Origin of the sequence: Phormidium sp. FACHB-592, from assembly GCF_014695795.1 — a bacterium.
Taxonomy (GTDB): domain Bacteria; phylum Cyanobacteriota; class Cyanobacteriia; order Leptolyngbyales; family Leptolyngbyaceae; genus Stenomitos.
The window spans coordinates 1-41,436 of the sequence record NZ_JACJOZ010000073.1 but is presented as its reverse complement, the minus strand read 5'-3'; the positions used below and the strand labels follow the sequence as shown (position 1 = coordinate 41,436).

Sequence of the window (41,436 nt, the reverse complement as noted above, 5' to 3'; positions counted from 1 at the left end):
GCAGTGGGCAAAAAACCCAGAGGTGGAGGAGTGGTCAAAAACGGCGATCCCACCGATCCTCGAGACGCTCATGGCGGAACAACGTGCACGCTGGCACCCCTAAGGACTGCTGCCACTGGCTGGCTGCGGTTGGCTCGGTCAGACAGTTCCTTACAACGGCACCCTTGCCTTTGATGGTGGCAGCACCGAACCGTTCGTGGTGGAGCTGACGGTCGATCAAACTTTGATTAGTGCTGGTGATACCTTTCGCCGCGTGATTCTAACCCAAAGGGTCTGGCAACGCTGCGTGTCCAAAAGGACCCTTGACCCTGCAGCGGTAGCAAGCTTGAGTCGGCTGACTACTGCATCAAGCAATAGAGGTTTTGTGCATCACCCTGAAAACGGTTGGTTAGCTGCGGGTGGAGCAACTAACCATGAAAGAGTGAGCTTTCGTACCAAGGCTCGAAAGGACTACCTTTTGAGGCCATGGTCCGTCTTGAGCTAAGCGATCGTGAACGGTCTGACGCTCCACTCACTTGGTACATTAGGGAGGAGATACGACTGCAGGAAACTGAAGCTACTCAGTTGCCAGATGGCAGCTTGCCCCGTCGCCGCGTTGCGCCAGAGGAGGTCCGGCGTACGGTCACCACCCAGGTCAGTCACGCCTGCAATTTGCCAATTCGAGTCAGCGACGGTGGTGATGAAGCTACCGCTTTGTAAACCGGTGCTGTTCATCTGCCAGAGGGCATTCTCGCCCGTGGCGCGGTTACGCCACACAAGGTCGGCGATGCCGTCACTATTCAAGTCAGCTGTGCCTGCTACCTGCCAGTTCGTATCCGCTACCGTAGTAATGAAAAAGGCGCTCTTAGTGGCAAACCCGTTCATCTGCCAAATCGCATTCTCGCCCGTCACCTGATTACGCCAGAGGAGGTCCGTCTTCCCATCGTTGTTCAGGTCAGCGGTACTGACGATCTGCCAGTTCACATCAGCAACAGTGGTAATAAGTGCAGCCGTTTGAATGCTAAAGCCGTTTATCTGCCAGATGGCATTCTCCCCGGTGACGCGGTGGCGCCACACAAGGTCAGCAGTCCCGTCACCATTGAAGTCGCCCGTATCAATGATGCGCCAGTTCACATCAGCGACTGCAGTGATGAAGTAGCCCGTTTGATAGCCTGTGCTGTTCATCTGCCAGATGGCATTCTCACCTGTGGCACGGTTGCGCCAGAGGATGTCGGCATAGCCATCGCGATTGAAATCAGCCGTGCTGCTAATGATCTGCCAGTTGAGATCAGCAACAGTCGGCAGGTAGTAGCTGCTCTGTAAGGTCGAGCCGTTCAATTGCCAAACCACGTTCTGTCCGCTCACACTGTCGCGCCACAGCAGTTGGGCATAGTCATCGTTAACGATCGTGCCTGTCCCTGTATCGGTCTCGGGAGCAATCGTCGCATTTGTCGCATTGAGCAGCTTCACCAGAAAGGTTTCATCTTGCTCGATATTGGTGTCGCCCTTTACATTCACAGTAATAGTCTTGCTCGTCTCACCCGGATTGAAGGTGAGCACACCTGATATTGCAGTGTAATCGCTATCGGCAACAGTCCCTGTACCATCCTCTGTCATGTAATTGACGGAGACAGTTTGTGCACTAGTGTTTGAAAGGTTCACTGTGAAAGTGTAGGCAGTGGTGTCACTATTGCGTTCCTTGAAGGAAGCAGCTTCAACGCTAACTACTGGCGCAGGTACCTGGGACAACTGCAAGAGGAAGATGTTTGTCGCTCCGTGCCTCGTCAGGTTATCAGTATCTGTGTCTGAGTCGAAATCAATAGCGCCGTAAGACAAGCCCGCAACGTAGATCCTGCCGCTGCTATCAACGTTAATGCTGCTGGCAAGGTTCTCGCCACCGCCGCCCAGGCTTTTTGCCCAGACGAAATTGCCGTTGCTATCTAGCTTGCTCACAAAAATGTTGATGAAACCCGTACTGGTGAGGTTGAAGGTACCCGTGCCAGGGTCGAAGTCTACCGTGTCTTGGAAGCCTCCCGTAGTGTAGCCATTGAAGCCTCCCGTAGTGTAGACATTGCCACTACCATCGACACTGATGCTGCTGGCATAGTCGCTGCTACTACCCCCCATGCGTCTAGCCCAGACGAAATTGCCGTTGCTATCTAGCTTGCTCACAAAAATGTCGTTGTCACCGGCACTGGTGAGGTCAAAGGTGCCCATGCTAGGGTCGAAGTCTAGCGAGCCTTGAAAGCCCCCCGTGGTGTAGACATTGCCACTACCATCGACACTAATGCTGCTAGTAGGGTCCTCGCCACCGCCGCCCAGGCTTTTTGCCCAGACGAAATTGCCGTTGCTATCTAGCTTGCTCACAAAAATGTCGTTGTCACCGACACTGGCGAGGCGGAAGGAGCTCGTGCCAGGGTCAAAGTCTACCGTGCCTTGGAAGCCCCCCGTGGTGTAGACATTGCCACTACCATCGACACTAATGCTGCTGGCATAGTCGCTGCTACTACCCCCCATGCGCCTAGCCCAGACGAAATTGCCGTTGCTATCTAGCTTGCTCACAAAAATGTCGTTGTCACCGACACTGGCGAGGCGGAAGGAGCTCGTGCCAGGATCGAAATCGGCAGTATCGTGAAAATAACCCGTCGTATAGACATTACCGTTGTCATCGATGCTGAGACCCTTAGCAAGGTCACGAAAATTGCCACCCATGTGTCTGACCCAGACAAGATTGTTACTCGCATCCAGCTTGCTCACAAAAATGTCGGTGCTACCTGTCGTACTAGTGAGAAAAGTAGTGCCTATGCTCGGATCGAAGTCAACAGTGCCACTAAAAGAGCCAACTGTATAAACGTTGCCAAACCCATCCACAACCGTTTTAATAGTTGAGTTTGGCAAACTGAAAAAAGTACTGTTAGTAAATTGCTGAATTGAAATAAAGTTTCCTGCTGCACTGAGCTTAGCGAAGAACAAATTGCTTGCTTCGCCTGCTGCTACATTAACGGTGCCCATAGCCGGATCGAGGTTGGCGATGCCAGTGAAGTAGCCCGTAACATAAACATTGCCGTTGCTGGTGATACTGATACTATTAGCGCTGTCGTTATTAACGCCGCCCAGTTGTTTTGCCCAGACAAAGTTGCCAGCAGTATCCAGCTTGCTGACAAAAATGTCGCTACTAGGTGCGCTGATGAGGTTAAAGGTGCCCGTACCAGGGGCGAAGTCTACTGTGTTTACAAAGCTGCCAGTAGTATAGACATTACCTGCACTGTCGACACTGATGCTGCTGGCAGAAGCGTAAGTGCCAATGCTTTTTGCCCAAACATAGTTACCGTTGGTGTCTAGCTTGCTGACAAACATGTCGTTGCTATTAAAGAATGAACTATTCAGTTCTCTAGTTCCTGGGTTTGGATCAAAGTCAACAATGCCGGTGAAAAACCCCGTAGTGTAGACGTTGCCACTGCTATCGACGCTGATGCCGCTAGCACTATCACCAGCACGACTGCCTATGCGCTTTGCCCAGGCAAAGTTGCCACCAGCATCTAGCTTGCTGATAAAGATGTCGATGACGGAACCCTCGCTGGTGAGGTTGAAGGTGCCTGCACCTGGGTTAAAATCACTTGTACCAGCGAAGTGGCCAGTGGTGTAAACGTTGCCGCTACTGTCGACGCTGATGCCGTTAACTTGGTCAATATTACTGCCGCCGCCCAGTTGTTTTGCCCAGACAAAGTTGCCAGCAGTATCCAGCTTGCTGACAAAAATGGCACCGTAAGCCGTACTAGTGAGGTCGAAGGTGCCTGTGCCTGGGTCAAAATCGACTGTGCCAGTGAAGGAGCCGGTGGTATAGACATTGCCACTACTATCGACGCTGATGCCGTTCTGACTACTAGTGACGCTGCTGCGATTACCACTACTAGTGACGCCGAAGCCCTTCGCCCAGACAAAGTTACCGTTAGCATCCAACTTGCTTACAAAAACCTCTGCAGCCCCCGTACTGGTAAGGGTAAAGGAGCCAGCTCCGGGGTCAAAATCGACTGTGCCAGTGAAGCGGCCAGTGGTGTAGATATTGCCACTACTATCGACGCTGATGCCGCTCGCACCATCATAGGAACTAGTACCGCCCAAGCCCTTCGCCCAGACAAAGTTACCGTTAGCATCCAACTTGCTCACGAAGATCTCAAGACTATCGACACTGGTGAGAGTAAAGGAGCCGGCTCCAGGGTCAAAATCGACTGTGCCAGAGAAGGAGCCAGTGATGTAGGTATTGCCACTACTGTCAGCAAAAGCTGCAGATTGGGAGTTGAGTGTCCCCCCTGTATAGTGCTGGGCATTAGCAAAGACCGCATCATCCAACACCCCGCCGTAACTCTGCATCGTTATGGGCAAGAACGCCAGCGGCGCATCGATGTTGCCTATATTCACCTCTAATGTCCAGTTGCCACCCAAGGCAGCGTTGCCTGTCCGGTCATCTGATGCAGCGATGTCAGCTCCGGTGAGTTGGGCAAACTGTTGGACGAAGGACTGACCAATCGTGCCCTGAGCAACATCACAGCCATACAGCAAGATATCGGCATCGTCGGTGAGTGCGTGACCCCATGACTGCAATTCACTGCTGTAGTTGTGGAGGTTATCCAGGTTCAGCCAGTCTGTACCCAACGCCAAGCCGCCAGCTTTGCCGTGAGAGACAATGTGCAGGCTCGAAATGCCAGTGCGTCCCAACAGTGTTTGGGTAATCTGGTCGATCGCAGCGTGCGCAGTGTCAAGCCAATGCACTTCGGTTCCAAGCTGTACACCTGCAAGCAAACTTTGATAGTCGCTGATACTAGAGTCGATGAAGACAAGGTTAGGGGCAGCACTAGAGCGTTGGGACAGCGGTAAGAACGAGTCTGAGCGCGCTATGAGGTTGGTAGGCTCAGTTGGATTGAGTGCTGCAGTCGTAAGCGTGGTGGACAGTAGCTGGCGATTGGCGGTAGACGAAAAGGCTGCTTCCATGACGAGGGTTGAGGGGTAGATGATGTTGATGATTGCGGTAATGGAAGGGCAACCAAGGCACGCAGTGCTAACGGCGTGGCTCACGCAGCCAAGCAGCAGCGCCGAAACTTCAAGCGCCGGTTCAGCCAAGGGTTCCCCAGTGGCCTCGCCAAGTGCCGCCTTCAAGCAAGCTTCTCAACATATTCATGCCTGATTCATAAACAAGACTGTGTGACAGCAACTGCTTCACAGCGTGTTGCTCTTGCCCCGCAACCTCAAAGCCCCTTTTTGGGGTTAGACTAAGCCGCCTCGGTAACGAGGTGGCTTGTCTCCAGAACCGTGCTTGAGACTTTAGCCTCACACGCTCCTCAGTAATCCAGTGCTTGTTATGCATACCTACTGAAGTAGGCTAGGGTTGAGCAGTCGCTCTCTCCAGCCCGGTCTTAGTCACATGGCAGTGCCAATGAAGGGGTCTGGGGAGTAACGGAACAGTGCACCGACTTAAGGACGTTTAGTGATCGATAGATAACGAGATCTGTGGACAAAGCGTACTTAAACCTGTTGCCATTCAAGCAGCTTTCACAACAGGTTTAAGCAACATGAAAACAGTCGCTATGCGTTGCTTACACGTTCATTGCAGAAACAACCGTTTGTGCAAGCTTGGTTGGAAAAAAGAGCACTGTTTCAGCAGCTTCGGCATGGCAAAGTGATGGGAGCGATGGAGCGTAGCATCAGCGTCAAAGGCAGTCGTACAGCCTTAAGTCGGTCACTGTTCCGTTACTCCCCAGACTTCAAAAACGTGCCTGTGTACAGTGCCCGTCTTAAGTTAAGCGAGCGTGAACGGTTTCACGCTCCACTCACTGGCGACATCAGGGAGTAGATACCCTTGCAGAAAGCTGAAGCCACTCAGTTGCCAGATGGCAGCTTGCCCCGTCGCCGCGTTGCGCCAGAGGAGGTCAGGCGTACGGTCACCACCCAGGTCAGCCACGCCTGTAATCTGCCAATTCGCGTCAGCGACGGCTGTGATGAGGCTACCGCTTTGTAACCCCGTGCTGTTCATCTGCCACAGTGCATTCTCACCTGTGACCCGATTTCGCCACACGAGGTCGGCAATCCCGTCACTGTTCAAGTCAGCGGTACCCGCTACCTGCCAGTTGGTATCCGCTACCGTGGTAATGAGAAAGGCGCTCTTGGTCGTGACGCCGTTCATCTGCCAGATGGCGTTCTCACCTGTCACACGGTGGCGCCAGAGGAGGTCCGTCTTCCCATCGTTGTCCAAGTCAGCGGTACTGACGATCTGCCAGTTCACATCAGCAACGGTGGTAATCAGTGCTGCCGTTTGGATGCTAAAGCCGTTCAGCTGCCAAATGGCATTCTCCCCAGTGACCTGGTGTCGCCACACAAGGTCAGCGGTGCCATCACCATTAAAGTCGCCGGTGTCAAGGAGACGCCAGTGCAAATCCGCCACTGGTGTCAGGAAGTAGCCCGTTTGGTAGCCCGTGCTATTCAGCTGCCAGATGGCATTCTCGCCCGTAGACTGGTTGCGCCAAAGAATGTCAGCGTTACCATCACGATCAAAGTCGGCGGTGCTGATGATCTGCCAATTCGCATCGGCAACGGTGGGCAGGTAGTAGCTACTCTGTAAGGTCGAGCCGTTTAACTGCCACACCGCATTCTCTCCACTCGCACTATTGCGCCACAGCAGTTGGGCATAGTCATCGTTAGTGATCGTGCCTGTACCAGTGCTGGCATTCGGGGCGAGTTTCCCATTCGTTGGATTGAGCAGCTTCACCAGAAAGGTTTCATCTTGCTCGATATTGGTGTCGCTCTTTACGTTTACGGTGATGGTTTTGCTCGTCTCACCGGGATTGAAGGTGAGCACACCTGATATTGCTGTGTAATCGTTGTCTGCAACAGTTGCCGTACCATCCTCTGTGGTGTAGTTGACGGAGACAGCTTGTGCGCTGGTGTTCGAGAGGCTGACTGTAAAGATATAGGCAGTAGTGCCGCTAGTGCCTTCGTTGAGGGTGGCAATGCTGGTGCCGAGGCTAACTGTTGGCGCAGGCACCTGAGACAGCTTGGAGAGGAAAATATTAGTCGTACCGCCCGCTACCAGATTGAAGATGCCCATACTGGGGTCGAAGTCAGCTGTACCATTGAGATAGCCTGTGGTGTAGACGTTGCCACTGCCATCCACGCTGATACTGTTGGCTCGTTCGGGAAGATTGCCGCCCATGCTCTTCGCCCAAACAAAGTTGCCGTTGGTATCCAACTTGTTCACAAAGATGTCAGTGCCACCTGCGCTGGTGAGGTTCGTAATACCCGTACTGGGGTCGAAGTCAGCCGTGGTAGAGAAGGAGCCTGTGGTGTAGACATTGCCACTACTATCCATGCTGATACTGGTGGCTTGGTCGTCACCAGTGCCGCCCATGCTCTTCGCCCAAACAAAGCTGCCGCTCGCATCCAACTTACTCACAAAAATGTCAGAGCCACCTGCACTGATAAGGTTTGTGGTGCTTGTACCCAGGGCAAAATTCACGGTGCCGTTAAAGTAGCCCGTAATGAAGACATTGCCACTACTATCCACGCTGATGCCGCTGGCAAAATCGGCACTGCTGCCGCCGATGCTCTTGGCCCAGACGAAGCTGCCGTTGGTATCCAGTTTGCTCACAAAAATATCTCGACTATTGCTCACACTGGTGAGGCTCATGATACCTGTGCCCGGGTCGAAGTCGGCAGTACCGCCAAAGGTGCCTGTGGTATGAACATTGCCGCTACCATCCACGCTGATGACTAGGGCTCGGTCATAATCACTACCGCCCATACTCTTCGCCCAGACAAAGTTGCCGCTCGCATCCAACTTACTCACAAAAATGTCATTGCTACCTGCACTAGTAAGGTTCGCGGTACCTGCACCTGGGTCAAAGTCTACTGTGCCAATGAAGGTGCCAGTGGTATAAACATTGCCACCACCATCAACACTGATACCGTTACCACTACCATCCATGCTCTTGGCCCAGACAAAATTGCCGTTCCCATCCAGCTTGCTGACGAAGACGGCATAGGAGTAGGAACCCGAAGTGGTAAGGTTCGTGGTACCTGTGCCTGGGTCAAAGTCGGCTATGCCAGCGAAGGAGCCGATGACGTAGACATTGCCACTACCATCAACACTGATACCGTTAGCAGCCTCACTAGCAGTGCCGCCCATACTCTTGGCCCAGATAAGGTTGCCACGTGCATCCGATTTGCTCACGAAAATGTCAGTCCTACCTCCACTAACGTCAATGCTACCGGCACTAGTAAGAGTAAACACCCCAACTCCTGGGTCAAAGTCAACGGTGCCATTGAAAGCACCGACGGTGTAGACGTTTCCTGCACCGTCGGTAGCAGTCTTGGAACTTGAGCTGAGTGTCCCGTCGGTGAACTGCTGCGCCCGGACAAAATTGCCTGCGGCATCAAGCTTAGAGAGAAAAATGTTAGGTGCATCTGTGCCGCCTGTTACCAGCTTGAAGATACCCGTACCCGGGTCGAAATCTGCCGCGTCGAAAAAGAAGCCTGTGGTGTGGACATTGCCGCTGCCGTCTACGCTGATGCCAGTGGCTCGTTCAGGATCCTTGCCGCCCATGCTCTTCGCCCAGACGTAATTGCCGTTGATGTCCAGCTTGCTCACAAAAATATCATCGAAATCATCACTTTCGAGGTACGTGGTGCCCGTGCCCGGATCAAAGTCAACGGTGCCGCTGAAGAAGCCTGCGGTGTAGACATTGCCGCTGCTATCCACGCTGATGCCAGTGGCTCGGTCGATACCGCCGTTACCTGTACGCTTTGCCCACGCAAAGTTACCGTTGGTGTCCAGCTTGCTGATAAAAATGTCACTACCAGGGCCCACAACGGCGAGGTTAGTGGTGCCTGTGCCCGGATTAAAGTCGACGGTGCCGCTGAAGAAGCCTGTGGTATGGACATTGCCGCTGCCGTCTACGCTGATGCCAGTGGCTTGGTCGTCACCAGTGCCACCGATGCGTTTCGCCCAAACCAAGCTACCGTCTGCATTCAGCTTGCTGATAAAGATATCATCGCCGCCTGCCCCAATGAGGTTTGTCGTACCTGTGCCCGGATCGAAGTCTACCGTGCCTCTGAAAACACCTGTGGTATAGACATTGCCACTGCTATCCACGCTGATGCCAGTGGTTTGGTCGTCACCAGTGCCACCGATGCGTTTCGCCCAAGCCAAGTTGCCACCTGTATCTAACTTGCTGATAAAAATATCACGCCCCCCCGTACTGGTGAGGCTTGTAGTGCCTGTGCCTGGGTCGAAGTCAGTAGTGCTCAGGAAGGAACCCGTGATGTAGACGTTGCCACTACTATCGATACTGATGCCGTTGCTAGTACCACCGATCCCCTTCGCCCAAACAAAACTGCCGCTCGCATCCAGCTTGCTTACAAAAGTACTATCACCGACTGTGCCAATGAGATTCGTAGTGCCTGTGCCCGGGTCAAAGTCAGCGGTGCCAATGAACGAGCCTGTGATGTAGACATTGCCACTACTATCCACGCTGACACCGTTGGCTCGGTCGTCACCACTGCCGCCCATACTTTTTGCCCAGACAAAGTTGCCACTCACATCCAGCTTGCTGACGAAAATGTCATAGTGACCTGCACTGGTAAGCGTAAACACCCCAGCTCCTAGATCAAAGTCAACGGTGCCATTAAAAGCGCCAACGGTGTAAACGTTCCCCGCACCATCTGCAAAGGTTTTAGAGGTGGAGTTAAGTGAACCTCCGGTATACTGCTGGGCACTGGCAAAGATGGCATCATCCAACACGCTACTGTAGCCCTGCATGGTCGTAGCCAGAAATGCTTGTGACGCTTCGATGCTGCCTGTATTCACCTCTAATATCCAATCGCCACCTAGAGCTACATTGCCTGTTAAATCATTGGACGCAGCAATATCAGCACCGGTAAGTTGAGCCAATTGTTGAACGAAGGACTGACCGATCACACCCTGCCCCACCTCACAGCCATACAGCAAAATATCGGCATCAGCGGTGAGCGCGTTGCCCCACGACTGCAACTCACCGCTATAGCTACGGAGGTTATCCAGGTTCAGCCAGTCTGTACCTAACGCCAAGCCGCCCGCTTGGCCGTGAGAGACAATATGCAGACTCGAAAGGCCAGTGCGTCCCAACAGGATTTGGGTAATCTGGTCGATCGCATCTTGCGCTGAGTTGAGCAAATACACTTCTACTCCAGGTTGGACACCTGCTAGCAAGCTTTGGTATTCGCTGATGCCAGAGTCGATGAAGACAAGGTTGGCAGGAAGACTAGAGCGTTGAGAAGGCTGTAAGAACGAGTCCGATTGCGATGTTAGGCTGATGGCATCACTTGGCTTGAGGGCTAAAGATGACAGAGTAGTGGGCAGGAGATGGCGATTGGCAAGGGATGAAAAGGCTGCTTCCATGACAAGGATGAGGAGGTAGATGGTTGTAGTGTCCGGTATGATTGGATAGCAACCAGGGGGTGCGGTGCCAAAAGCGAAGTGTCCACAGCAAAGCAGTAGCGCCGAAACTGAAAGCACGGGCTTTAAGACAAGGGTTCCCCAGTCGCGATCGCCAAGTGTCTCCTTCAAGCAAGCTTCTCAACACATTCATGCCTGATTCACAAACAAGACTGTGTTCTGACAACTGTTCCACTTCGTGCTGCTCTTACCCAGTGGAACAAAGAGCTCTTTTGGATACGGCATTCCCGTAGCAAGCGGACCAAAAATAACGCTAAGGTCTTTGCGGACGGCATGACCACCATGAACGCCTCGCTAAGTGGGGTTGGCTAGTTGCACCCCGGAGCAACGGGGCAACGAGAGAGTAAGGGTTGTAGCCTCTAAAAACAGGCAAAAAGACTGCTGTACTACCGCTTTTTGCGTCAAAACAGTCCAGCTTTAGTCCAAAGCCACTAGTACACCCCGCAAAACCGCTTGCGGTGTGATCACTGATGGCACTGCTTTGACTCGGCGATCGCGGTCAACGCTCCGTCAGTCAGTATGACCTACGATCCAGCATGATGAGAGTGTAGGTTCTTGGCAGTAAAGCAGCAGCATGGCGAAACAGAAGACGAGCGAACCCCTGACAGGCGCAGCGTTATTACAGAAGGTCAAGACGCTAGCGACCCTGAGCAAGACCCAGAAAGCGAAAGCCTGCGGTTATTACACCGTCACGAAGGGTGGTGGGGAGCGCGTCAACCTGCTGCAGTTTCTGAAAGCCCTCCTGGAAGCGGAAGGCATTGCACTGGATGAACCAGCCGCTGAGCGTGGTCGAGATGGACGTCGTGCCCATTACCGAATTGCGGTGCAAGCGAATGGTCAATTGTTGATCGGCACCGCGTATACCGAGCAAATGGCGCTTCAGCCGGGTGATGCGTTTGAGTTAGTGCTGGGACGCAAACACATACAGCTTAAACAACTGGACCCGGTCGATTGAAGCACGACAGGGTCGCTGCACCGCGACGCAGCCGTCCCAGCAGCTCTGATCCACTGGCAATTTAGCACCGTAGTTGTGCAAAGCTAAGCAAGGGCAAACAAACTTCTCGTGTACGGCGCGGCGGTTCCTGGTACAACGATTCACAGCCTTATCGTTCTGCTTATAGCCTTAGGTACAATCTCGGCAGCACGATCAACCTCTTCGGTTTTCGGGCTATCGGCGTCATGCCGTAGCTTGCTTCCCGAAGGGTGGGCTTAATTGCTCTTTGCTCTTTTGCCCTCTATCTTTTATCTTTTCAGGCTTTGCTTAACCCGGATGGGTTCACCCCTCTTAGTTCACATCCTCAAAAGCGCTCGATGCAATACCAACTTTTGACCCAAAGTTGGTGCTATGGAGAGGCTCTTTGAGACTGCAAGGTCATTCGGGGTTTATGTCGGCTCAAACCCTCAATGACCTTGTAGCGCAGCAAAGCCTAAAACCTGCTGTTGTGACCCACGCACCTGTGATCAAGCATGATGGGATAGCAAGTCAGCGATATTGAAGTAGAGGCATGGCGAAAAAGAAGAAGATCGAACCGCTGACGGGGGAAGCGTTGCTGCAGAAGGTAAAGACGTTAGCAACCCTAAGCAAGACTCAGAAAGCGAAAGCCTGCGGTTATTACGCCGTCACGAAGGGTGGTGTGGAGCGCGTCAACCTGGTGCAGTTTTTGCAGGCTCTCATTGAAGCTGAAGGCATTGCACTGGACAAACCAGTCGCTGAGCGTGGTCGGGATAGACGCAGTGCGCGTTACCGCATTAGTGTGCAAGCTAATGGCAATTTGTTGCTCGGGGTCGCCTACACCAAGCAGATGGCGCTTCAGCCTGGTGATGAGTTTGAGTTAGTGCTGGGACGGAAACATATTCAACTCAAACAACTCGACCCTGTGGAGTGAGTTGGCAATTTTCTCAAGCATCTCGCTAAGGGGTGTCTAACGGGACTCGAACCCGCTAGTGACCAGCTTCACAGGCTGGCGTCTCGACCACTTCGACTTTAGACACCATAAGTGGATTCGGTGAGAGTTGAACCCACAGCCTCCTGTGTGCAAGACAGGCGCTCTGCCAGTTAGAGCTACGAACCCATCAGCAGGCGTGGTAGGAATTGAACCTACATGAGTCGATTTAGAAGATCGATGCCCGATCCATTAGGCGACACGCCCATGATTGGTAGCCCCGGCAGGATTTGAACCTGCGACTTCCTCTTTGTAAGAGCGGCACTCTCCCCACTGAGTTACAGGGCTAGAAGCGCGATCGTGATGCCGATCGCGCATTGAGGTAGCGGACAGCAGGCTGCTTGTCGCCGCTGCAGTTAGCCTTTGACACAGACAACCTGCTTGAGCGTGGCGACGACTTCGACTAGATCAGCCTGGTTTGCCATCACCTGTTCAATCGGCTTGTACGCTCCAGGAATTTCGTCAATCAACTCGGCATCCTTCCGACATTCCACGCCTTCAGTCTGGGTAAGGAAGTCGTCCAGGGTGTAAGTCTTTTTCGCTGCCGTGCGAGACAGTATCCGTCCTGCCCCGTGGGAACAGGAACAAAAAGACTCGGCATTGCCCTTCCCTTTGACGATGAATGACTTGGCACCCATTGACCCAGGAATGATGCCGTAATCGGTTTCACGGGCACGTACGGCACCTTTACGAGTGACATACACGGACTCATCGTAGTGAGTTTCTTTTTCGGCGTAGTTGTGGTGGCAATTGACTTCGAGCAACGGTCGGAACCGTGCCCCACCTGCCAGATGCCGTTCCACAATTGCCTTCACCCGTGCCATCATCACGTCCCTGTTGCGTTTGGCATAGTCCTGTGCCCATTGCAGATCGTGCCAGTACGCAGCAAATTCTGGGGTGCCTTGCACAAAGTGAGCTAAGTCAGGATCGGGTAGCTTGGTGCCTGCCAACCGTGCCAACCCCTTTGCCGTGTCAATGTGACGTTGAGCCAGTTTGTTGCCGATTTGACGGGAACCACTGTGCAACATGATCCACACAGCATCGTCAGTGTCTACACAGATTTCGATGAAGTGGTTGCCACCACCCAACGATCCAAGCTGCGTCCGTGCCACCCCTTCAAGATCCTGCACCTTGTCATGCAAGTCCTTGAACGTGCCCCAGCCCTGCCAATTGGTTGCCGCTTTGTCAGTGGTTTTGTTGCAGTCGAAACCAACGGGCACCGATGCTTCAATGTCCAGCCGCATTTGTTTCAACTTGCCTTCAAGCTGAGTGGCAGTGTAAGGCGTTTTAATGGCAGCCATCCCACAACCAATGTCTACACCCACAGCAGCGGGTAGGATCGCGTCTTTGGTTGCCACCACAGAACCAACTAGGGCACCTTTACCCAGGTGGACATCAGGCATCAAGGCAACGTGCTTAAACATGAAAGGCAGATTGCCCACGTTTTTCGCCATTGCGGTTTCGTCGTAGCGTAAGTCGTGCCCTGCCCAGGAAAGCACAGGCACACCCGTTTGTACGGGTAAAGTTTGATAAGGCATGGAATCGTGTCCTTATTTGAATTGTGTACAGAGCGATCGATGGGACTCGAACCCATGCGCTGAGACTGGCAGACTCAGATGCTAACCGTTACATCACGATCGCGTAGTTGGAGTGATCAACGAGTCTCGTCGATCACTGCCCGCAGGATACTCGTGTCTTCTGGGTGGAAGCCAGAGGTGCTTGCCGCTGCACCACGATCGCATTGTGGGGCTGGTGACAGGAGTTGAACCTGCAACCCATCGCTTACAAGGCGATTGCTCTGCCGTTGAGCCACACCAGCATGATTGGTAGCGGGGGTGAGAGTTGCACTCACCGTCTGCAGCTTATGAGACTGCCGAGCCGCTCTTGCTCTATCCCCGCTATACCCCTGGCGAGACTCGAACTCGCAAAGATTCCAGTTTTAAGCCGGACACGTCTGCCAATTGCGTCACAGGGGTAGGATTTGGTGGACTGGGTCGGCTTTGAACCGACGCGCTTCCGCTTAAGAGGTGGCTGCTCTGCCAACTGAGCTAACAGCCCAAAGCTTTGGTGGGTTGCCCAGGGGTTGAACCTGGATGAGTCCGCTTAAAAGGCGGCTGCATAACCGTTCTGCCAACAACCCAAATGGTCTGAGTGGTAGAGTTTGAACCTACGACCGCCAGTTCCCTGACCTGGCGTGCTCCCATTGCACCACACCTAGATATTTGGTACACCGAGCAGGAGTCGAACCTGCTAATCACACGCTTATCGGGCGTGCGCGTCCACCACTTTCGCCTCCGGTGCTTGGTACCCTCGGTGGGAGTTGAACCCACAAAACCTGGTTTCTAAGACCAGTACGTCTGCCGTTCCGTCACAAGGGCAAATGGTCGGGATGGTAGGCTTTGAACCCACGACTCCTTGGTCCCAAACCAAGGCTTCTAGACCGCTGAATTACATCCCGATAGTTGGTACTCCTGGCAGGATTTGAACCCGCAACGCATCGCTTCTAAGGCGATCGCCTCTTCCATTGGGCTACAGGAGCATGAAACAGGAGGCTAGAGATCGTGACCCAGTGACATCTCAGACCCCCCGACTGCCCTGCCAGGGTTTGAACCTGGAATCTACGCTTTCAAAGAGCGGGATGTTGCCAGTTACACCACAGGGCATTGGATGCAGGAGTTGGGGTTGAACCAACCTCTCTCTGATTCAGAGTCAGAGCGACTTGCCAATCGTCCATCCTGCAATCAATGGCTGCCCCGGCAGGGATTGAACCTGCGACCGTTCGCTTAACAGGCGACCGCTACTGCCACTGAGCTACGGGGCAATGAGTGGGAAGTGATGGGATTGAACCATCTTCTCGCCGTCTTCAGCGGCACGTGAGCACCAGCTTCACCAACTTCCCACGCAGGCGGAAGATAGAGGAATCGAACCCCTAGCCCAAGAACTACCCTAGTTTTCAAGACTAGTTGCCGACCATTTAGCGGTATCCTCCACAAGTGGCGAGAACGGAGAGACTTGAACTCTCACTCTTCGGTTTCGTAGACCGATGTGTTGATCCAGTGACACCACGTTCTCAAAGGCGGAGAGCAGTGGAGTCGAACCACAAGCGTGAAACTCCATCTGTTTAGCAAACAGCGCCGATCGCCTGATCGATTTACTCTCCATGCTTGGTCGGTCAGGCAGGAGTCGCACCTGCAACGCAAGAAGCGGCTGTTTTACAGACAGTTGCCCACGCTGATAGGCGAGCCGACCGCGATCGCATTTGGCAGTGCCGACGGGAGTTGAACCCGCAAACACAAGATTGAAAGTCCTGTGGCTTTACCAATTTGCCTACGGCACCAAGACTGGAAGTTTCTACGACCTGCCAGTGGAAGCAACGCCTGGAACAGGCAGATCGTAGAACGCACAGACAAAGATTTGCACCTTGAACAACGGTTTTGGAGACCGTGATGTTGCCGTTACACCATCTGTGCTTGGTCGCAGCGATGGGACTTGAACCCACAATGACCAAGTTATGAGCTTGGGGCTTTGCCATTAAGCTACGCTGCAATGGCTTGGACTCCAGGGAGAGAATCGAACTCTCGCTAGTTGGTTTTGCAGACCAACGCCTTTCCACTTGGCGACCTGGAGGTTTGGTCGAGACGAGGGGAATTGAACCCCAGTCCTGCAACCGTCCGCTTGTTGGTTTCGGAGCAGGCGATGCCAATCGCGTCCCCACGAGCGAGGATGACAGGATTTGAACCTGTGACTTCCTATTTCGAAGACAGGCGCTCTATCCCACTGAGCTACATCCTCATGGAAGCATCGACGGGAATTGCACCCGCTTCTCCGTGCTTGAGAGGCACAGCGACTTTTCTAGTCGTCCACGATGCTACAAGGCGGGGATGATGGGATTTGAACCCACGGTCTTTCGCTCGACAGGCGACTGCTTTGAGCCGGACTAAGCTACACCCCCAAGGTGGCGATTCAATTGTCAAGGTGCAGGGTGCTGCTGTCAGCGAGTCTTAGCGGCAGCAATGCCGTTCCAGAGCAGACGTATGTTTAAGGGTCGGTGTGCTTATGGATGGTTCGTTAAAGATGGCTTGCCCTGATGGGCTGTCCGTCCGGAAGAACTGATGGATCGCTCATCTCGAAGGGGACAGAGTGACCCGCAAAATGAGTTTCGCTAGACCCTGAAGGTTTTAAGAACGACTTTATGCTTGAAAGGGAGCGAGTAGTCATTGGTTGAGCTCCTGTATGTCTTATCTCATACTACATTTATACTACAAAATACTACAGAACGTCAAGAGCGTACTACAAGTTTTTTGGGAACGGGAGAGGGCAACAGGAAGCAAGACCTGGATTGCCCTCTTAGCTGGGAGCGGTGCTGGCTACTGAAGCATGAGTGGGTCTGCTGGCTCATGCTTCAGTACTGGTGACTCAGCACTACCTTGCTCTTTCCAGAACTGTTCAGCAAAGGCGATCGCTGGGTGGATCGGTGCTTTAGGCTTGGTTCTGAGTTGCATTGAGGTTTCATGCAAGAGGCGAGCACCCTTCAAGGCGTTGCAGCGTTCGCACGCCGTCACGACGTTGTCCCAGGTATGTGATCCACCCTTAGAACGCGGCAGGACGTGATCCAGCGTGAGTTTCTTGGTGCTGCCGCAGTATTGGCAGGTATGGCTGTCGCGACGGAAGACTTCTCGCCGACTGACAGGTGGTACCTTCCAATGACTGCCAGGCTTGCCACTCGTTAAGCGAATGTGCTCCGAAATCTGTAGTACGACACTGGGCGAACGCACTTCCCATTGCTGGGTGCTGCTGAAGTCCAGTGTTTCTGCCTGCCCCGTGACCAGCAGCACGATCGCCCGTTTCAGGTTGATGCGTGCCAGGGGTAAGTAGTTCTTGGAGAACACCACCTGGTTCTGGAGTATGGGAAGCTTCTGTCTCTGCTCGGTTTGCATCAGTTTTCTCCTCAAAAAACAACCCCCGCCTCTGATCACCAGAAGCGGGGGTTGGGAAGTTGTTATGGGTCTCCCTATGTTGGTGTCAGGCTTGCCCTGCACCTCCCGCTGCTAGTCGGTTGATCTGGATTGAGCCATCCAGCGATCACTGTAGAAAGACCTTCGCTGATGGCTTTACCGCCGCTCAACTGATACGTGCCCTCACACGTAAACAGCACCGCTGCTCTGCCCAAACCGTGAGGCGGTCGGCATGGCATAGCGCTGCGTAAAGTGGGGAGCAGGAAACGGATCATGGCAATTTGTAGTGTTTGTAATTCAAAGCTGGCTGACTACATACTACGCTTGTAGTATGAGATTGTCTACCACTTCATTGAAATGAGGATGTTGGTGATGGCTACACACGAAAGCAGTGTGACTACGGCAAGGCAAGTCACGACGAGTATTAGACTGGAACCTGCACGTGAAGGAACGTTAGCGGAAACTTTCCGATGAACACGGGTATCAAACCCTTACCCGAACTTGCTGGAGTTTAATCATGTCGCTAAAACTAAAGGGCAATTAAACCAGCGATCACCCTTGCTAAATGGCTCACCAAGGGTTGCCAACGATCGTAAATGCTGACCAGTAATAGGGATGCGGAAGATTGCTGTCAAGGATTTTTGGTGGCAACACTTCAGTGCCACCAGACCAGCGTAGTTGTCCATTCTGGAGGGTAACGTTTCCTTTGATCATTGCCACCTGTGCCCGCCGCAATGCTTCCGCTTTAATGGTGGCTGGCTGTTTTAACTGAAAATAAAACTCAGCCATTACGGCTAAGGCGCCCCCATCTTCCACCTGCCAAAGGCTAGCTAAAACGGACTTCACACCTGATTTAAAGGCAATGCCAGCAAACCCCAGTTCCGCATCCTCATCACCAACGGCAGTTTCACAGGCGCTTAAAGCCAGTAAATCCAACGGCGGTTTACCCCAACCCATTTGGGGTAAGTCGGTCAGCGCCAAGGTGCCATCTTGAAGCTGGAGAAAGGATTGGTTAAGTAGTTTGACACGAGAACCCGCATGGGTTGCTAGATGAACAATTTGGAAAGGCTGCTGTTGCGATGTCAACTTGAGATTGGGACGAGTTGCCTGCTCTTGAGTCAGAATTTTGCTCTGCCAGGTACGCTGAATAATATTCAGTTCAACGGGCACTGCGGGTAGAGAAGATGTATTGAACGCTTGTGGCGGCGGAGTGGCAATACCTGCGGCAAGAACTTGGGCGTTCCGAACGGGCGCATAATCTGTATTGGCTGCCGTAAAACTGGGCATCAGCCCCATGCTATAACGCTCAACAATAAATGCTTTGCCATCGTGAAGAGCGGCTAACGGTAAGGTCCGCAACGGTTCATCCAGAATAAACACGAGATTTTGAATGCCTTGTTGCTTTAGATCAGCGTCTAAACGTGCAATGAGCCATTGATTGAACTGTTGAGCCAGAGGCAAATAGCTTTGACTCTGGCGCTTTTCGGACTGCATTTCTTGCCGAAATTGGATGGCGGCATTGGTTACAGTTTGTCGTCGTGCCTGGTCAACCCATTTAACGATCGGCTTGCCGTAACCTGTCACCAGCAGCAGCCCTAAAGGATCATCCTCTCCAAGAACTGGTTTGAACGGCGGCTTGCGTGGCTCACCGCACTCATTTTTTGCTGGCACATTGGAACCAATGATCTGATCTTGCACCGTCGCGGGTTGAAAGAAAGCATAAATTGCCGCTGGTTTGACTCTGGTTTTTAACTCAATGTCGCGTAGCGTTGCTTGAATCTCGGCAAGGCTCTTAATGTTGCAGGTGGCTGGAATTTGCCAATATTCTTCATACTGGCGCGTAAACAGTTCTTCCAGTCCGTAAATCAATAAACTGACATCATCCGTGGTGGCATCCTCCCCTATGAACGGAACGGGTGCATTCTCTGGTAGGCGGGTTTCGGACGTGATGATGCCAATGTTGCCAGAGGAGCCAAACTGCCAGTAAGTTCCAGGAAAAGAGCGGGTGGGCGCAATGACATTATTGAGGGTGGCGATCGCCCCTGCTGTGCCGTTAATGCTGGCATCACCCACGATGAAGGGAGTTGCTAACCCGCCACCACCATGCCGAATGATGATATCGCCCCCACCGATACCACCGATCGCTGAAATGCTATCTACCCCATTAAAGGTATCGGTGGCGCGAAAGAACTGCCCCGTTGTAATTAGCACATCGCCACCGCTGCCGTTGGTGCCGCCCTGAGCGTTAATGGAAGTCACTTGCACATCCCCCGTAGGGTCAAGGGTGACATTGCCACCATCGCCCAAGCTGGCACTGGAATCTAGTCGTCCGGTAGTAATTTGGGTTTGCGCCGTAATAGTAATATTGCCCCCGCGAGTGGTGCCAGTGGATGTGAGGTCGGCGCTGGTGACGGTGCCACGATCGCTGGTCAGCGTAATATTCCCCCCCGATCTGCTACTGGAAGAGGAGTTGAGCACGCCTGCAACCGTCAGATTACCAGGACTTCCGAGCGTAATATTGCCACCGTCGGTCAAAAGGGAAATAGACTGATCGATCGTGATAGCTGACGCAAAGGAGAAAGATAGATTACCACCACCCGTGTTGATCGTCGAACCTGTAGATAATCCAGATAGAGCCGTGAAATTGGTTGCCGCGACAATATCTGCTCCATTAGTAGAAATATTGGCTGGTAAGTTGACTATGCCGGGGGTGCTGATCGTCAGTGCCCCCCCTCCCTGTCCAGTTCTGGAGCCGAGAGTTAAGACATCACCAAAGGTAATAGCGCTGCTAGCAGTCAGATCAACGGCTCCGCCAATCAATTGTCCTTGAGTATTGATGCTTCCTGTGGTGATGCTACTAGAAGGCGCTTGAAGAACGACAGATCCCCCATTCCCAGTTGCAGAGGAAGAGTTTAACGCCCCTCTACTGGTATCTATAGAACCACCTTGACTGTTGATATTGATTGAGCCACCAGCAGTTTGACCGTTTGAAAGAACATTTCCTGTTTGGATACTTCCGTTAGCATTCAGATTGATGGAGCTTCCAGTTCCAGTTGTTGATGAAGCATCTAATACACCCCGGCTGGTATCAATACTCCCACCACTTGTGATGCTAATACTTCCACCACTGAGAAAACTACCTGAAACCACACGGCGACCCGTGATAATGTCACTACCAGAAGCCAAAATGATTGCTCCGCCGCTACCTGCTTCGACAGCAACAGAATTGAGTTCTACTGCGGCGACATCAATAATGCCTTGGGGCGCAGAGAGCTTAATTGTTCCTGGATTGCCAATACCTCTTACAAAACTAGCGATACCACCGTTAGAGGGACTTGAACCGTTTGCAATTACAAGAATTGAGCCTCTGTCACTTACGAGGCTTATATTGCCTCCTGCAACATTTCCTTTCCCATCTGTAAAACTGCTGATTTGACAATCGTTGACACAGTTCAGGCTGATATCCCCTTGTGCAGTGAGAGTAACATCACCACCTTTACCGCCAGCATTGTTAAGTGTAGAAAAAGTGGCGATACTATCTGTTACAGCTATTTTGCCGCCAGCAGTGAGAGTAACATCGCCACCAGAAGTGTTTGCGGACGAGGTTATGGCGCTGAGTGCTCCAGTCACGATATCACCACCAGCTATCAGCTTTACTGGAGCAGCATCGCGTCCAAAGTTGCTGGTATCAATAGCCCCTACCTGAAGGTTTCCTCCAGCTATAAGAGTTACAGGTCCCGATGGTGAACCCCCAGTTAAACTTTTATTGATGTCTCCAGTTGTGAGATCACCTGAAGCTTGCAGGATAACAGAACCGACATCACCCAATATTGTTACTCCTACTGGCACATCCACCCCAGAGATCGGTTTTAGATTGATTTTTCCGATCTGAATTGTCCCTGGTATCGCAAATAAAGGTGTTGTGGCAGTAGTAAAGTTGGTGCTACCAGCTCCCAATTGAGGGACATTTTGAGCATTTACTAACGTAGACAAGCCTGCTCTTAGAATGAGTGAGCGCCCATTCGTTAAAATCGGAATGTCAGGGTCTGAACCAACCAGTGTCGTATCGGGTCCTGTAATTGTAATGTTGCCGCCACTGATACTTCCCGTCGCTTCAACCTTCAGGGAAACCCCTGTATAATCTCCAAACACAACGTTGCCACTGGCGCTAATAATTGGGTCGTAGAGGCTAACAAAGTTTCCTGGTTGTCCTGCTAAGTTGAGGATAGAGAAACTGCCGCCACTTGAAAAGTGAGCATCTCCAGAAATATTGCCATTACTAACCAGATTGAGATTTCCACCACTAACAAAAGGAGTCTCTGGATGATTCAGTGCCAGAATATCGATCGATTGATTTCCCTGCACATATAGATTGCCACCAGCGTGGGCAATGAAAGGGGTAGCAAGACTGTCCCGCACCTTCACTGTACTGCCTGCTAGAAGACTTAAGTTTCCAGTGGTTTCTAGCTGACTTTCAACCAGAGTTAGATGTTGCAGGGCTGAGAGCGTAGCTGTCTGAGCCGTGATAGTTCTAGCAGCTACATCCCCTACTTGTACTTGTAATCCTGCTCCAACCAGCTCTACTTGACCATGACCATTGATTGCCAATCCGGTTGCATTGCTGCTAGCGCCGCCAGTTAATAACTGGGGTAGCGAGAGAATTGGCAAGGTCCAAGTCGTAGGGACAGATGAGGTAGGCGTAATAGGTTGAATTTCAATATTTAACAAGCTGCCTGGTTGACTTAAGCGCACTAAACTAGAGCCAGGAACGGCAGCAACGGTAATCTGACCACCAGGAGCCGCCAGTGAACCCGTTGTCACCACGGTGCCGCCCAATAGTGTGAGCGCTTGCCCTGTGCCAACCGCTAGATTGCCAGCATTTATAATGGCTCCCGGTTGGGGCATCGTAAAGGCGAAACCAGTGGGGTTGCCCACCAGAGCGGCATAGTCGTTAGCGCCGATCGCATTCAACCAATTGCCACCAAAACTAATGCCATTCGCCGTTGTTGCGGTAAAGGATGCAGGCACATTCAGGCTGGCGTTTGCGCCAAACACAATTCCCGCTGGATTCATCAAATACAGATTGGCATTACCACCCGTGACCTGAATCAAGCCATTGATGATCGAGGCATCACCACCCACCACCCGCCCCAAAATATTTCGGATGCCTGGATTAGTCAGAAAATTGGCAATTTGGCTTTGACTTAGACCAAACTGAGTAAAGCTATGAAAAAGATTGGCACCATCGCCAGAGGTGCGCCCACCAGACAGATCGATTTGGTTACCCTGGGGTGTGACGATCGTCCCTGTGCCATCCGCAGCAGGCACAATGGATGGGGCAAGCGTTTGAGCGATCGCCCCCTGGGGATACAACCCCAAAAGACAAAGAGCGGTTACAAAAGCGGCTGGGTTGCCTTTGGGAGCGATCAGTCGCTGCGGCTGTTTCATGGGATGCACTCTGAGGGAGCTATTCTGCCCCCAGATTTTAAGAGCGCCTTCCGCAATCAAACCGTCATCGTTACATTGCTTAATGTTGTAACCGCTTAACGACTGAGCGTACAGCAGGGTGCAAGCGGCTTGTTGCTTACATCCTGTAAACCGATGGTTTGCAAGAGTTTTTGCCAGTCTGCCAGCAATTTGGGATCGCGGGGGCGATCGCGCCGCAACTCTGCCAAGGTCGTTAGCGCCTCATACCAAATTCCATTTCGCGCATAAAGCAACATTTGCTCACGGGGCTGCTTGCGTTGCGCCTGTAGCTGACGTTGCAGTGCTGGCGTTAGCATCATCCGCTCGACGGTGCCCTGAACATACACTGGTTCAGCATTGGCTGACTGCTCACCACAATGAACCTTCAGCGTCCAGCGGTAGGTTTTACCCACTTGCAGCGGTGTGCTGGTGGCTGGTAGCCGAATGCCAATCACCCCAGGTTGTTTACCCTGTGGCAAAATCACATCTTCTGACTGTGGATACAGCGATTGCGCCATTGGATCAGCGGCATCTTGAAGCACGAACTTAACGTTGGCGATCGTGGCAGCAGAATACGGAATGTAAAACCAGAACGTTGGACGTTCAGCGATCGTGTAGATGAACTCATCATCAGGAATTAGTGCTGTTAGCAGCGATTGATCAGCTTTAATCGCTGCACAACCATTTCGCGAAGCTCCACCAAAGCGACGATTCTTCGGTCTACCTAAAGGACGGCGGGGCTTCGGTGGCACATATTGTGCATATTGCTGATCAAAGGCCATTTTTGTCAACGGCTTTGCTTGCAATCCTAAGGGTGAGATGAAATTGATTGTGCCCATCGGGGATAGCACAACTGCACAAGTGCATAGACTCCACAGCTTAGAGCGTCGGATCATAGTAGAGAGCCCTAGAAAGTTCTTGTTTGATGTTGATTGTTGTTAGCCGTGATACGAACCAGGACAACCCCACTACTCAGGATTAAAACAATCATAGGTGGTACCACTGGAACGATTATCCCGTTAGTCAGTAAGAGAATGCTGATGCTAATTAAACAGGCGATCGCTATAGCTTCAACCGTAATCAGTAAAAAACGCGATCTGAAACAGATTGCCAGTGCGCCACCCACAATTCCCCAACCTAAAATCCATCCTCCGTCTAGCCAGGGATTCCAAAACTCTAATAGATGTCTGCCTTCCAGCACGGCATTGATCAATTGGCTGACCATATTTGCTTGTACCCATACTCCCCATGTAGGTTCAGGTTGCCCAGCGATAAACCATACATCCTGAGTTTTATAAGCAGTAACTCCAATCAAAACAATTCGATCCTTAGCCGCTGCCAGATTAGAGTGTTCTTTCAGAGCATCCGAAAGTTTAATTCGTTCTGCAATCTCATTCAACCGATGGTTACGGTAGTTAAACAGAATTTGGTAGCCGCCTTCTAATTCATCACTCTCTCTGTGATAAAAGCCTATATGAGGGTGCAATCGTTTCATCACAGTTGAGCCAATTTTCCAATCTTCCTGAGAATCATCAAGTTTAAGCCCTTCTTTCTGATTCAAATAGCCTAAAGCTAACTGAAGACTAAAGGCATAATTGGTTTGACAAGATATTGGTTCTGGATCCATTGCCAAGAGATGACGACGGACATTGTTATCCGAGTCTCCCGTAAAGTCACTAAAGCCAAAATTTGTAATATCAGGTGGTTCTTTTATCCCTGGAGAACTTGACCCATCATCTTTAACTTTACAAACACCATAGAGATTTTTAAACTTCTGAAGCTGTTGCTGAAGTTGAGGATTATTCTTGATGGGATCGGGTAGATAAATATCTAAGCCAATCACTGTCGCCTGAGCCTGCTCTAATTTTCGTAAAAGCTCACCAAGCTGGCGATCTTTCAGTGATCCTTGTCCTGAGCTCTTTTTGTACGCCTCAATATCGTTGTCATCAACTTCAATAATAAGAATGCGAGGATCTTTGTTCTCTGGTGGGCGCAGGTGCATCATCTGGTCAAAGGTTTGGAGTTCCCAGGTCTGCAACAGTCCCGTGTAGCGGATGCCAACAGTGCTGATCGCGCAGACCAGACTAGTCAACAGCGCCACACCAATCTCACGCCGACTGGGGTGATGGAACCTGGAACGAGATCGCGTGGCTTCGGACCATGGTGGAATAAAGACCGGATGATGATTTGGCTGTTGTTGTGGCGGCTCATTCCAGGTCCACTTTCTAGTGTCAACATCTTCAAGCAAACGAGGAGTGAAATTATCTGTAAGATAATCGATTAAATCCTGTGTGCGAAGGGGACGGTGCGCGGGTTTGCGTTCCATCAACCGATTGAGTAACTTGGCAAACGATGAAGAACTCTGGGGTGCTTGATCCTGCCAAACTATATCGTTGTTCTTATTTCTTGAAAGCGTTCCTAAAGACTGTCCCGTTAAGAGAAAAACAAAGGTACGTCCTAGGGAGAAAAAATCTGATTGAGGAAGTGGCGTACCAGCTAAGACCTCTGGAGCGGTATATCCATCGGTAGCCCAACCTGGAATTAATCTCCCTACTGCAATTTTTGTCAAGTAAGTTTTTGTTACTTCTTTAGCAATACCAAAGTCAATTAATGCCAGTTTGCTATCCGGCTTCAACATGATATTTGCAGGCTTGATATCTAAATGAAAAAGATCATCTTGATGAATTTCGTGCAAGATTTTGACCAGTTGCATCAACCAGTCGATCGCCTGTTCTTCGGTAATTGGTTGATGATTGCGCCATTTCATCCATTCATGGAGATTGACACCCTCAACTTTTTCCATGACTAGACAATGGAGCGGTTCTGCCTGTCCAGGGAGTGCTTCTATAAAGTAACCATCCTCCGGGTCAATACCAGGAATACCAGGGTGATCCAGTCGGCTGAGAATCTCGGCTTCTTTCTGAAAATATTTGATGGTTTGCGAAGACGGTCGCGTCAGAACCTTCAACACCTTGCGTTGACCCGCATCCTCAACCTCAAAAGTTTGCCCTTGACCACCAGCACCAAGTTCGCAGATCACTTGATAACGGTTTCGGAGGACCGCTCCTGGCTGAATAGTGGTCATTGCTTTAGCAGTTAAGAGGACGAGGTTGAAACGATGGGTGAGCAGTAGATAGCAACGGATGAAGCGGATAACTGAATCTGTGAATAGTGAGTTAAGACATCTGTTTCATCCGTTTTCTATCCGTTGCCAGTGTTCTATCAGCAAAATAAGATAGCTTTTTATCTCAGGTTGAAAACTATAGCCATAGACTTTTTCATCCCTCTTCTCTCTTCCCTAACTACTGTTGTAAGCAGCAGGAACGAATAAATTTTTTGACGACAGGAATTAATTGATAGGCAACTTGATCCTGCACGATCACTGTTTCAATAAAGTCTTTGTGAAGGAGGCGTTGTAGATCACAGAGCAGGTCTGACTGAGAGCGCTGCTGTTCAAATGCCTGAAACAACCCTGCAAATAAGAGGGGGGATGTTTGGCTAGACAAATATTGCATAATCGCCTTCTCAATGTCTCTTAGACGGTCAAACTGTTGATCCAAAAAATCAGGGAAATCGCCCAGAACGACTGTATTGAGGCGCAGAAAATCAGAAACTTTACCATTAAACTGATCTTGAATCATCAATGAAATCTGCTTTAAGAAAAAGGGATTACCGCGATACTTTTCAATTAAATCTTGCCAGAGTGCTTCATCTAATAAATCATGTTCTCTAAAAATTTCCTTGCTATCGTCAAGCGTTAATCCTTCAAGCTTGAAGCAACAAGCCAGTCGATTTTTGCCTGCAATAGTTTGTAGTTCTTTCGACTTCTCTTGACTTGTGATTATCACACAACTTTGCAAAGAAGATTCGCCAAGCCGCTTTAACAGTTTGCCATACTGTTCTAGTAGTGCTGGCTGGCTCAAAATCACTTCAATGCCATCAAGGATCAAGAGATAGCGGTGCGTGCGTAAGCTCTCTAGCAGGCATTGCATGGGATCGGTAGTGGTAGCAAAATGGCTCTCATTGGAATTAGGTAATTGTTGATTTAAATCGCTCAAAAATTCGGTGAGTGGAAGGGCAGTTTCCAACGATCGCCAAATTGTCCAATCAAACTGGAGATGGAGTTGTTCGATAAGCTGCACAGACAGCGCCGTTTTACCAATGCCTGTCAAACCCCACAACACAATGAGACGAAAGCGATCGCGTACAAGCCACTGCTCAAGCTGTTTCAGTTCCTTAGTGCGTCCGTAAAAGACTGGCACCTCTGGCGCACCATTACGCCCGCGATCGTACCCCAGCGTTCTGAGCAAACCGGGAATTTTTGTGTAATCAACGGCTTCACGTTTGCCTGTTTTTTCATACGCTAACTCTTTGATCCATGCGTATAGTCCGCCGCTCAGTCGCCGACGCACTGTGCCATCTTGCAGATTCAGTTGCTCAGAAATCTGTGCTGGAGAGTGCCCCAGCAGCAATGCCCTCAAATCCTGTTGCTCACCACGAGACAGAGGTTCCGTTTTTAGTCGTGACAGAGCGGCGTAGAGGCTCGCCAAATGCCAATATTTGTCAGCAGCAGCAAAGTGTTCTGGAGACTGTCGATGGCTCTGTTTCATGGCTACCCTGCTATGCCTGCTCCAAAGCGTTGCTTAATCGACTGAACCCTCGATTCAAGGAATCAGGGTAACAGCGTCAGACAACGATTTTTACTTGAGTGTAGTATGCCCACTTCTTGTGAGAAAAGCCGCTTACACATTGCTTACCCGAAGCACCTTGGTGCCCCACACCTTAGTGCAGATTTTTTGTTTAGAGCTTAAAAATCTCAGAATCGCTGCTGGCAAGGGGTTTCGCGCTGCCAAGGTAGTCCATTCGCCACGCGATCGCTACGGCAGACACCACGCTCGTAGTTAACACCCCCTGTGGTCATGCCCTTAGTGTGGTTTTAAGCCCAAAAGTAAATGAAGCCAAACCAACCAACCGCCAAAATGCTGTCAGCATCAAGCTCTGAGGCATTGGCGGGCAGAGGTTCGGCATCGATTCAAATCAGCGAGTCAGTCGTTTTTTTAGTGCCCCCATGAAACCACTCAAACCGCCATGAGGAAACATACTATGAACGCCAAATCATCTCTTCCACCGTCTTTACATCGACTCGAACAGGAAGCCATTGTAACCGCAACAATTAGTCCGCAAAAAGCAGGCAGAGTGAAGTTTAAAGGCTCCTGGTGGTCTGCCCGCTGTGAGCAAAACATCATGCTTCAACCAGGCGAGATCGTTTACGTCACTGGCATTTATAACCTTACGCTTTTGGTTGCTTTACAGCCTGCTTGATCAGTCCCTAGCAACGCTTAACAGCAGCAGACACTAAGGAATCGGGTTTCTGAGCGAAAAATTAGCGCTTTCAAGTTGATTCAAGGGCAAGAAACCCAGTTCCTGTTACTCCGCATAACCCAAAAACAAGCACTTACCAGCCAAAAGGCTTTCGCCGTAAAGCGTTGAGGCATGAGTGAGTGAAAGTTTGATGCGGATTTAAACCCAGCGAGTCAACCGTTTTCCTGGTCGTTCTATGAAACCACACAAACTATATCGTCTTGCACTACTCACCGTAGGCAGTGTTCTCGTTGCCCACACCATCCTTGCCTCACCAGCCAGAGCGGGAGGGGGCGACGCGCCTGACGCGGTGGCAACGGCGGAGTATGCCAACTGCTCAACGGAGTCAGCAGATTCCAACGGTAATCAGCCTAACCCAGAGGCGAACCGCAAATGTAAACAAAAGCCTCGCATCCTGGATTGGCGGGACTGGAGCCAACCCCAGGTACAGGGCAATAACCTGTGCCGTGAGCATCTCAATGGCAACACCGTTTGCCTGACCGCCCAATCAGCCGCCAAGCTTCGCTGGTAAGGCTTGCGTTTTCCAACTTTCTAAGTTTTCGAGTTCATTAATTGAGGATTTTTGACCATGACTACACAATCGAACTTTTCCACATACACCGCTGCTTCAATTGGACTGCTGACAGTTTTCATGGCGATTGGCACCTCTGCCCAGCCCGTGAAGGCTGAAACCTTCTCCGTCGATTCCGTTGCTGGTAGCATGGCACTAAATACCAACAATCAATTCCGCAAGATTGATGGGCAACCCCGGGTAGCAGTTTGGCAACGCAATGACAACGACCCTGATCAACAGTTCGATCGCCTGCCTGGAAAAGCTGGCAGCACCCTCTTAAAACAACGCTCTACAGGCAAGTGCCTGAATGCTCACTATTTAAGAAATGGGGCAGAGTTGAATGTTTGGAACTGCAATGCCAGTGACCCTGATCAAAACTTCACGATCACCGACTGGGGCGGTAACTACAACCAGATTAAACGAACAGGAACAAACCTTTGTGTGGATTCCCCGACTCGCGCCAATGGCGGCAAAGTTCACCTGTGGGAATGCAATTCCAGTTATTCTAACCAGCGTTGGAAAAGCTCTAACCAGGTTATTGGTAACATCGACTTGCCATTTAAGGTAGGACAAACCTGGTATGTTTGCCAAGGTTATAGTGGTCCGATCAGTCACACAGGATATCCGGCTTTAGATCTAACGGTTGCTCAAGACTTTGGTCGCAACAATAGTTGCTGGGCGGCTAATGGCAATGTGAGTAAATCCGCTAGTCAGGTAGTTCTAGCACCCGCTGATGGCACCATTAGCTATGTCAATACCGATCTGGTTTGCTTATCTATTGATGACAAGCGAAGTCTCTTGATTGGTCATATGAATCGCTCTGTCGCCCGTGGACAGAGAGTGTCACGCGGTACAGTTCTAGGTACAGTGTCTCGTGCCAATGGTGCAAATGGCGGCTACTCACATATTCATCTGGAAGCACGTAAGTCGAAGAACTGTCAGCGTGGCACCGCAGTACCATTCACAGCAAAAGACGGCTTTCAGTTCAGAGGAGTTGGTGATTTGCCGCTTGGTCAAACTTACTGGAAGCGTGCGTTAACCCGCCGCTAATGGTTTCTCAAGGCTTATCGCACTCGCACACCCATCTCTGAGTACGATCGCCTTTCTCCAAAAGTTTAGATCTCCAACTTTTTGCAAAAAGTTGGAGATCTAAACCCAGCCTATTTAGCTTTCTTTCCAAACATTAGCCCTGATTAGCCAAAACTCTTCAATTCCCATGTCTACTTCTCTCCAACAGCAACTCAAGTGCCGGACAGTCACCCTCGAAGCGGCGCTTCAAACTCTAAACAATGAAACCAGTTTGTCGCTGGAATTAGTCGATGAAGCTCTTTGTGTGCGTTTCTTACGTCAAATGCGTAATCGTCTGCCCTCGCTTCCCCTGATTCCACTCTTGCTCTGGCAAAACTGTTATTACCTGGGTAGTCCATCACCTGTTTCGTCGGAGGCTGTAGTGCAGCTCCACCAACGCTTGAGTACAGACATCTCAATCATTCCGATTGCTGCCGAGCTTTACCGCGAGTGGTTCCGGCAGCAAAACCTGATTAACAATCCGCTTGATGCCTCAGCCATCATCAATCCGTTAACAGGCGAAACTGAGACAGAAAACGTTTCAGAAGCAACTGAATTCAGCTTGGCTCGCACGGACAATCAGATTGAACGCATCAAAACCATCATTACCTCTGCCCTACGGAATCGCGCTAGTGATATTCACCTAGAACCGACTGAAGCAGGGTTGCAAGTCCGCTATCGCATTGATGGCATTCTCCGGCAAATCACTACGCTTCCGCCTGACTATAGCCGTAAGGTGATTGTGGCGCTTAAAGTGATGTGCGAGATGGATATTGCAGAGAGCCGTCGCCCTCAAGATGGGCGAATTAGCGAGAAGTACACCAATACCCAACAGCAAGAACAGGGCTTGGATTTGCGAGTCAGCACACTGCCTTGTGTCAGTGGTGCAAAGGGAGACGTTGGAGAAAAAGCAGTCCTTCGACTCTTACGACAGCAAAACTCCTTCCAGACGATCGGTGATTTGGGCTTCTCTGACAGCACCCGCGCCATTTACAAAAGCTGGTTAGAGCAACCGCAAGGTATGGTCATTCTTACAGGTCCAACTGGATCAGGGAAGACGAGTACGCTGTACACGAGTTTGCGGGCGATCGCTCAAGAATCAGTGAATATCATTACCATTGAGGACCCAGTGGAATATATCCTTCCTGGAATTACTCAAAGCCAAGTAAATGAAGCGGCTGGCATGACTTTTGCAGCGGGTTTACGAGCAATTCTACGACAAGACCCAGACATCGTGATGATTGGTGAAATTCGCGATCATGAAACAGCAGAAACGGCTGTCCGCACCGCCTTAACTGGACATTTAGTGTTAACGACCTTACACACCAATGATGCTGTTGGAGCGATTCCCCGCCTGAAGGATATTGGTCCTGACCCTGGATTGATTAGTGATGCTCTGCTCGGTGTTGTAGCTCAGCGGCTAGTGCGTCGAGTTTGCCCTCACTGTGCAGAGTGCTACACCCCAACTGAAAAAGAGAGCGGTTTTTTAGCACTGACATTAGCGGAGACTAAACACCAAAACTGGCAAAAAGGGCGTGGCTGCCGTCACTGCTTTGGCTCGGGTTACCTGGGTCGGGAAGCAATTGTGGAGGTACTCAATGTAGACGAGACCATCAGACAAATTATTTATGAAGGCTCGGCGATCGAACTGCAACAATACTTGCATGAGAGCGATTTTGTTTCCTTCCGCGTCGCCGCGATCGAAAAAATCACTCAAGGTATTACAACTGTTGATGAGGTAAAACGGGTCTTGCCTCTCAGCGCACTTTGTCATAAAACCAGCCGCAGTTCACTGGGGAAAGAGCGTTTCAGACTAGCCTCTGTTTCTTGAACTGTAACACGCTGCCATTGCCATCAATCACGAATCCCCCAATTTTGCTGTGGCGACACAGTTATTTCGAGCCATAGATCAATGCCTGATTTTGTGCTTTAAAGCCGAGCTAGGGGGCTATTGTGATCGAAAACTCAGTGTTGCGATCGCCATTTCCTTATCCTTCTCCGTCACATCGATATACCGCTGCAATGCCGACAGGCTCCTGTGTCCAGAGATCGACTGAATGTGCTTAATCGGCACTCGCTCATTGTGCATCCAGGTAATTGCTGTGCGCCGGAAGCTGTGAGTGCTGGCTCCCTCAATCCCCAATCGCTTAAAGGCTGCCCGTAAAATGGCATCGGCAGACTCCGGGCAGATGCGCCCTCGCCCCCAGCGTCCTGGAAACAAGTAGGGACAAGCGCTCCAATACTCTTCCAACAATTGCCTCAACTCTGGCGACACTGGGACTGATCGCGTCTCTTGCTTCCCCTTTATTGTGGCTCGTCGAAAGGTAATGCGATCTCGTACCCTTCCATCTGCCCCGTACACATCAGCCGTGTGCAGTGAACACGCCTCATTGATCCGGGCAGTCGTATATAGGCAAATTCCGAACAACGCCCGATCGCGCTCCGTCGGCAACCCTTCTATATAGGAGAGCAACGAAAGGGAGGCGATCGCCCCAAACTCTTTCCCTTCCACCAGCCAAATCAACAGCCGAAATACCTTCAGATCCGCAACTAATCCCAGCTTCCCGTCAAACAACCAGGCAATCTCCTGCGGTGAGAGGATCTTGGCTTGGCCGTGGCGATTGACTTTCACGGCTAAACCAGTACAGGTGTTCAGCCAATTCTACATTAGGAAAGCTATATAAGTTAATGTATCAACCTCAAAGTCCTATTCCTTCGTTCGCACTTCTTAAAGCCTCTTAGTCAATTAAGCAAAACTTATCTACCGTAATTAGCTGTTCTGGATCAAATCTGCTCATGAAGCAAGTCTGTTCCATCAGTGAGCCGTTTTTCGATCGCCTTACGGGTGCGTTCTAATTCGGCTGCTAATAATTTCTCTTCTGGTAGGGCTGTCTGGTACTCGGCTGCCAGAATGTTTGATAGACCTTCGAGGGCGTAATGAGCAACTGCTTCATTCTTCTTGTTGCACAGAATCAAGCCAACAGGCGGGTTCTCGTCTGGGTAAGTCCAGTTCTCACGAGCGTAGTTGAGGTACATATGCATTTGGCCTGCATCGGCATAAGTGAACTCACCCAGCTTAAGGTCGATGATCACCAGGCAGCGTAGACGACGATGGAAGAAGAGTAAGTCTACCCTGAACCATTGATCACCAATCCGCAAACGGCGCTGACGACCCACAAACGTAAAATCGCCGCCTAGTTCCAGCAGGAAGCTCTCAATGTGGCGGATGAGTGCTTCCTCTAGATCGTTTTCAGAATATTCATCTTTGAGGTCAAGGAACTCTAAAACGAACGGGTCTTTCAGTTCCTCTTCAGGGGTGACTGCATCTTCAGGGCGTAAAGCAGCGCCCTTCTTTAGCATGGCTGCTTTGTTGCGGGAGAGTAAGGCACGTTCGTAGTATTGTGTGCTGATCTGTCGGCTAAGTTGGCGTACGGACCACCCGCCACGTAAGGCTTCTGTTTCATAAAAGGTACGTGCTTCCGGTGCTTTGACAGTGAGTAGCTTCACGTAATGGGACCAGGGAAGTGGGAATTTTCCGGACAGTGTCTGGAAAATCTCAGGCGCGAGTGTTTCAGGCGAAAAGGATTGTCCCTGGTGGGGATAGGCGAGGTAGAAGGCACGCATCTGGAATAAGTTGCTCTTCTGAAAGCCACGCCCGAAGCGCTCGCTCAAGTCTTTAGCTAACCGCTCCATCATTTGTTTGCCATACTCAGCACGGCTTTCCCCTCTCTGCTCTAGTTCAATAATGCGCCGTCCAATTTCCCAATAGGTTGCAGTCATGATGGCGTTAACCGATCGCGCTGCTGCACGACGGGCAGCCTCCATGAGTTCCACAACAGCACCCAGTACGGTTGTATAGGAATCGACTGCGCCGATAAGGTCAAGCTGCTCGACGGTTGGCGCGTCTGGAAGGGTTTGTTCTTCGGGCTGTTTGGGCACAGTTGGCTCCATGTGTCGGTGCGGTAGGCTTAGCCTTCAAGCATGGTAATCAAACGGCGTAATTTGCCAGCCCGTTTGCGATCGGCATAGCGGCGTTTGGCTTCTAGCAGAATCTCTTCCATTGCCTTTGGGTTCGCGGTGGTATGTACCCAAGCAGCTTCGAGAAACACCTCAATGGTGATGCGATTGTCTTTGCAGTAGCGCGTCAAGCTTTGATCAAGCTCTTTTTCAAGCACGATTGCTGAGTGGCGGTTTGTTTCTGGAATCTTCGCCAGTTCTGCCTTCAAATCCTCCAAGGCATCGTTAGTCATGGGAGTAGCGGCAGACACCTGCGTTTCTGGCGGAGTCTCGACCACTTCAAGGTTTTGAGGTGCTTCCGGCTGCTGCACTCTGCTGATGAGCGTATCGTCTCTAGTAGGGACGGCTGGACGCTGACGGTTTTGGCGGATTCGGTCTAGAACACTATCAGACATGGCAGTTAGAAAAATTAAGGACAATTAGTTAAAGCAAAAACAAGAAGTTTATTAAAGGCAAAAAAGTTAAAAGGCTAATTTTAGCTTTTTATATTTTAGTATCTTATCACTTTAACTTAAGCAAAGATCTGAGATGCGCTGCTGTTGAGATTTTTGATAAAAAGCTAAAAGGACAAAATTAGCTTTTTGCTTTTTTGTCAGTTTGCTAATTTTCTCGATTAGCACCTCGAAGGGATATTCCAATTCGGTGTAGCCCATGTCACTAAGAGTAGAACGTCGGTTAATGGCTTGTTTGTACCGTTCGGATTCTCGAATGGAGGGCAGGATAAGCTCCTCCCCAACCTCTTCACACATGCCAGTGACAGCTGCACGGCTCTCTTGGGTTTGGGAATTGCCAATCCAACGATCGCGGAAGGGTAGGACTCCCAGCACTTGAGCTTCTGTTGCACCGACATCCTGAAGGTTTCGTAGCAAATCCAGTGTTCTTACCAAAGAGCCATAGCCCTTCACCGAGGCTTCAGCGGGAATGATCAGGGCATCCGCAGCACCGAGGACAGTAAGGCAGATTTGCGATCGCTGGGGTGGTGCGTCAATGATGCAAACTTTGAACGCCTCAGTGACAGGCTCAAGGCGGCGCTTCAGCAGCGTTGCACCGACACCACTATTAGAAAGGTAGTCTTGAACGGTATCAAGTTGGTCGTCGGCAGGAATGAGAAAGAGATTATCGTTTCCTGCGCTGGGGTAGATGCTGTCTTCTGCTGAAACGGATTTTTTCAGGAACTCTAGCAATGTGGGCTGATTCGCTTGGAGTTCTAGATCCATGTAGGTGGTCAGGTTGTGCTGTGGGTCAGCGTCAATCAGCAGCGTTGGGTAGCCTTGGCGCGAGAGCAGACGACCGAGCATTAGAGAGGCGGTGGTCTTGCCCTGCCCGCCGCTAAGGGAGGCGATCGCGATGGTTAACATAGCTAATTCTTCTTTAATCCACTTAGACTTTACCAAAAATCCAATTGAATTAAAAAACCTTTTGTTAAAAAGCTAAATTTAGCTTTTTTGCTTTAATCTATTAGGATTCAATCTGAAGTACTGACGTATTAGTTTCAGAAGGAATTACGGCTACAATCAGATGTTCTGGTATGGCTGCATGAGTCTGTTGTGAGACGAGATGTCATTTTCTACCAAATTTTCCAGCGGTTTCCGGCGCTGATCTTTGAGCTAGTGGATCACCCACCCGTAGAGGCACAACGTTATCGCTTTGAGTCGGTGGAAGTGAAGGAGCCGTCTTTTCGGATTGATGGGGTCTTTTTGCCACCCGATGACGCAAATGCCAAGACAGTGTTTTTTGCTGAGGTGCAGTTCCAAAAGGATGATGACCTCTACCATCGCTTTATCGCTGAGTCGATGCTGTATTTGTATCGCAACCGTGCTTTGTATAGCGATTGGTATGGGGTGATCATTTTCCCATCCCGTAGTTTGGAACCAGAGAACGCCACAATGTACCGAGCTTTTTTGAATAGCGATCAGGTGCAGCGCATTTATCTGGATGAGTTGGGTGATCCAAGTCAACAGCCTGTAGGGATCGGCTTGATGCAGTTGACGATCGCTCCAGAGGAAACTGCCGCAGCCCAAGCACGAGGCTTGATTGAGCGGACGCAACGGGAAGTGAGCAGTACGGTTGCAAGAGGCACGATAATAGAAGTTATCACGACGATCGCGGTCTACAAGTTTACCAATTTGAGTCGGGAAGAGGTGGAAGCCATGCTGGGTTTACAGTTGGAAGATTCAAGAATCTTGCGAGAAGCCAAAGAAGAAGGTGGACACGAAAAAGCCTTATCGATCGTGCTGCGCTTGTTAGTGCGGCGTATAGGGACGTTGGATGAGGATGTAAGAGGAAAGATTCAGCAACTCTCTAACTCGCAATTAGAGGATCTGAGCGAGGCGCTCTTGGATTTTGTGGCGCTTGCAGAGTTGCTAGCATGGTTAGAAGCTCATCTATCAAAGGATCACGAGAATCCTTGACAGACACTTAATGGGACAAAGTGTCCCCAAATAACCTAATTAACAAGTAAACATTAGCTAAATTTAGCTTTTTAGTTTTTTATCTTTTAATAAATTAAGCTTTTAGCTGATTGCCTCCAAGCCTCGATGCTTGATCCGTTAACGTTAACGATCGACAGTAGGTTGAACGCTTGAGTCAGTGCCAATTTTCAGTTGTGGCAACAAATCACTGCTCTTTACCCCCTGGCTGCCCCAACTGATTTCAGTGGCGTTGATTTCAGTGAGACTGACCTACAAGGCAGCCAAAATGGGCTTTTCGGAGCGACTCATGGTCAAATTAACGGGCGCAATTCTCATGGACGTGATTATGCCCAATGGCGGTGTGCACTCTTAGCCATTTCCCAACACTAAAGTTCGATCTTGCGTGGTGCTGCCGAAGAGCACAGCTTGATTAAAACTGAATTCATTCAATCTAAACTTTTAATGCCTCTATGCCTATGTAATTCCACTTAAAATTGGTATTAGAGAACTCTGCTTGAGCGCGGCTGTTGCGGATTAGACATAGAGCAGCATTGCCCCTTTGAGGTTGGATAGAAGTCCTACTAGCTGTAAGGGTTCTCAGCCCTCAAGTAAACCTTGAGCCTTGAGCCGTGACAAAGCATCCTCGGCGGCACACTTCTCCGCCCCCTTTTTACCGCAACCCTTGCCTTCGCCACAGACTTTGCCGTTGACCAAAACACGCGCCAGATACTCTGGTGCATGATCGGGACCACCTGTGCGCTCTGTCACGTACTTTGGTAAGACAGACCCAATGGTTGCCTGTACCCATGCTTGAAAGCGGTTCTTGGCATCAATGTGAGAACGGGTTTCTGGAACCGTTGGCGAAGCAGCATTGAAAAAACTTTCAATCAGCGGACGGATCGCTTCTATGTCGCGATCGTTGTCCAGGTAATAAGCACCAACGACCGCTTCAAAAGTGCTGCTCTGTAAATTGGGATTATTAAACCCACCTTCTTGAATCGCACCCCTTCCCAAACGCATCCGAAAATCTAACCCTACTTCCAGCGCAAACTTAGCCAGCTGCTTCTCATCCACCAGTGATGACCGCCGCCGTGTCATTTCATCTTCCCCCATGTCTGGGTAACGGTGGTACAGATAGTCCCCACTGATAAAAGTCAGTAGAGCATCCCCTAAAAACTCTAACCGCTCATTATGCGCTTCACCGGGATTTTCGTTGATAAACGAACGGTGCGTTAACGCCTGTCGTAGCAACTTTTCGTTGCGAAAGGTCAACAATTTGTGCATTTATCATGCTCCTTCTCTATGGCAATTGGCTCCCATGCACTGCTACTACCCCTCTGCTCTGAGAGGGGTAGCTAGTGACTAAACTTGTTAGCAAAGCTGCTGCCATAAGTGGAACTCATCCGCCGCTTGCCTGAGTTTGCGACTCGTTTTCTTGAGGCACTGCGCGATCACAATCACCTCTTTGCCCTTTGCCTGAAGGTCACGTACCAGTCCCTTAAAATCGCCATCGCCAGAGAGCAGAATGACAGTCTTAATGTCCGGGCGCGGGAGAATCTGCTGCCTACAATGGGCAATCAGTTTGTGATCGGCGTTATTTTTCTTGCGTTTGGAGGAGGGAGTATTAATACACTCGAATTCCAAGTCATCAAACACTTCCTCCCACTGAGCCTCTTCGCGTCGCCAGTGTGCATAGGTACGCTTAAACGCGATTGTGCCACGCAGACAGGCAAACGCCATGAGGCAGTGAAGCTGCGCTTGCGTGCCCCTAACGTTTTGCCAATCACACAAAATTGCCACAGACGACATGACCAAACCGTCGGGTCGGTTCAACATAAATATGCCTCTAATTTGTTTGTGAGGCAGCCCTAGTGCTCAAGCTTGATCTAACAGGCTGAATACGCTGCGATAATGCTAAAGGTATCCAGCTTTAGATGATTGAAGTCTTATAAGCAGCATCTCCATACCGTGTCGTGACATATAGCTACTAACTTGAACTAGCAATAAACTCATACAGATTGCCGAACAGTAGGTATGAAAAAAGCATGGCATCAGTAACGAAACGTCACTTACGCCAAAGTTTTGCATCGCTATTGCCCGAAACTTTTGCCAGCTTACTGCTAGACCAAGTTAGTAGCCCTATGTCATGTCAAGGTACAGAGATGCTGCTTATAAGACAAAAACCCAGACGTTCGTCTGCTTTGATTGATAAAGCTGCATTGCGTTTAAGATGGCACTGCACTCCAAGCTTTGTCAAGAAGGGATGTTAAGAAAGCATCTTAAGGCAACTGCCTCAACATATTAGAAGCTTTGACTTTATATGCTTTGCTGTTGCGCTTAAAAGCCAGCGATCGCCGCATTAGCTAGCTAGTGACAACCTACTACTACCCATTTGATCAGCACCCCTTCAAAGGGCAACCCATGCACAGCGCTGAAAAAGCGCCAGCATTCGTCCCAATCGGCAAAGCCGTCTGCAAGGGCAAGCCGAGTTAGTGCCTCTCTGGTCAGCCAATGATCGTTGAGCTTGATGCCCAAGTCGTCGTGCATCAGTAACGGCTCCACGCTGATACAGAGGGGATCGGGGATGATTAGCTTCCGGCAAGCTTTGGTTCGCATCCCGGTATAGAGCTGCATGGCTTCACCAAGCTTGGTATGTCGCTTGCGCGGCGACCGGATCGTTTGCTGTTTCGCGCCCGTCTCAATCAAAGGCACAAACTGCTGTTTGAAGTTGTAAGCCACCATCTAAAGCACTTCCTTGAGCGGCAAGGGCACACGCTTTGGGTCTTCTACTGGCGCAGACTGAAGCAGCGGCAGCGGGATTTCACGCACTTGGAGATCCTCTGGCAATCCGGTGATGTTGCCACCTTTAGGATCTTGCGGCGATCGCTGCACGGAGTGTAAGTGACTGGAGTCGATCGCGTGAGCACCCGCTTGCTTGAAAAAGAACGCCACACCAGCAGCTTGACACTGACTGCGGAGAGATCGCGCCCATTGCAAATCGAAGGTGCGCGCCTCCTTGCCTGATTCACCACCGCAGATAATCCAAGCAATTTTGTTGGGTCCGTGAGCCTGAACAGACGCATTGCTGTGCAAGTGCCGGGGCTGCATCGGCGTATTGGCGTCCAACCAGGGTTCAAGGCTTAAGGCTTCCAGCAGCGGCTCACAGCTCAGAAAGCGTAGAGTCGTGGGGATTTTAAGCAGCATCGGAATGCGATCGTTTGCCTGCTGCCCCTCTACCGTAGTACCGAGCCATACATTCACTGGAGCCTTGCCCTCTAACCAGGTACTCGCAATGGTGGCACTGTCGTGAGTCAAGCGGCTGACAGCCTGCAAGCGATCGCTCCAGTGCTCAAGACGCTTGGTCAGTAGCAGCCAATCGAGGTGTGGCGTTGTCTCAATGAGCTTGAGCAGGTCTGCCAACCAGGCGATGGGTACTTCGTCGTCGAGCCAGTCTGCTAACGACGCACAAAACACACGATCGCGCTGACCGTTTGCTTGGGCTTGCCGCTGCCATCGTGCTGGCTGTTTCCAATAGTCTGCTGTCGTTCGACTACGGGGCTGACCCACACCCCACTGTACGCGATGATACCGACGCTCCATCATGTCTCTGGCGTAACAGTGAGCGCAGCCCGGTGAAACCTCAGTGCAGCCAATCCAGGGGTTGAAGGTATGGGTAGTCCACTCAATTTTGCTGTTGGTTGCCATGCCTGTCCTGCCAGCTTGAGGCAGATCGATGTGAATGCTTCCTCCGGTATAACAACACTTTGAAAAAAGAGAGCGTTGCTGAATGACTGGATGATTTCGTCTCATTTTGAACGCGGTTCCAAACCTTAAAGCCATTGATTCAGCAATGCCAAAATATCAATCAGAAGTTACACCACCTTGAGGATAGGGAAGTCTAGATTTAGTACTTTATCCGGTCGGTATTCCTTTTATAGGCTACTGCATTAATCTCAATTGTCGGCGACCACAGAATCCCGATGATATCAGCTATTGTCAGAGTTGCTCTGCCAATTTTCATCTGCAAAACCGCTACACCCCTAGCAAACTTCTTGGCATCAGTGCCATGAGCCGTACTTTTCTGGCGTGGGATGACCAGAAAAACACTCATTGTGTGATCAAGCAATTTACACCACAAGCATGGAAAACCAGCAATCTAAAAGAGATTAGTGCCCGTTTCCAACAAGAGGTTGAACGTCTAGAACAGTTGGGAAAGCATCCTCAGATTCCATCTTTGATAGATTCTTTCTCGCAGGGGGGGTGCCCATACTTAGTGCAAGAATTTATCGAAGGTTTGACGCTAGAGGGAGAACTGAGCCAAGGAGAAAAGTTTACAGAGGCAAAAGTCTGGCAACTGCTGACTGATTTTTTACCTGTTCTGGATTATGTTCACAACCAGGATGTACTCCATCGAGACATCAAACCTGAAAATCTCATCCGAAGGAAATCGGATGACAAGATCGTTTTGGTGGATTTTGGTGCCGCTAAAATCATCACTCCATCCCGACGACGGGGCACGGTCATCGGTAGTCCGGGCTATGCTGCGCCAGAACAAACTTTTGGCAATGCTACCAAAGCCAGCGATATCTACAGTCTGGGTTTGACCTGCCTACATTTGATGACAGGGATGGAACCTCTCGATCTGTTTAGTCAGGATGGTCATTTGGTATGGCGAGATTTTCTGGTTGACAATCCAGTGAGCAACACTCTTGGGGAAGTACTAGAAAAAATGACACAGCCATTCCTACAGCTTCGCTATTCATCCACTTCAGATCTTTTGGGGATTTTAAAAGAACAGAGACAAACCTCGTCTAAGTCAGGAGTTCGTCATACCTTAGATTCACTCACCGTTAAACAGAAGAATTTTTTATACAAGCAAGTATTCCCTGATGCCATTCCGTTCTTGCCTGGAAAACCGCCTGCTCCCAGTCAAATAGTTGAAGAAGTTTATCAATTTCTAGAAGCTGCTGTCAGTGATAAAAGAAAAAGTGTTCCAGTAATTGAAAAAATAATTTTAGAACACTGGCTCGGTGAAATCGGATCAATCTTAGAAACTGTTTGTAAATGTATGTGAAGTAGAAGACAACTACGGTCACAAAGGCGCGATACCAGAAGAGTGACATCTACATGGCTTGAGGATATGAGTCAGCCTTACTACGACAGTGACCTGACCGATGAG

General features: G+C 50.5%; 26 protein-coding genes and 29 tRNA genes. 9 read left to right on the top strand and 46 right to left on the bottom strand.

Annotated elements, in window-relative coordinates; translation table 11 throughout:
* Nucleotides 1-480 precede the first annotated feature (480 nt).
* Complete coding sequence (locus H6F86_RS18925) at nucleotides 481-5,097, bottom strand: DUF4347 domain-containing protein (protein ID WP_190450258.1); 4,617 nt, start codon at nucleotides 5,095-5,097, stop codon at nucleotides 481-483.
* Nucleotides 5,098-5,773: 676 nt separating this feature from the next.
* Complete coding sequence (locus tag H6F86_RS18920; RefSeq protein WP_190450257.1) at nucleotides 5,774-10,573, bottom strand: DUF4347 domain-containing protein; 4,800 nt, start codon at nucleotides 10,571-10,573, stop codon at nucleotides 5,774-5,776.
* A gap of 463 nt (nucleotides 10,574-11,036) precedes the next feature.
* Here H6F86_RS18920 and H6F86_RS18915 point away from each other — a divergent pair, with 463 nt between their 5' ends.
* Both H6F86_RS18915 and H6F86_RS18910 read left to right on the top strand, forming a co-directional pair.
* Nucleotides 11,037-11,417 carry an AbrB family transcriptional regulator gene (locus H6F86_RS18915; RefSeq protein WP_190450256.1) on the top strand — a complete coding sequence of 127 codons (381 nt, stop codon included), beginning with the start codon at nucleotides 11,037-11,039 and terminating at the stop codon, nucleotides 11,415-11,417.
* A gap of 550 nt (nucleotides 11,418-11,967) precedes the next feature.
* Nucleotides 11,968-12,348 carry an AbrB family transcriptional regulator gene (locus H6F86_RS18910; RefSeq protein ID WP_190450255.1) on the top strand — a complete coding sequence of 127 codons (381 nt, stop codon included), beginning with the start codon at nucleotides 11,968-11,970 and terminating at the stop codon, nucleotides 12,346-12,348.
* A gap of 31 nt (nucleotides 12,349-12,379) precedes the next feature.
* Here H6F86_RS18910 and H6F86_RS18905 read toward each other — a convergent pair.
* The 36 genes from H6F86_RS18905 to H6F86_RS18730 all read right to left on the bottom strand — a co-directional run bounded on the left by H6F86_RS18905 (nucleotide 12,380) and on the right by H6F86_RS18730 (nucleotide 27,436).
* Nucleotides 12,380-12,454, bottom strand: a tRNA-His gene (locus H6F86_RS18905).
* 6 nt (nucleotides 12,455-12,460) lie between these two features.
* Nucleotides 12,461-12,534: transfer RNA gene (locus H6F86_RS18900), tRNA-Ala, on the bottom strand.
* A gap of 5 nt (nucleotides 12,535-12,539) precedes the next feature.
* Nucleotides 12,540-12,612: transfer RNA gene (locus H6F86_RS18895), tRNA-Arg, on the bottom strand.
* A gap of 5 nt (nucleotides 12,613-12,617) precedes the next feature.
* Nucleotides 12,618-12,693, bottom strand: a tRNA-Val gene (locus H6F86_RS18890).
* Nucleotides 12,694-12,761: 68 nt separating this feature from the next.
* Nucleotides 12,762-13,943, bottom strand: a complete 1,182-nt coding sequence (locus H6F86_RS18885; RefSeq protein WP_190450254.1) for an RtcB family protein — start codon at nucleotides 13,941-13,943, stop codon at nucleotides 12,762-12,764.
* Nucleotides 13,944-13,974: 31 nt separating this feature from the next.
* Nucleotides 13,975-14,046 (bottom strand) — tRNA-Gly (locus H6F86_RS18880).
* 5 nt (nucleotides 14,047-14,051) lie between these two features.
* Nucleotides 14,052-14,145 (bottom strand) — tRNA-Gly (locus H6F86_RS18875).
* Nucleotides 14,146-14,149: 4 nt separating this feature from the next.
* Nucleotides 14,150-14,224, bottom strand: a tRNA-Thr gene (locus H6F86_RS18870).
* A 5-nt stretch (nucleotides 14,225-14,229) separates the two neighbouring features.
* Nucleotides 14,230-14,305, bottom strand: a tRNA-Met gene (locus H6F86_RS18865).
* A gap of 1 nt (nucleotide 14,306) precedes the next feature.
* Nucleotides 14,307-14,381 (bottom strand) — tRNA-Leu (locus tag H6F86_RS18860).
* Between the two features lie 89 nt (nucleotides 14,382-14,470).
* Nucleotides 14,471-14,545: transfer RNA gene (locus H6F86_RS18855), tRNA-Lys, on the bottom strand.
* 3 nt (nucleotides 14,546-14,548) lie between these two features.
* A tRNA-Pro gene (locus H6F86_RS18850) sits at nucleotides 14,549-14,623 on the bottom strand.
* 5 nt (nucleotides 14,624-14,628) lie between these two features.
* Nucleotides 14,629-14,706, bottom strand: a tRNA-Ile gene (locus H6F86_RS18845).
* A 1-nt stretch (nucleotide 14,707) separates the two neighbouring features.
* Nucleotides 14,708-14,783, bottom strand: a tRNA-Leu gene (locus H6F86_RS18840).
* A 3-nt stretch (nucleotides 14,784-14,786) separates the two neighbouring features.
* Nucleotides 14,787-14,863: transfer RNA gene (locus H6F86_RS18835), tRNA-Pro, on the bottom strand.
* A gap of 5 nt (nucleotides 14,864-14,868) precedes the next feature.
* Nucleotides 14,869-14,944 (bottom strand) — tRNA-Leu (locus H6F86_RS18830).
* A 51-nt stretch (nucleotides 14,945-14,995) separates the two neighbouring features.
* Nucleotides 14,996-15,068: transfer RNA gene (locus H6F86_RS18825), tRNA-Gln, on the bottom strand.
* A gap of 1 nt (nucleotide 15,069) precedes the next feature.
* Nucleotides 15,070-15,145, bottom strand: a tRNA-Gln gene (locus H6F86_RS18820).
* A 5-nt stretch (nucleotides 15,146-15,150) separates the two neighbouring features.
* Nucleotides 15,151-15,226: transfer RNA gene (locus H6F86_RS18815), tRNA-Asn, on the bottom strand.
* Nucleotides 15,227-15,231: 5 nt separating this feature from the next.
* Nucleotides 15,232-15,304: transfer RNA gene (locus H6F86_RS18810), tRNA-Phe, on the bottom strand.
* Between the two features lie 7 nt (nucleotides 15,305-15,311).
* A tRNA-Ser gene (locus H6F86_RS18805) sits at nucleotides 15,312-15,394 on the bottom strand.
* Nucleotides 15,395-15,399: 5 nt separating this feature from the next.
* Nucleotides 15,400-15,477 (bottom strand) — tRNA-Arg (locus H6F86_RS18800).
* 93 nt (nucleotides 15,478-15,570) lie between these two features.
* Nucleotides 15,571-15,655, bottom strand: a tRNA-Tyr gene (locus H6F86_RS18795).
* Between the two features lie 10 nt (nucleotides 15,656-15,665).
* Nucleotides 15,666-15,742 (bottom strand) — tRNA-Glu (locus H6F86_RS18790).
* 62 nt (nucleotides 15,743-15,804) lie between these two features.
* Nucleotides 15,805-15,875 (bottom strand) — tRNA-Trp (locus H6F86_RS18785).
* A 1-nt stretch (nucleotide 15,876) separates the two neighbouring features.
* Nucleotides 15,877-15,951 (bottom strand) — tRNA-Ile (locus H6F86_RS18780).
* A 6-nt stretch (nucleotides 15,952-15,957) separates the two neighbouring features.
* Nucleotides 15,958-16,032 (bottom strand) — tRNA-Cys (locus H6F86_RS18775).
* Between the two features lie 91 nt (nucleotides 16,033-16,123).
* Nucleotides 16,124-16,197 (bottom strand) — tRNA-Arg (locus tag H6F86_RS18770).
* Nucleotide 16,198: 1 nt separating this feature from the next.
* Nucleotides 16,199-16,275, bottom strand: a tRNA-Glu gene (locus H6F86_RS18765).
* Between the two features lie 6 nt (nucleotides 16,276-16,281).
* A tRNA-Asp gene (locus H6F86_RS18760) sits at nucleotides 16,282-16,357 on the bottom strand.
* Between the two features lie 415 nt (nucleotides 16,358-16,772).
* Complete coding sequence (locus H6F86_RS18755; protein ID WP_190450253.1) at nucleotides 16,773-17,342, bottom strand: HNH endonuclease; 570 nt, start codon at nucleotides 17,340-17,342, stop codon at nucleotides 16,773-16,775.
* A gap of 74 nt (nucleotides 17,343-17,416) precedes the next feature.
* Nucleotides 17,417-17,599 carry a hypothetical protein gene (locus H6F86_RS18750; RefSeq protein WP_190450252.1) on the bottom strand — a complete coding sequence of 61 codons (183 nt, stop codon included), beginning with the start codon at nucleotides 17,597-17,599 and terminating at the stop codon, nucleotides 17,417-17,419.
* Nucleotides 17,600-17,930: 331 nt separating this feature from the next.
* Nucleotides 17,931-22,808, bottom strand: a complete 4,878-nt coding sequence (locus H6F86_RS18745) for a CHAT domain-containing protein (protein ID WP_190450251.1) — start codon at nucleotides 22,806-22,808, stop codon at nucleotides 17,931-17,933.
* 95 nt (nucleotides 22,809-22,903) lie between these two features.
* Nucleotides 22,904-23,665 carry a DUF928 domain-containing protein gene (locus H6F86_RS18740; RefSeq protein ID WP_190450250.1) on the bottom strand — a complete coding sequence of 254 codons (762 nt, stop codon included), beginning with the start codon at nucleotides 23,663-23,665 and terminating at the stop codon, nucleotides 22,904-22,906.
* Nucleotides 23,666-23,733: 68 nt separating this feature from the next.
* Nucleotides 23,734-25,911 (bottom strand): CHASE2 domain-containing protein, encoded by a 2,178-nt coding sequence (locus tag H6F86_RS18735; protein ID WP_190450249.1) that lies wholly within the window; start codon nucleotides 25,909-25,911, stop codon nucleotides 23,734-23,736.
* Between the two features lie 217 nt (nucleotides 25,912-26,128).
* Complete coding sequence (locus tag H6F86_RS18730; RefSeq protein WP_190450248.1) at nucleotides 26,129-27,436, bottom strand: NB-ARC domain-containing protein; 1,308 nt, start codon at nucleotides 27,434-27,436, stop codon at nucleotides 26,129-26,131.
* Between the two features lie 493 nt (nucleotides 27,437-27,929).
* Here H6F86_RS18730 and H6F86_RS18725 point away from each other — a divergent pair, with 493 nt between their 5' ends.
* The 4 genes from H6F86_RS18725 to H6F86_RS18710 all read left to right on the top strand — a co-directional run bounded on the left by H6F86_RS18725 (nucleotide 27,930) and on the right by H6F86_RS18710 (nucleotide 31,660).
* Entirely contained in the window at nucleotides 27,930-28,148 is a 219-nt protein-coding gene (locus tag H6F86_RS18725) for an NfeD family protein (RefSeq protein WP_190450247.1), read from the top strand.
* Between the two features lie 235 nt (nucleotides 28,149-28,383).
* Complete coding sequence (locus H6F86_RS18720) at nucleotides 28,384-28,719, top strand: hypothetical protein (RefSeq protein ID WP_190450246.1); 336 nt, start codon at nucleotides 28,384-28,386, stop codon at nucleotides 28,717-28,719.
* Between the two features lie 57 nt (nucleotides 28,720-28,776).
* Nucleotides 28,777-29,811: a ricin-type beta-trefoil lectin domain protein gene (locus tag H6F86_RS18715; RefSeq protein WP_190450245.1), complete on the top strand. Its 1,035-nt coding sequence runs from the start codon at nucleotides 28,777-28,779 to the stop codon at nucleotides 29,809-29,811.
* Between the two features lie 166 nt (nucleotides 29,812-29,977).
* Nucleotides 29,978-31,660: a GspE/PulE family protein gene (locus H6F86_RS18710; RefSeq protein ID WP_190450244.1), complete on the top strand. Its 1,683-nt coding sequence runs from the start codon at nucleotides 29,978-29,980 to the stop codon at nucleotides 31,658-31,660.
* Between the two features lie 117 nt (nucleotides 31,661-31,777).
* Here H6F86_RS18710 and H6F86_RS18705 read toward each other — a convergent pair whose 3' ends face one another.
* The 4 genes from H6F86_RS18705 to H6F86_RS18690 form a co-directional block, all read right to left on the bottom strand.
* Nucleotides 31,778-32,461 (bottom strand): site-specific integrase, encoded by a 684-nt coding sequence (locus H6F86_RS18705; RefSeq protein WP_347240676.1) that lies wholly within the window; start codon nucleotides 32,459-32,461, stop codon nucleotides 31,778-31,780.
* Nucleotides 32,462-32,613: 152 nt separating this feature from the next.
* Nucleotides 32,614-33,780: a PDDEXK nuclease domain-containing protein gene (locus H6F86_RS18700; RefSeq protein WP_190450243.1), complete on the bottom strand. Its 1,167-nt coding sequence runs from the start codon at nucleotides 33,778-33,780 to the stop codon at nucleotides 32,614-32,616.
* A gap of 17 nt (nucleotides 33,781-33,797) precedes the next feature.
* Nucleotides 33,798-34,241: a hypothetical protein gene (locus H6F86_RS18695; RefSeq protein WP_190450242.1), complete on the bottom strand. Its 444-nt coding sequence runs from the start codon at nucleotides 34,239-34,241 to the stop codon at nucleotides 33,798-33,800.
* A gap of 111 nt (nucleotides 34,242-34,352) precedes the next feature.
* Nucleotides 34,353-35,204 carry a ParA family protein gene (locus H6F86_RS18690; RefSeq protein WP_190450241.1) on the bottom strand — a complete coding sequence of 284 codons (852 nt, stop codon included), beginning with the start codon at nucleotides 35,202-35,204 and terminating at the stop codon, nucleotides 34,353-34,355.
* A 189-nt stretch (nucleotides 35,205-35,393) separates the two neighbouring features.
* Between H6F86_RS18690 and H6F86_RS18685 the strand changes: the two genes are divergently transcribed.
* Together H6F86_RS18685 and H6F86_RS18680 are read left to right on the top strand one after the other, a co-directional pair.
* Nucleotides 35,394-36,257 (top strand): Rpn family recombination-promoting nuclease/putative transposase, encoded by an 864-nt coding sequence (locus H6F86_RS18685; RefSeq protein WP_190450240.1) that lies wholly within the window; start codon nucleotides 35,394-35,396, stop codon nucleotides 36,255-36,257.
* Between the two features lie 178 nt (nucleotides 36,258-36,435).
* On the top strand, nucleotides 36,436-36,630 hold the full coding sequence (locus tag H6F86_RS18680; RefSeq protein ID WP_190450239.1) for a hypothetical protein: 195 nt from the start codon (nucleotides 36,436-36,438) through the stop codon (nucleotides 36,628-36,630).
* 224 nt (nucleotides 36,631-36,854) lie between these two features.
* On the opposite strand, the gene rnc is transcribed toward H6F86_RS18680, so the two are convergent.
* The 4 genes from rnc to H6F86_RS18660 all read right to left on the bottom strand — a co-directional run bounded on the left by rnc (nucleotide 36,855) and on the right by H6F86_RS18660 (nucleotide 40,067).
* A complete protein-coding gene (gene rnc / locus H6F86_RS18675; RefSeq protein WP_190450238.1) occupies nucleotides 36,855-37,541 on the bottom strand; it encodes a ribonuclease III in 687 nt (228 codons plus the stop codon).
* Between the two features lie 87 nt (nucleotides 37,542-37,628).
* On the bottom strand, nucleotides 37,629-38,093 hold the full coding sequence (locus H6F86_RS18670; RefSeq protein WP_190450237.1) for an NYN domain-containing protein: 465 nt from the start codon (nucleotides 38,091-38,093) through the stop codon (nucleotides 37,629-37,631).
* A gap of 531 nt (nucleotides 38,094-38,624) precedes the next feature.
* A complete protein-coding gene (locus H6F86_RS18665) occupies nucleotides 38,625-38,999 on the bottom strand; it encodes a hypothetical protein (protein WP_190450236.1) in 375 nt (124 codons plus the stop codon).
* Complete coding sequence (locus tag H6F86_RS18660; RefSeq protein ID WP_199305381.1) at nucleotides 39,000-40,067, bottom strand: DUF5131 family protein; 1,068 nt, start codon at nucleotides 40,065-40,067, stop codon at nucleotides 39,000-39,002. It lies immediately after the preceding gene.
* Between the two features lie 115 nt (nucleotides 40,068-40,182).
* Here H6F86_RS18660 and H6F86_RS18655 point away from each other — a divergent pair, with 115 nt between their 5' ends.
* Nucleotides 40,183-41,331: a serine/threonine-protein kinase gene (locus H6F86_RS18655; protein WP_347240683.1), complete on the top strand. Its 1,149-nt coding sequence runs from the start codon at nucleotides 40,183-40,185 to the stop codon at nucleotides 41,329-41,331.
* The last annotated feature ends 105 nt before the right edge of the window (nucleotides 41,332-41,436 follow it).

Coding starts and splice junctions, on each gene's coding strand:
- H6F86_RS18915 (WP_190450256.1), top strand. CDS start 11,037: ATGGCGAAACAGAAGACGAGCGAACCCCTGACAGGCGCAGCGTTATTA.
- H6F86_RS18910 (WP_190450255.1), top strand. CDS start 11,968: ATGGCGAAAAAGAAGAAGATCGAACCGCTGACGGGGGAAGCGTTGCTG.
- H6F86_RS18885 (WP_190450254.1), bottom strand. CDS start 13,943: ATGCCTTATCAAACTTTACCCGTACAAACGGGTGTGCCTGTGCTTTCC.
- H6F86_RS18755 (WP_190450253.1), bottom strand. CDS start 17,342: ATGCAAACCGAGCAGAGACAGAAGCTTCCCATACTCCAGAACCAGGTG.
- H6F86_RS18750 (WP_190450252.1), bottom strand. CDS start 17,599: ATGCCATGCCGACCGCCTCACGGTTTGGGCAGAGCAGCGGTGCTGTTT.
- H6F86_RS18745 (WP_190450251.1), bottom strand. CDS start 22,808: ATGAAACAGCCGCAGCGACTGATCGCTCCCAAAGGCAACCCAGCCGCT.
- H6F86_RS18740 (WP_190450250.1), bottom strand. CDS start 23,665: ATGGGCACAATCAATTTCATCTCACCCTTAGGATTGCAAGCAAAGCCG.
- H6F86_RS18735 (WP_190450249.1), bottom strand. CDS start 25,911: ATGACCACTATTCAGCCAGGAGCGGTCCTCCGAAACCGTTATCAAGTG.
- H6F86_RS18730 (WP_190450248.1), bottom strand. CDS start 27,436: ATGAAACAGAGCCATCGACAGTCTCCAGAACACTTTGCTGCTGCTGAC.
- H6F86_RS18725 (WP_190450247.1), top strand. CDS start 27,930: ATGAACGCCAAATCATCTCTTCCACCGTCTTTACATCGACTCGAACAG.
- H6F86_RS18720 (WP_190450246.1), top strand. CDS start 28,384: ATGAAACCACACAAACTATATCGTCTTGCACTACTCACCGTAGGCAGT.
- H6F86_RS18715 (WP_190450245.1), top strand. CDS start 28,777: ATGACTACACAATCGAACTTTTCCACATACACCGCTGCTTCAATTGGA.
- H6F86_RS18710 (WP_190450244.1), top strand. CDS start 29,978: ATGTCTACTTCTCTCCAACAGCAACTCAAGTGCCGGACAGTCACCCTC.
- H6F86_RS18700 (WP_190450243.1), bottom strand. CDS start 33,780: ATGGAGCCAACTGTGCCCAAACAGCCCGAAGAACAAACCCTTCCAGAC.
- H6F86_RS18695 (WP_190450242.1), bottom strand. CDS start 34,241: ATGTCTGATAGTGTTCTAGACCGAATCCGCCAAAACCGTCAGCGTCCA.
- H6F86_RS18690 (WP_190450241.1), bottom strand. CDS start 35,204: ATGTTAACCATCGCGATCGCCTCCCTTAGCGGCGGGCAGGGCAAGACC.
- rnc (WP_190450238.1), bottom strand. CDS start 37,541: ATGCACAAATTGTTGACCTTTCGCAACGAAAAGTTGCTACGACAGGCG.
- H6F86_RS18670 (WP_190450237.1), bottom strand. CDS start 38,093: ATGTTGAACCGACCCGACGGTTTGGTCATGTCGTCTGTGGCAATTTTG.
- H6F86_RS18665 (WP_190450236.1), bottom strand. CDS start 38,999: ATGGTGGCTTACAACTTCAAACAGCAGTTTGTGCCTTTGATTGAGACG.
- H6F86_RS18660 (WP_199305381.1), bottom strand. CDS start 40,067: ATGAGACGAAATCATCCAGTCATTCAGCAACGCTCTCTTTTTTCAAAG.